The sequence below is a fragment of the Pyxidicoccus xibeiensis genome, from assembly GCF_024198175.1.
Lineage (GTDB): Bacteria > Myxococcota > Myxococcia > Myxococcales > Myxococcaceae > Myxococcus > Myxococcus xibeiensis.
The window spans coordinates 230687-287840 of the sequence record NZ_JAJVKV010000010.1 but is presented as its reverse complement, the minus strand read 5'-3'; the positions used below and the strand labels follow the sequence as shown (position 1 = coordinate 287840).

Annotated in this window: 45 protein-coding genes and 1 pseudogene (2 of these 46 cut by a window edge); 20 read left to right on the top strand and 26 right to left on the bottom strand. The window is 70.9% G+C overall.

The features are described from left to right. From LXT23_RS35545 to LXT23_RS35535, 3 genes are all read right to left on the bottom strand, one after another. Positions 1–977, bottom strand: partial view of an iron-containing alcohol dehydrogenase gene (locus tag LXT23_RS35545; RefSeq protein WP_253984837.1) — the 5' portion only. It extends 190 nt beyond the left edge of the window; the window shows 977 of its 1167 coding nt (coding positions 1–977); its start codon is at positions 975–977; its stop codon lies off the left edge, out of view. A gap of 1 nt (position 978) precedes the next feature. Then, on the bottom strand, positions 979–1296 hold the full coding sequence (locus tag LXT23_RS35540) for an antibiotic biosynthesis monooxygenase (RefSeq protein WP_253984836.1): 318 nt from the start codon (positions 1294–1296) through the stop codon (positions 979–981). An 86-nt stretch (positions 1297–1382) separates the two neighbouring features. Continuing rightward, positions 1383–2624 (bottom strand): heparin lyase I family protein, encoded by a 1242-nt coding sequence (locus LXT23_RS35535; RefSeq protein ID WP_253984892.1) that lies wholly within the window; start codon positions 2622–2624, stop codon positions 1383–1385. A 539-nt stretch (positions 2625–3163) separates the two neighbouring features. Between LXT23_RS35535 and LXT23_RS35530 the strand changes: the two genes are divergently transcribed. From LXT23_RS35530 to LXT23_RS35495, 8 genes are all read left to right on the top strand, one after another. Continuing rightward, entirely contained in the window at positions 3164–5323 is a 2160-nt protein-coding gene (locus LXT23_RS35530; RefSeq protein WP_253984835.1) for an AAA family ATPase, read from the top strand. A 35-nt stretch (positions 5324–5358) separates the two neighbouring features. Further along, on the top strand, positions 5359–6336 hold the full coding sequence (locus tag LXT23_RS35525) for a L,D-transpeptidase family protein (protein WP_253984834.1): 978 nt from the start codon (positions 5359–5361) through the stop codon (positions 6334–6336). Positions 6337–6365: 29 nt separating this feature from the next. Then, entirely contained in the window at positions 6366–7505 is a 1140-nt protein-coding gene (locus tag LXT23_RS35520; protein WP_253984833.1) for an LOG family protein, read from the top strand. 119 nt (positions 7506–7624) lie between these two features. Beyond that, a complete protein-coding gene (locus LXT23_RS35515) occupies positions 7625–7813 on the top strand; it encodes a hypothetical protein (protein WP_253984832.1) in 189 nt (62 codons plus the stop codon). 105 nt (positions 7814–7918) lie between these two features. Further along, entirely contained in the window at positions 7919–8602 is a 684-nt protein-coding gene (locus LXT23_RS35510) for an HAD family hydrolase (RefSeq protein ID WP_253984831.1), read from the top strand. Further along, positions 8593–9402 carry an STM4013/SEN3800 family hydrolase gene (locus tag LXT23_RS35505; RefSeq protein ID WP_253984830.1) on the top strand — a complete coding sequence of 270 codons (810 nt, stop codon included), beginning with the start codon at positions 8593–8595 and terminating at the stop codon, positions 9400–9402. The genes LXT23_RS35510 and LXT23_RS35505 overlap by 10 nt, the downstream gene beginning before the upstream one ends. Then, positions 9399–10715 (top strand): STM4012 family radical SAM protein, encoded by a 1317-nt coding sequence (locus LXT23_RS35500; protein WP_253984829.1) that lies wholly within the window; start codon positions 9399–9401, stop codon positions 10713–10715. Before LXT23_RS35505 ends, LXT23_RS35500 begins: the two co-directional genes overlap by 4 nt. Then, positions 10712–11590 (top strand): STM4011 family radical SAM protein, encoded by an 879-nt coding sequence (locus tag LXT23_RS35495; protein ID WP_253984891.1) that lies wholly within the window; start codon positions 10712–10714, stop codon positions 11588–11590. Before LXT23_RS35500 ends, LXT23_RS35495 begins: the two co-directional genes overlap by 4 nt. 74 nt (positions 11591–11664) lie before the next feature. Here LXT23_RS35495 and LXT23_RS35490 read toward each other — a convergent pair whose 3' ends face one another. Genes LXT23_RS35490 through LXT23_RS35460 form a run of 7 tightly spaced genes read right to left on the bottom strand, consistent with a single transcriptional unit; the run spans position 11665 to position 22478 of the window. After that, entirely contained in the window at positions 11665–12675 is a 1011-nt protein-coding gene (locus LXT23_RS35490) for an FG-GAP repeat domain-containing protein (RefSeq protein ID WP_253984828.1), read from the bottom strand. 55 nt (positions 12676–12730) lie between these two features. Then, the gene (locus LXT23_RS35485; RefSeq protein WP_253984827.1) at positions 12731–13873 is read right to left on the bottom strand and encodes an STM4014 family protein; all 1143 of its coding nucleotides are present in this window, start codon (positions 13871–13873) and stop codon (positions 12731–12733) included. Positions 13874–13879: 6 nt separating this feature from the next. After that, on the bottom strand, positions 13880–15232 hold the full coding sequence (locus LXT23_RS35480) for a WGR domain-containing protein (protein WP_253984826.1): 1353 nt from the start codon (positions 15230–15232) through the stop codon (positions 13880–13882). 39 nt (positions 15233–15271) lie between these two features. Next, positions 15272–16645 (bottom strand): WGR domain-containing protein, encoded by a 1374-nt coding sequence (locus LXT23_RS35475; protein ID WP_253984825.1) that lies wholly within the window; start codon positions 16643–16645, stop codon positions 15272–15274. Between the two features lie 43 nt (positions 16646–16688). Then, positions 16689–18152, bottom strand: a complete 1464-nt coding sequence (locus LXT23_RS35470) for a hypothetical protein (protein ID WP_253984824.1) — start codon at positions 18150–18152, stop codon at positions 16689–16691. Between the two features lie 7 nt (positions 18153–18159). After that, on the bottom strand, positions 18160–19206 hold the full coding sequence (locus LXT23_RS35465) for an AAA family ATPase (protein WP_253984823.1): 1047 nt from the start codon (positions 19204–19206) through the stop codon (positions 18160–18162). Continuing rightward, positions 19203–22478 (bottom strand): hypothetical protein, encoded by a 3276-nt coding sequence (locus LXT23_RS35460; protein ID WP_253984822.1) that lies wholly within the window; start codon positions 22476–22478, stop codon positions 19203–19205. Before LXT23_RS35460 ends, LXT23_RS35465 begins: the two co-directional genes overlap by 4 nt. 333 nt (positions 22479–22811) lie before the next feature. Here LXT23_RS35460 and LXT23_RS35455 point away from each other — a divergent pair, with 333 nt between their 5' ends. The 4 genes from LXT23_RS35455 to LXT23_RS35440 are packed head-to-tail and all read left to right on the top strand — an operon-like array spanning position 22812 to position 26512. Then, entirely contained in the window at positions 22812–23834 is a 1023-nt protein-coding gene (locus LXT23_RS35455; protein ID WP_253984821.1) for a siderophore ABC transporter substrate-binding protein, read from the top strand. Further along, positions 23831–24793, top strand: coding sequence for an ABC transporter permease (locus LXT23_RS35450; protein ID WP_253984820.1), 963 nt, complete (start codon positions 23831–23833; stop codon positions 24791–24793). The genes LXT23_RS35455 and LXT23_RS35450 overlap by 4 nt, the downstream gene beginning before the upstream one ends. Further along, positions 24783–25757 carry an iron chelate uptake ABC transporter family permease subunit gene (locus LXT23_RS35445; protein WP_253984819.1) on the top strand — a complete coding sequence of 325 codons (975 nt, stop codon included), beginning with the start codon at positions 24783–24785 and terminating at the stop codon, positions 25755–25757. The genes LXT23_RS35450 and LXT23_RS35445 overlap by 11 nt, the downstream gene beginning before the upstream one ends. Then, a complete protein-coding gene (locus LXT23_RS35440; protein ID WP_253984818.1) occupies positions 25754–26512 on the top strand; it encodes an iron ABC transporter ATP-binding protein in 759 nt (252 codons plus the stop codon). Before LXT23_RS35445 ends, LXT23_RS35440 begins: the two co-directional genes overlap by 4 nt. Here LXT23_RS35440 and LXT23_RS35435 read toward each other — a convergent pair. Further along, on the bottom strand, positions 26503–28194 hold the full coding sequence (locus LXT23_RS35435; protein WP_253984817.1) for a phosphatidylinositol-specific phospholipase C domain-containing protein: 1692 nt from the start codon (positions 28192–28194) through the stop codon (positions 26503–26505). The two genes, LXT23_RS35440 and LXT23_RS35435, sit on opposite strands and share 10 nt — an antisense overlap. Before the next feature lie 93 nt (positions 28195–28287). Between LXT23_RS35435 and LXT23_RS35430 the strand changes: the two genes are divergently transcribed. After that, positions 28288–28743 (top strand): thioredoxin domain-containing protein, encoded by a 456-nt coding sequence (locus LXT23_RS35430; protein ID WP_253984816.1) that lies wholly within the window; start codon positions 28288–28290, stop codon positions 28741–28743. Between the two features lie 104 nt (positions 28744–28847). On the opposite strand, the gene LXT23_RS35425 is transcribed toward LXT23_RS35430, so the two are convergent. The 8 genes from LXT23_RS35425 to LXT23_RS35390 all read right to left on the bottom strand — a co-directional run bounded on the left by LXT23_RS35425 (position 28848) and on the right by LXT23_RS35390 (position 37265). Further along, positions 28848–30230: an FAD-binding oxidoreductase gene (locus LXT23_RS35425; RefSeq protein WP_253984815.1), complete on the bottom strand. Its 1383-nt coding sequence runs from the start codon at positions 30228–30230 to the stop codon at positions 28848–28850. A 301-nt stretch (positions 30231–30531) separates the two neighbouring features. After that, positions 30532–30798, bottom strand: a complete 267-nt coding sequence (locus LXT23_RS35420) for a hypothetical protein (protein ID WP_253984814.1) — start codon at positions 30796–30798, stop codon at positions 30532–30534. After that, positions 30791–32911: an AAA family ATPase gene (locus LXT23_RS35415; protein ID WP_253984813.1), complete on the bottom strand. Its 2121-nt coding sequence runs from the start codon at positions 32909–32911 to the stop codon at positions 30791–30793. Before LXT23_RS35415 ends, LXT23_RS35420 begins: the two co-directional genes overlap by 8 nt. Further along, positions 32908–33474 carry a hypothetical protein gene (locus tag LXT23_RS35410; protein WP_253984812.1) on the bottom strand — a complete coding sequence of 189 codons (567 nt, stop codon included), beginning with the start codon at positions 33472–33474 and terminating at the stop codon, positions 32908–32910. Before LXT23_RS35410 ends, LXT23_RS35415 begins: the two co-directional genes overlap by 4 nt. Then, positions 33471–34556: a hypothetical protein gene (locus tag LXT23_RS35405; protein ID WP_253984811.1), complete on the bottom strand. Its 1086-nt coding sequence runs from the start codon at positions 34554–34556 to the stop codon at positions 33471–33473. The genes LXT23_RS35410 and LXT23_RS35405 overlap by 4 nt, the downstream gene beginning before the upstream one ends. Further along, positions 34553–35161, bottom strand: coding sequence for a 4Fe-4S single cluster domain-containing protein (locus LXT23_RS35400; protein WP_253984810.1), 609 nt, complete (start codon positions 35159–35161; stop codon positions 34553–34555). Before LXT23_RS35400 ends, LXT23_RS35405 begins: the two co-directional genes overlap by 4 nt. A gap of 163 nt (positions 35162–35324) precedes the next feature. After that, positions 35325–35894: a hypothetical protein gene (locus LXT23_RS35395; protein ID WP_253984890.1), complete on the bottom strand. Its 570-nt coding sequence runs from the start codon at positions 35892–35894 to the stop codon at positions 35325–35327. Positions 35895–35912: 18 nt separating this feature from the next. Beyond that, on the bottom strand, positions 35913–37265 hold the full coding sequence (locus LXT23_RS35390) for an AHH domain-containing protein (RefSeq protein ID WP_253984809.1): 1353 nt from the start codon (positions 37263–37265) through the stop codon (positions 35913–35915). A gap of 195 nt (positions 37266–37460) precedes the next feature. Here LXT23_RS35390 and sitI6 point away from each other — a divergent pair. After that, positions 37461–37757, top strand: a pseudogene (sitI6, locus tag LXT23_RS35385) (SitI6 family double-CXXCG motif immunity protein); the annotation flags it as partial. Positions 37758–37825: 68 nt separating this feature from the next. Here the strand turns inward: sitI6 and LXT23_RS35380 are convergent. The 4 genes from LXT23_RS35380 to LXT23_RS35365 all read right to left on the bottom strand — a co-directional run bounded on the left by LXT23_RS35380 (position 37826) and on the right by LXT23_RS35365 (position 43104). Next, on the bottom strand, positions 37826–40294 hold the full coding sequence (locus LXT23_RS35380; protein WP_253984808.1) for an ABC transporter permease: 2469 nt from the start codon (positions 40292–40294) through the stop codon (positions 37826–37828). A gap of 198 nt (positions 40295–40492) precedes the next feature. Next, a complete protein-coding gene (locus LXT23_RS35375; RefSeq protein ID WP_253984807.1) occupies positions 40493–41263 on the bottom strand; it encodes a DUF4126 domain-containing protein in 771 nt (256 codons plus the stop codon). A gap of 3 nt (positions 41264–41266) precedes the next feature. Next, complete coding sequence (locus LXT23_RS35370; RefSeq protein ID WP_253984806.1) at positions 41267–41968, bottom strand: hypothetical protein; 702 nt, start codon at positions 41966–41968, stop codon at positions 41267–41269. 59 nt (positions 41969–42027) lie between these two features. Next, complete coding sequence (locus LXT23_RS35365) at positions 42028–43104, bottom strand: Vgb family protein (protein ID WP_253984805.1); 1077 nt, start codon at positions 43102–43104, stop codon at positions 42028–42030. A 36-nt stretch (positions 43105–43140) separates the two neighbouring features. Here LXT23_RS35365 and LXT23_RS35360 point away from each other — a divergent pair, with 36 nt between their 5' ends. The 3 genes from LXT23_RS35360 to LXT23_RS35350 all read left to right on the top strand — a co-directional run bounded on the left by LXT23_RS35360 (position 43141) and on the right by LXT23_RS35350 (position 49075). After that, the gene (locus LXT23_RS35360) at positions 43141–43719 is read left to right on the top strand and encodes a GNAT family N-acetyltransferase (protein ID WP_253984804.1); all 579 of its coding nucleotides are present in this window, start codon (positions 43141–43143) and stop codon (positions 43717–43719) included. Positions 43720–43832: 113 nt separating this feature from the next. Further along, positions 43833–47114, top strand: coding sequence for a Dauer Up-regulated (locus tag LXT23_RS35355; RefSeq protein WP_253984803.1), 3282 nt, complete (start codon positions 43833–43835; stop codon positions 47112–47114). A gap of 173 nt (positions 47115–47287) precedes the next feature. Beyond that, positions 47288–49075: a sigma 54-interacting transcriptional regulator gene (locus tag LXT23_RS35350; protein WP_253984802.1), complete on the top strand. Its 1788-nt coding sequence runs from the start codon at positions 47288–47290 to the stop codon at positions 49073–49075. Between the two features lie 9 nt (positions 49076–49084). On the opposite strand, the gene LXT23_RS35345 is transcribed toward LXT23_RS35350, so the two are convergent. Further along, entirely contained in the window at positions 49085–50473 is a 1389-nt protein-coding gene (locus tag LXT23_RS35345) for an alpha/beta fold hydrolase (RefSeq protein WP_253984801.1), read from the bottom strand. A 456-nt stretch (positions 50474–50929) separates the two neighbouring features. On the opposite strand from LXT23_RS35345, the gene LXT23_RS35340 reads away from it, so the two are divergent. Beyond that, entirely contained in the window at positions 50930–51763 is an 834-nt protein-coding gene (locus tag LXT23_RS35340; protein WP_253984800.1) for a ThiF family adenylyltransferase, read from the top strand. Here the strand turns inward: LXT23_RS35340 and LXT23_RS35335 are convergent. Next, positions 51732–52178: a DofA protein gene (locus LXT23_RS35335; protein WP_253984799.1), complete on the bottom strand. Its 447-nt coding sequence runs from the start codon at positions 52176–52178 to the stop codon at positions 51732–51734. The two genes, LXT23_RS35340 and LXT23_RS35335, sit on opposite strands and share 32 nt — an antisense overlap. 235 nt (positions 52179–52413) lie before the next feature. Beyond that, positions 52414–54966, bottom strand: coding sequence for a penicillin acylase family protein (locus LXT23_RS35330; RefSeq protein ID WP_253984798.1), 2553 nt, complete (start codon positions 54964–54966; stop codon positions 52414–52416). A gap of 145 nt (positions 54967–55111) precedes the next feature. On the opposite strand from LXT23_RS35330, the gene pssA reads away from it, so the two are divergent. Together pssA and LXT23_RS35320 are read left to right on the top strand one after the other, a co-directional pair. Then, positions 55112–55756: a CDP-diacylglycerol--serine O-phosphatidyltransferase gene (pssA, locus tag LXT23_RS35325; RefSeq protein ID WP_253984797.1), complete on the top strand. Its 645-nt coding sequence runs from the start codon at positions 55112–55114 to the stop codon at positions 55754–55756. Positions 55757–55912: 156 nt separating this feature from the next. After that, positions 55913–57154: the 5' portion of a choice-of-anchor D domain-containing protein gene (locus LXT23_RS35320; protein WP_253984796.1), read on the top strand. The gene runs 1725 nt beyond the window's last position; only the first 1242 of its 2967 coding nucleotides appear in the window; its start codon is at positions 55913–55915; the stop codon falls past the right edge of the window.

Below are 57154 nucleotides of genomic sequence, written 5' to 3'. Positions count from 1 at the left end.
GCGCGAGCGTCGGCCCGGCCCGTGAGCAGCACCGCCACCTCCTGGAAGCGCGGCACCGCGGGGTGCTCCGGGGCGCGCGCACGGAGGGCTCGCAGATTCACGTCCAGCACCGCAGGCAACAGCGCCGCACACACCGCACCGTGGGGCGCGTCGTACATGCCGCCTACCGGCGCCGCGAAGCCATGCACCGCGCCCAGGCCCGAGTTGGCCAGGCACAGCCCGCCGAAGAGGCTCGCCGCCGCCAGGTCCTCGCGCATGGCCGCGTCCGGCCCCTCCAGCACCGCGCGCCGCAGCGAGCGCGCCGAGCGGCGCATGCCCTCACGGGCCAGCGCATCCGTGAGCGGGTTGGCCCGCGCGGAGAGGAACGGCTCGATGAGCTGCGACAGGGCGTCCATCCCGCTGGCGGCCAGCACCACCGACGGCGCGCCGATGAGCAGGTCCGGGTCCACCAGCGCCAGGCGCGGCAGCATGTGCGGACTGCGCAGGCTGGCCTTCACCTTCGACTCCCTCGAGCCCAGCACCGCGTTGCGCGTCACCTCCGAGCCCGTGCCCGCCGTGGTGGGAATGGCCACGAAGGGCAGCGCCGGGCGGGTGAGCGGCTTTCCCCGGCCAATGACCTCCAGGTAGTCCAGCGGGTCTCCCCCGTTGGCGGCCAGCGCGGCGATGGCCTTCCCCGCGTCCAGCGCGCTGCCCCCGCCGAACGCCACCACGGCGTCACAGCCGGACTCCACCGCCGCCGCCGTGCCTTCCCGCGCCAGCTCCACCGTGGGCTCTCCGTCCACGGAGAAGACGCGGACGGGCACGCCCAGCCGCTCCAGCCCTTCCTGCAGGGCGCGCGCCCGCGTCGGGTCCTTCCCCGTGACGAGCAGCACCCGGCTCCCACCCAGGGCGCGCACGGCCTCGGGGGCCTCGGCCGCGCGGCCGGGGCCGAAGACGATGCGGGTGGCGGTGGCGAACTCGAAGGCGAGGACGCTCACGTCACCACCCGGCGTCGTCGGGGAAGCGGTTGACGAACTTCCGGCTGGTGCGCGGCTCCGCCATCATCGGCGCCACCGTGTCGCGCCAGGTGAGGTAGTGGGCCGTCTCCTTGTGCGCGGCCGGGGCCTGGGGCGTCCGGTACGCCTCCACCAGCACGAAGCGCGTGGCGTCATCGACGTCCTGCATGACGTCGAAGCGGGCGATGCCGGGCTCCTTCACGCTCTCCCGCGCATTGGCCAGGGTGGCTTCGCGGAAGGCTTCCACGTGCTCCGGCTTCACGTGGACCTGGACGTGCACGACCAGCAGGGTGTGGGCCATGCCCACGAAGCTACTCCGGGCCGGAGCCGCGCGGGGGCACGGACTCCGACCCGGTGGGACTTCCAGTGTCGGCTGGCGGGCAGCCGCTACGGCGCGGTGAGGACCGTCGTCGGGTTGAGCACGTCCTCCAGCCTGCGGGCCATGGTCCACCCGTCGTGGTAGACGATGCCCGTCTGGGTGATGGTGTCGTTCCGGTACAGGCCCACCTTCAGGTAGTTGAGCTGCCCGGAGAACTGGGTAGCGATGAAGCGCTTGGGCATCACCAGCTTGCCGTTGAGGTACAGCTCCACGAAGCCCACGCTCGCGTCCGGCGACCACTTCACGTGGAAGATGAAGTCCTGCCACTGGCCGCGCACCAGCGGCGTGCGCCAGACGATGACGCCCGGGCTGCCGCCGATGTTGAGGCGAACCTCCTCGCCGTAGACGTAGAACTCCACCGGCGGCGAGCCGGAGTCACCCTCATGGTGCCACTGGGTGAAGAGCTGCCACGTCTTCGCGCTCGGGAACGTGGAGTCGAACATCGTGCTCCAGCGGTAGTAGAACTCGGAGCCCACCGGCTCGCGCGTCATCCGCACCAGCTCGTTGCGGTTGCCGCTGGAGTTGATGGGGTCGTCGCCGTGCTTCACTGTCGTCTTGATGGCGTAGCGGCCCTGGCGCAGCGGCGAGGCCACCAGCGCGAGCCGGTCCGCGCTCACCATCTGCGTCTTGGTCCACTGGGCCAGGTTGTTCGTCTCGAAGTCACCCACCCACACCACGCTGGAGCCCGTCGGGGGAGGCGTCGTCGGAGGCGGCTGCGTCACGGTGCCGGCGCAGGCGCGCGCCTCGGCGATGCTGGCCCAGTCGTTCAGCGTGTTGCCGTTGACGTAGATGCGCAGCCGGCGGGCGGAGACGGCCGGGAAGGTGTAGGTCTCCGCGTTGGTCGTCGTGCCACTGCTGGTGCCGCTGTAGACCTGCGTGTAGTTGATGCCGTCCGTGGACACCGCCACGGTGAAGGTGTTGGCGCGCGTGTTGCCGCCGTGCCAGGCGATGGCGGCACCCGCCACCGTCTTCGTGGCGCCCAGGTCGTAGTCAATCCACGCACCCTTGCCGAGCTGGCTCCAGCGCGTGTCCAGCCGGTCGTCCATCGTGTTCGCGGGGACGTTGCCGTCGTTGCCGTTGGCGATGACCGACGTGGCGGTGAGCTGCGTGCAGTTCGACGCGGTGAGCGCCTCGGCCGAGACGCCCAGGGACTCCGGGGCCTCCCCCGTCTCCTCGGTGGGGGTGTAGTCGCCACAGCCAACGGCGCCGATACCGAGCAGCGCTCCAGCCAGCAGGAGGGTGTTCTTCAGGTGCGTCATGTGGGCTCTCTGGGGGTAAAGACAGACGGGGAGTGAAGCCGCGCCGCGGAGCGCGGGCGGGCGGGTGTTTGGCTTTGCTGTGGGGGCTTCTCCAAGGACGCGGCCAGTCTGCCGCGCTGCGACGACAACGAGTATCGGGCAGATGTATTTCGTACTCAACACATCGGGAGTGAGCCTGCCTGCCCACCGGCAGAGTGGGCGACACATGTTTACATGTAATCAAAAGCAGCTTGATTGTAATTGTATGGACATGACGGGTGAGGCCTACCCGGAGGTCCGTGTGTGCTGTGTGGAGTCGACACTCGCACCACCCCGGGGCGCGAGGCGCGGGGGCGACCCGGGGCGTTAAAACGTCCGGGTCGCACCGAGGTCGCGCGGGGGCTCGGCGCTCCATCCACACCGCAGCATTCCGCATTGGGAGGTGGGCCATGGCCTCGTCCTCGGGCATTTGTGTGGCCTGTGGAACCCGGATACCGGCGGGCGCCCTCGCGTGTCCCCGCGCTGCTTCCGGCGTGCCACGGGGCGCACCCGTGCGACGGTGGGCACCGACGGTGTGCCAGCCGCCGCTCGTGGGGCGGGGCCCGCAGCTGGGCCGGCTGATGGCGCTCGCGGCGGAGGCACGGCGCGGGCTGGGCCACGCGGTGTGGCTGGTGGGAGAGGCGGGGCTGGGCAAGTCGCGGCTGAAGGACGCGCTGGTGGAGCGGCTGGCCGGCGAGGGCTTCGAGGTGTGGGAGGGCAGTGGCATGGCCCTGCCCGGGACGCCCGCGGGCCCTTTTCGCGAGCTGCTGGATGCCACCCGGGGCCTGCAGCCGCCGACGGGCGTGGGGCGCGTGTCCAGCTCGGAGGCGGAGCTGCTGGGCCGGTTCCTGGAGGGGCGTGAGCGGCAGGGCGTTCCCGCGAGCCTCGCGGCCGAGCGCACCGCGCTGCTCGATGCCCTGTGTCATGCGCTGATGCCCCACCGCCGTCCCCGGCTGCTCGTGCTGGAGGACTGGCAGCACGCGGACCCGCTCAGCCATGCGCTCATCGAGGCCCTGGTGGGACGGCTCCTCCACACCCCGCTGCTCCTGCTGGTGCTCCAGCGGCCCGGCGGCACCGCGCCCGTGCCGGTGTCGGCGACGGTGCTGAGCGTGGAGCCGCTGGGCCCGGAGGAGGCCTCCTCGCTGTACGCGCAGCGGCTGCCCTCCCACGCGGAGGTGTCACCGGACATGCGCGAGGGGTTGCTCCGCTGTGCCGCGGGGCACCCACTGCACCTGCTCCACGCCATCACCCTCCACGAGGAGCAGCCCGAAGCGGAGGCGCCGCGCACGGGGGCGGAGGCGCTCACCGCGCGGCTGGAGTCGCTGTCCCCCGTCCAGCGCGAGGCGCTGCAGGCCGCGTCGGTGCTCGGGCCCTCCTTTCCCCGGCCCGTGCTGGGCGCGCTGGTGGGCGGGTACACGCCGCTGGCGTGGCTGGAGGTGGGCGGGTGGCTGCGGGCCGTCGCGGGGGGACGGTACACGTGGGCCGCCAGCGTCCTGGAGCATGAGGCCGCGCCGGACGCACCCGCGCTGCACCGCCGCGCCGCGGAGGCGTACGAGGCGCTGCCGGTGGAGCTGCGCCGCCGCTGCTGCGTGGAGCTGGCCCGGCACTGGCTCTCCGCGGGCCTGCCGGAGCGCGCGCTGCCCCACCTGCTGGAGCTGGCGGGCTGGCACCGCGCGGCCCTGGAGCCCGTCACCGCGCTGGGCGTGTACCGCTTCTCGATAGGGATGGCGCTCGGGCTGGAGCCGGAGACGTCCCGGGCGTGGCTGCGCGTGCTCTGGGAGCACATGGGGGATGCGCACCGGCTGGCCGGAGAGCGGCCCGAGGCGGAGTATGCGTGGCGCAATGCGCGCTCGCTCGACACCCAGGGGCGGGCGCCCGCGCCGGAGGACCGGGCGCGCCGGCTGGACAAGCTGGCCTCGGTGCTGCTGTCGCTCGGCCGCCACGAGGAGGTGGTGGCGCTGGGGGAGGAGGGCCACCGCGAGGGACTGGAGGCGGTGCCCACGCTGGCGGCTGCCCTGGATGCGCACGCCTCACTGGCGCTGTGCGCGCTGGGGCGCTTCGAGCAGGCGCGCACCCGGCTTCGCCTCGCGCGCGAGCGGCTGCGGCTGGCGCCTCAGGAGACGGGCCCGACGCGGGCCAGCGTGGAGGCCGCGCTGCACCGGGCCATGGGCGACGTGCTGATGGGGCTGGGGCAGCCGGAGCAGGCCACGCTGGAGTACGGCGCGGTGCTGCGCTGGAGCGAGCGCTCCGGAGACACCTGGGAGCATTCCATCGCCCTCTTCAGCCTGGGAGATGCCCACGCTCGCGCGGGAGACCGGGAGCGGGCGACGCACTTCTTCCAGCTCGCGCTGGACGTCAAGTCACGCACGGGGGACCGCTGGGGCATGGCGTACACCCACCACGGGCTGGCGCTGCTGCACACGCAGGCGGACGCGCCGGAGCTGGCGAAGGAGGACGCCGTGCGGGGGCTCCAGCTCGCCGCCGTGCTGGAGGACGGCAGGCTGAAGTCCCTGCTGCGCTGCGTCCTGGGACGGGCGCAGCTGCGCCTCGGAGAGCTGGAGGAGGCCGGGCGACAGCTCCAGCTCGCCGCCCAGGAGGCCGCGGCGGCCGGGGCCCGCCCGGAGCAGCTCCAGGCGGAGGCCGCGCTCCGGGCGCTCGACGCGCGCCGTTGACGGAACCCCCGCCGGGGCACGAGTGTCCACCTCCCGTGTCCTCCTCCCTGCTCCGTCTCCGCGCGCTGCTGGCCTGGGTGCTGGCATTCTCCGCTTCGGGTGTCCTGGCGGCGGACGCGCCCGCTCCGGATGCCTTCGAGGCGTACCTGCGCCCCGCGTACCCTCCCGCCGATGGTTTCACCTCCATGCCTGACGTCTCGGCCGCCCGTCCCGGCAGCGAGGTGCGTGCGCTGGCGCACGGCCAGGTGGTGGAGGTGGGCGTCGGTCAGCACTCCGTCGTGGTGGAGCACCTGTACTACGAGAACCATGCGCTGCTGCGCGCCCGCTCCGAGTATGCGGGGCTCGACTCGGTGCAGGTCCGCGCGGGGGCGCGCGTCACGCGAGGGCAGGTGCTGGGACGGGTGGGGCAGAAGGCCCGGCTCGCCGTGGCGCTGCACGCCGGCAAGACGCTGTCCGCCGTGGAGGCCCGGCGCTTCACCGCCTCCAGGGAGAAGCTGCCGGTTCCCTCGCAGGAGCCGGCGCTGCTGCTCATCTCCCACGCGGACTTCCAGCTCCGGCTGTACACGCGGGGCCGCGAGCAGGTTCGCATGGAGGTCGGCTTCGGTCAGGCGGCCGGCGCCAAGCAGGTGCGCGGAGACAACCGCACGCCGAAGGGCATGTACTTCATCACGCAGAAGCTGCGCGGCGACATCCCCGGCCCGTACTCCGCCTACTACGGTGGCCACTGGATGCGGGTGAACTACCCCAATCCGTGGGACGCGGACCGGGGCGTGTCCGGTGGCTTCGTCGATGCGAAGACCCGCGAGCGCATTGCCCGGGACTGGGCGGCGCGGAAGACCACGGACGCCTCCACGCGGCTGGGCAGCGGCATCGGCCTTCATGGCTGGGCCGGGGAGTGGTCGCTGGAGGACAGCGGTGGTCGGCTGTCCTGGGGCTGCGTGGTGATGCACACACCGGACATCGCCGCGCTGTATGACCGGGTTCCCGAGGGAACCATGGTCGTGCTCTTCTAGCCGGGCGCGAGGCGTGGAATCCTCCGCCTGTGATCGAGATAGAGACCATCGAGGCGTTCGAGCGGCACCTGCGCGCGGGAGCGCACCTGTCCAACGTCGTCATCCAGGGACTGGACCTGCGGCGGTACACGCGCGAGCTGGCCTCCGCCGAGCTCGTGGGCACCGTCTTCCTGGGGTGTGAGCTGGAGAAGGAGGCGCTGCAGGTCGCCCTGGAGCACGGGGCCCTGGTGTTCCCACCGCTGACCGGGCTGCCCTACCACCCCTACCGCGGCACGCTCTACACGCCCGACGAGCTGTACGCCGGCTTCGACCTCGCGCGGCCGGAGTCGTACGCGGACACGCTGGACGCCCGCGTCTACGCGCACTGGGCCACCCACGGCCGGGGCAACCCTCCCACGCTGCTGGAGACGCTGGCGCAGCGGCTCCATGACCATGCCGTCACGGATGCGATGGAGGACCTGCTCAACGCGGAGGGCGGCACGCGCAAGGTGGTGGCCATCATGGGCGGCCACTCCATGAAGCGGGGCCAGCCGGACTATCGCGCGGTGGCGACGCTGGCCCGCGAGCTGAGCCGCCAGGGGTTCTTCATGGTCAGCGGCGGCGGCCCGGGCGCCATGGAGGCCACCCACGTGGGCGCCTGGTTCGCCCGGCGCACCGAGGCCGAGCTGGACTCGGGGCTCGCCATCCTCGCCAAGGCCCCCAGCTACACCGACCGCGAGTGGCTGGCCCGCGCCTTCGAGGTGCGCCGCGCCTTCCCGCTCCGCGACGAGGACCGGCCCTGGTGCGACAGCCTGGGCATCCCCACGTGGCACTACGGGCACGAGCCGCCCAACCCGTTCGCCACCCACATCGCCAAGTACTTCGCCAACAGCGTGCGCGAGGACGGCCTGCTCACCATCGCGAAGGGCGGCATCGTCTACGCGCCGGGCAGCGCGGGCACCATCCAGGAGATCTTCCAGGACGCGTGCCAGAACCACTACAACTCGGTGGGCGTCATCAGCCCGATGATCTTCCTGGGCACGGAGTTCTGGACGCGCACCCGCCCCGTGTACCCCCTGCTGGCCCAGCTCGCCCAGGGACAGGAGTACGCGCGCCACCTGCTGCTGACGGATTCGCAGGAGGAGGTCGTCCGGGCGCTGGTGGAGTACGCCCGCGCCAGGGCCGGGTGACACCTTTTGCCTCCACGGGTGTTCGAGGCACGTGTGCGCATGCCGGGCCTGCCGGTATGCGCCGCCGCCAGGGGCGTTGTGCAAAGGGCCGGACCTGGCCACGCCGACGGAGGAAGTGCATGTCCCACCCCAATCCACTCTGGCTGGGTGCCGCCTGTGTCGTGCTGGGAACGCTCCTCCTGATGGCACCGTCCTGCTGGTTCAAGGAGGGACGCCCACCTCCGCCTGCGCCCGAGTCCTCCCGCCCGGCCCCCGTCTTCGTGGGCGTGGGGTGGGGGCTGCTCTCCCTCTGGGTCGAAGCCCGCTAGGGAAGGTCGAATCCGGGGAATCCTGGCGCGTCCCCTGGGGGCTCGCCCTGTTCTGACCCGGCGCGTCGGCATATCCTCGGGCCCCTCTTCGGGAGGAGTGCCTGGATGCGGCCCCGGGCCGTCTTCTTCGACTTGGATGACACGCTGATCGACCGGGCGGAGGCCTTCACCCGCTACGTCGAGGACCTCATCGTCCGCCACCCGGCCGCCTTCGCCGGGACGCACCGGCATGCCGTCGTCGCGGAGCTGCGCGAGTGGGACGCGCGCGGCTCCTCCGACCGTGCCGCCTTCAGCCAGCAGGTGACGACCCGCTATCCAGGCCTGGAGCTGACGCCCGAGGCGTTCTGGGAGGACATGACGTCCCGGCTGCCCGGCTTCGTGGTGCCCTACCTTGCCCCCCGCGCGCTGGTGATGACGCTGGGCAAGCAACTTCCCGTCACGGTGGTGACCAACGGCTCCAGCCGCATGCAGCGGCAGAAGCTGGCCGCCGCGAAGCTCGACACGTACCTGCCCGAGGTCTTCATCTCCGGCGAGGTGGGGAAGGACAAGCCCGACCCGTTCATCTTCGGCGTGGCGCTCGCCTGGGCGGAGCGTGCCCCGGAGGACGTGCTCCATGTGGGCGACGACCCCGAGCGCGACATCGCGGGCGCCGCGCGCATGGGCCTGGCCACGTGCTGGGTCTCCCATGGGCGACAGTGGCCTCGCGGGCTGCCCACCCCCACCTTCACCGTGCCGACCGTCGTGGGCGACGTGCGCGACATCCAGGAGGTGCTCGCGCAATGGACATGAACGCCGTGGTCGGCTCGCACGACCTGCTCTTCCTCACCCTGGACACGCTCCGCTACGACGTCGCCGAGGAGCTGGCCGCCCAGGGCCGCACGCCGAACCTCACCGCGCTGCTGCCCGGAGGCCGCTGGGAGGCGCGCCACTCGCCCGCCAGCTTCACCTACGCCGCGCACCACGCCTTCTTCGCCGGCTTCCTGCCCACGCCCGCCGCGCCCGGCCTCCACCCGCGCCTGTTCGCCATGCGCTTCGAGGGCAGTGAGACCACGGCCCCCGGCACCTGCGTCCTCGACGCGCCGGACCTCGTCACCGGCCTGGCCGCGCGCGGGTACCACACCGTGTGCATCGGCGGCGTCGGCTTCTTCAACAAGCGCAACCCGCTGGGCAACGTGCTGCCCGGCCTCTTCGCGGAGAGCCACTGGGCGCGCGAGCTGGGCGTGACAGAGCCTCGCTCCACCGAGCACCAGGTCGCCCTCGCGGTGCGCCGGCTGGAGGAAGTGCCTCGCGAGCAGCGGGTCTTCCTGTTCATCAACGTGTCCGCGCTGCACCAACCCAACCGCCACTACCTGCCCGGCGCCACCCGGGACTCGCGCGAGAGCCATGCCGCCGCGCTGGAGTACGTGGACAGCCAGCTTCCACCCCTGTTCGCCGCCCTGCGACGCCGGGGCCCCGCCTTCTGCATCGTCTGCTCGGACCACGGGACGGCCTATGGCGAGGACGGCTATACCGGCCACCGCCTGGGCCACCCCGTCGTGTGGACGGTGCCCTATGCTGAGTTCCCGCTGAATCGAGACACCGCACCATGACGCGCCTGGAGCAGATGCTCGCGGAGACGCCCTACGTGGCGTACCTCTACGGCTACCCGCACAAGACGGCCTACCGGCCCTTCACCCCCGCGCTCCCGCTGGAGTCCGTCTGGGCGGAGGAGCGGCGCGACGCGCTGTTCCTCTACCTCCACGTGCCCTTCTGCGAGATGCGCTGCGGCTTCTGCAACCTCTTCACCGCCGCCGGGCCGAAGCAGGACGTCGTGGACGGGTACCTCGCCGCGCTGGCCCGCGAGACGCGCCGGGTGAAGCAGGCCCTGGGCCCCGCCACCTTCGCTCGGGCAGCTGTCGGCGGAGGCACGCCCACGCTGCTGGACGTGGCCGGCCTCAACACCGTGTTCGACCTCATGGAGGGCGTCATGGGCGTGGACCTGAAGCACATCCCCATGTCCGTCGAGGTCTCCCCGGAGACGGTGGACGCGGAGAAGCTCAGGACCCTCCGGGCGCGCGGCACGGACCGGGTGAGCATCGGCGTGCAGAGCTTCATCGAGGCAGAGGTCGCCGCGGTGAAGCGCCCGCAGAAGACGGCGCAGGTGGAGGCCGCGCTGGACCTCATCCGCTCCACGGGCTTCCCCACGCTCAACCTCGACCTCATCTACGGCATGGAGGGGCAGACGGTGGAGAGCTTCCTGTTCTCCCTGCGCGCCGCGCTGCGCTTCTCGCCCGAGGAGCTCTACCTCTACCCGCTCTATGTGCGGCCGCTCACCTTCCTGGGCAAGAAGGCCCGCGCCTGGGATGACCTGCGGCTGGCGCTCTACCGCGCGGGCCGCGAGTTCCTCCTGGCCCAGGGCTACACCCAGGTCTCCATGCGCATGTTCCGCGCGCGCCATGCGCCGGACGCCGGTGGCCCCGCGTACCGCTGCCAGGAGGACGGCATGGTGGGCCTGGGCTGCGGGGCGCGCTCGTACACCGGCGGCGTGCACTACTCCTCCGAGTATGCGGTGGGCTCGCGCGAGGTGCGCTCCATCATCGCGTCCTACAGCGAGCGCACCGAGGCGTCCTTCGGCGAGGTGGGCTACGGCTTCCGGCTGGACTCCGAGGAGCGGCGGCGGCGCTACATGCTCCTGTCGCTGCTGGCGGACGGCGTGGACCTGGCCGCGTACCGCGAGCGCTTCTGCACCGACGCGCTGGTGGACTTCCCGGAGCTGGCGGAGCTGGAGGCGCACGGGCTGGGGAGGCAGGCGGACGGCGCGTTCCGGCTCACCGAGGCGGGCGTGGAGCGCTCGGACCTGATTGGTCCCTGGCTGCACTCCGAGGGCGTGCGCGAGATGATGCAGGAGTACGCTTGGCGATGACGCTCACCGTGCTCTACCGGGGCCCGCTCTCCAGTTGCAACTTCGGTTGCGAGTACTGCCCGTTCGGCAAGTGGAAGCACACCGACGAGGAGCTGGAGAAGGACCGCGCGGACCTGGAGCGGTTCCTCTCCTGGGTGGAGGCGCGCCCGCACCAGCGCATCTCCGTCTTCTTCACGCCCTGGGGAGAGGCCCTCATCTGGCCCTGGTACCAGGAGGCGCTCGCGCGGCTGTCGCACCTGCCGCACGTGGAGCGCGTCGCCGTGCAGACGAACCTCTCCTGCAAGCTGGACTGGGTGCGGCACTGCAAGGTGGAGAAGCTGGGCATCTGGGCCACCTTCCACCCCGAGTGGATGAAGCGCCCCCGCTTCGTGTCCCAGTGCCAGACGCTGTCCTCGCTGGGCGTGCGGCACAGCGCGGGCGTGGTGGGCTTCGTCCGCTTCGCCGAGGAGGCCGAGGCCCTGCGCGCCGAGCTGCCCGCGGACACGTACCTGTGGGTCAACGCGGTGAAGGACGGGCAGGAGGAGCCCTACACGGCCGAGGACCTGGCGCGCTTCACCCGCGTGGACCCGCTCTTCCCCATCAACAACACGCGCCACCCCAGCCTGGGCCGCGCGTGCAGGGGAGGGGAGTCCGTCATCTCCGTGGACGGCGAGGGCACGGCGCGCCGCTGCCACTTCATCGACGAGCCCATCGGCAACATCTACGCGCCGGACTTCGACGCGGCGCTGAAGCCGCGCCCGTGCTCCAAGGCGACGTGCGGGTGCCACATCGGCTACGTGCACCTGGAGTACCTGGAGCTGGACCGCGTCTTCGGCTCCGGCATCCTCGAGCGCGTCCCCGCGTCGCCGCTGTGGCGCGCGGCGCCCCGAGCCTGAAGTGGCTCGGGGAGGAGAGGTGCTCCCGAGCTCCCGCCCCGGGCCCTGTCACGGGCCCGGAGCAGCGGCCTGCTTCACGGGGTGGGGTAGAGCTTCACCGCGATGTCGCCGCCCGGCGCGAAGCCCCACGCGGCGCTGCCGTAGGAGGCGTTGCCGGTGGAGCTGTAGAGGTAGTACCAGACGCTGGAGCTGGGCGACGGCGCGATGTAGGGCCGCCACACCGCGAAGTCCGCCTTGCTGTCGCCGTCGTAGTCCGCGGGGACGGGCACGTCTCCCGACTGGCCGAAGGGCGCAGCGGCGAGCGTGCCGGTGGCGGGGTTGACCAGGTAGTACCAGGTCCCGTTGGACGGCCGGAACACGGCGAGCTCCGCCTTGCCGTCACCGGTGTAGTCGGCGGGGACGGGGATGTCGTTGGAGAAGCCGAACGGATAGATAAACGACGGGCTGCCGGAGCTGTAGAGGACGTACCAGGTGGCGTTGGAGGGGCGGAACACGGCCAGGTCCAGCTTGCCGTCGCCGTCGTAGTCGGCGGGCACCGGCAGGTCCCCGTATTGGCCCCAGTGCGTGGTCACCGTGGTGCCGTAGCAGGTGTGGAGGATGTGCCAGGTGCCCGTCGAGGGCCGCCACACCGCGACGTCCGCCCGGCCGTTGCCGTCGTAGTCGCCGGGCACGGCGATGTCGCCGCTCTGGCCGAGCTGCACCGTGGTGGTGGTGAAGGGGTCGTGACGAATCTTCCAGACGCCCGTGGCGGGGTCCCACACCGCGATGTTCGTCATCCCGTCGCCGTCGTAGTCCGCCGCGACGACGCGCGACTGGCTGTTGCCGAACTGGATGCTGTAGGTGGACCCCAGGCTGGACTGAATCTTCCAGTAGCCCGTGGGCGGGTTGAACACCGCGAGGTCGGACACCCCGTCGCCATCGAAGTCCTGCGCGGGGCGGTTGCTGGGGACTCCGGCGCAGAGGTTCACCGCGGCCTGCTGCGTGCCGGTCTCCTCCGGCGTGGTGGGGGCGGTGGGCTCTGCTCCACAGCCGGTTCCGAGCAGCAGCACCGAGGCGGACAGCAACATCGTTCTGGATACGAGCATGGGACTCCCTCCGAGGGTGGGGGCCCTTCGTACCCAGTTGCTTCAGTGACTGTCTCTAAGGGGAACCCACCATGCGCAGGGCCTCGCGAATCTCCCACTCGTACACGGTGAGGCCGTCGCGGCGCAGGTTGGGCAGCAGGTCGCCAAAGGCGTTGGCCTCCAGTACGCGGTGGCCGGAGAAGTACTCCTCGTACATGAGGTCGATGCCCACGTGCAGGCAGTCGTGGGCGCGCGCCACCGTGCGGCAGCTCTCCAGCGCGTCCGCGAGCTCGTTCGGGGGCACCGCGGCGTGCAGCTCGTCCAGGTCCCCGCGCCAGCCGCCCAGGTGGAGGTTGGTGATGGAGTGCCGGCTCTGCCGCACCACCGTGAAGGCCGGCTCGCCGCGCACCATCAGCACCCGGCAGTCGAAGTAGTCTCCGCCCAGCCGCGCCTTGGGAACCGCGCGCTCCACCTGCGAGCCCTCGTTCAGGAGGAACCCGAGCACCTCGTCAATCGTTCGCGGGTCCTCCAGCCGGCGCACCTTCAGCGAGTTGTACCAGCCCGTGTCCGCCTGCTCGATGGTGGTGGTCAGCGTGTCCCTGCCGCGCCCCCGCCGGTAGATGGCGAGGCACGACGCCGACGAGCCGCAGGACAGCTTCACGAACACCTCGCGGCAGTCCGCCTCGCGCATCCGCTGACGCAGGGACTCCGGGTCCGTCACGCCCTCCAGCGGCTCGGGCACCGGCACGCCCAGCGCCGCGTACCTGCGCGACGTGACGCGCTTGTCGAAGAGCTCCGCGATGCTCGCGGGGGACTGGAGCACCCGCCAGCGCGGTCGCTCCCGGAAGAGGGCCTCCAGCTCGGCGAGCACGCTCAGGAAGCCCAGGTGGTGCTGCCGGGGACAGAGGATGCGCCCATGGTCGTACGCCAGCGTGGCGACTTCCTCCGGCCGCAGGCGCGTGCACTCCAGCGGCAGCGTGTCGGGGTAGCCGCGCGTGAGCAGCGCCTGCTCCACCTCCCAGCTCTCACCCGCGGAGTCGATGCGGACCAGGGCCTCCGTGTCCGGCAGGTCCGCGAGGAGGCCCGGGTGGGCCAGCAGCTCCCTCCAGGGGACCACCGTCGCGGGTGGCAGCCCCTGGAGGGCGAGCGCTTCCTGGAAGAGGGTGACGCGGCGGTTCTCCGCGTTGCCGATGAGGATGAAGGGAGGCGCTGCCGGCATCTGGCGCTACTCGCCCACCGCCACGTAGCGCTCGCCGTCTTCGCCGTCCGAACGGTCACGGCGCTGGTTGCCATGCGCCACGTCCGGGCACAGCTTCGCGATGAGCTTCGTCCCCTTGGTCGTGAGCAGGTTCCGCGTCACGTCCAGGCGCTTGAGGTGCTTGAAGGCGTCCGCGTTCGCCGCGAGCACCGCCGCGTCCGCGTCCGTCATGGTGCCCTTGGACAAATCGAGCGTCTCGAGCTGCTTGAGCACCCGGGACTTCGGCAGCAGCACGCACAGCTGCGCGGTGAACTCCGCGTTGCACAGGCCCAGGTGCTTGAGCTCCGGCAGGTCCTTGGCGTCGAGGATGTTCTGGAGGTCCTTCTCGCTGCCCCCGGCGCCGTAGTTCTCGCTGCCGAACCAGACCTCCAACCGCTCCAGCTTGGGCCACTTCGCGGCGTTGATGGCCTTCACCGACGGGCGGCCCAGGCCTCCGGACTCCAGGATGAACTCGCGAAGCTCCGGCAGGTCGATCTTCCCCAGGCTCACGCCGCCGCCGCGCAGCCGCAGGGAGCGGAGCTGGGGCAGGGCCTCACACAGCGGCGTGACGCTGCCCACGTCCGTCCAGGAGATCTCCGTATCGTCGGGGAACACGTAGTCCCCGAGGAACACCTTCTGGAGCGTCTTGGGCGCGTTCTTGGCGATGTGCCGGATGAGGTTGCCGTAGTGGTTCTCCCCGTCGTTGTCCGCAAGCCCGATGACCAGCTCCTGGAGGAAGCGCGCGGAGGGGTGCTTGAGCAGCAGCTTCAGCGTCTCATCCAGCTCGAGCTCGGGGTGCTCGTCGTAGTCCCCGACCGCCAGCCGGGCGCTCCGGATGAAGCCCAGGTGCCACTCCACCGACAGCGTCTTGTCCTTGAGCGAAGAGGCGAGCGCCGTGCCCACCAGGAAGCCCTCGTGCTTCTTGAGGACGTTGGCCACCTTCCGCTTGAGGGCCGTGGCCTCCGCGCCCGTGGCCTGGAGCTGCGCGTGCTGGAGGGCGATGAACTCGCCACGCGGGTCGCCCTGGGACTGGAGCCAGTCACCGTAGACGAGGTACCCGTCCGGAGACTCCGGCGCGCGGAGGATGGCGGCCTCCAGCTCCGGGTTGGACTTCGGCTTGGGGCCGGTGTCCTCGGGCTTCATGCGCGTGTAGCCCTTCTTCTCCTTCTCCAGCACCAGCTTGTCGTACGCGGTGTTCGCCTCGTAGGTGAACTTGAAGGTCTGGACCTTCTCCTGGCCCTCCGTGCCGATGCGGCCCCAGCGCGTGGTGACCTTGGTCTCGTCCTTGGTGATCTCCCAGAACTTGTTGGAGCTGCCTTCCTTGAACTCGTACCGCGGCATGGTGTCCCCCTTTTGATGTCTCGAGGTCGTGTCGTGCGGCTACTCGCCCACGGCGGCGTAGCGGTATTCCTCGTCGTAGTCGCGCTGATTGCCCGCGCTCACGTTCTTGCACAGCTTCGCCACCTGCTGCTGTCCCTCATCGGTGAGCGTGTTCTCGGTGACGTCCAGGCTCTTGAGGTGCGCGAAGGCCGAGGCGTTCTCCGCCAGGATGCGCGCGCCCTCGTCGGACAGCGTTCCCTTGGACAGGTCCAGCGCCTCCAGCTGCGGGAGGAGCTTCGACCGGGGCAGCACCTTGGCGAGCTCGTCGGTGAACTCGGAGTTGCAGATGCCGAGGTGCTTGAGGTGGGGCAGCCCCTTGGCGTCGAGGATGGGCTGGATGTCCTCCACGCCGCCCTCGCCGCCGTAGTTGTCGCTGCCGAACCAGACCTCCAGCCGCTCCAGCTTCGGCCAGTTCGCACTGGCGATGGACTTCACCGCGGAGAGAGCCAGGCCACCCGTCTCGACGGTGAACTCGCGCAGCTCCGGCAGGACGATGCTGCCCAGCTCCAGCGAGGCGCCACGCAGCCGCAGCGAGAGCAGGCCCGGGAGTTGCTTGAGGAGGGCCGAGACGTCGGTGAGGTGCGACCAGGAGATCTCCGTGTCGTCCGGGTACTCGAAGTCGCCGATGAACAGGTTCTGCAGCGTCTTCGAGCCCCCCAGGTCGGTGAGCGCCTCGGTGAGTGCCCCGACGACGTCGCCGTAGTTGTTCTCGTCGTCGAAGTGCGCCATGCCGATGGTGAGCTCGCGGAGGAAGCGCGCCGACGGGTGGGCGAGCAGCTCCTTCACCAGCTCCGCCACGTCGGTGTCGGAGTCGTAGTCCTTCTGGCCCACGCGCGCGGAGCGGATGAAGCCCAGGTGCCACTCCACCTTGAGCTCTTCTTCCTCCAGCTTCTCGGCCATGTCCCCGAGCAGAGTGCCCTGGCGCTTCTTGAGGAGGTCCTTGACCTGCTTCTTGAGCTTCGTGGCCTCGTCACCGCTGGCCTGCATGGCCGCATGCTGGAGGGCGATGAGCTCGCCGCGCGGGTCGCCCTGGCGCTGGAGCCAGTCGCCGTAGACGAGGTACGCGTCCGCGTTGTCCGGGTTCTGGAGGATGGCGGCCTCCAGCTCGGGATTGGAGGCGCTCTCTCCCCCCTCGTCGTCACCGGAGTCGCCGTCGTCGCCCTCGCCCTCGCCCGCGAGCTCGTAGCCCTTCTTCTCCTTCTCGCGGATGAGCTTGTCGTACTCCTTCTGCGCCGCTGCCGGGGAGCCGAAGGTCTGCGTCTTCTCCTGCCCATCCGTGCCGATGCGGCCCCAACGCGCGGTGAAGGTGTTGCCCGAGAGGGTGATCTCCCAGAACTTGCTGGAGCTGCCTTCCTTGAACTCGTACCGCGGCATGGAGCGACCTCCGCGCGCCGGAGTGGCGCGCCCGGACCGGACGCTAGAGAAGGCCCCGGGCAAGCTCAAGCGTTACGCCCGTCCAGGCCTCCCATGGGGACTCGGAAGGGGCCTCCCGGGGCTCGACACCCGCTCGCGCGACGCGGGGGCCCGGTCTGCTCAGGTCCAGCAGGTGCAGGCCCACCCGGGCCTCCGGCTCCAGTGCGGCATGGGTACCCGGTGGGCTGGCGTCGAGGAGGAGGACGTCCACCCGGGCCCGCTTCGTGTCGGTGGCGGCCCCGGCGAGCACGGTGTCCAGGTCGGGCGAGGTGAGGACCTCCGCCGTGCCCCGGGCGCGCCACTCGCGCAGCAGCAGCTCGCACAGGCCGCGCTCGGCCTCCAGCGGCAGGGCGCCGGTGGCGTCCTGGGGGAAGACGACGCGGAAGCGCAGGTCCTCATGGCCCAGCCACGCGGACAGCCGGCGCACGAGGCACAGCACCAGCCCCAGCGCCACCACGGCGCGCTGCCAGCGCAGGCCGGCGTCCTTCACCCGCGCGTCCGCGAGGCCCGGCAGCAGGACGAACGTCACCACGTGCCGCCGCCGCACCGCCACGCTCTCGTCACGCGTGTAGTAGAGCAGCTCGCCCTCCACGTAGCGCACGTCGAACAGGTCCAGGTCCGGCTCGTCCTCCATGTAGACGAGCTCGGAGGTGACGAGGTTCTCCAGGCTGCCCACGTTGGACACGGAGGCGAAGCCACCCTGTGGGAAGGAGGCCTCGTCCTCCAGCGTGGTGGGCGTGGGGCCGGAGGTGGCGGGCCGGGCGCGGAGCTTCGGAGGCAGCGTGCGCGACAGCGCCTCCGCGGCCTCCACGGCCTGCTCCAGCGCCAGCCGCTGGCCCTTGCCCTGGAGGTGCTCCAGGTTCTCCAGCGTGAAGACCTCCGCGTCACCCAGCAGGGCCTGCGCGCGGCGGGCGCCGCTGGCCAGCGCCTCGTAGCCCTCGGCCAGCCGCTCCAGCGCCGGGCCCGCGCCGGGCTCGCGCAGCGCCGCATAGCCGGCGTGGAGCAGCTCGGAGGAGGGACGCTCCAGCACCCGCCGCACGAGGCCGGGGTTCACCGCCGTGCCCCCGGTGAAGCCGAGGCGCGCCAGCACGCGCGACACGAGGAAGGCGATGCCCAGGGGACGGAGCGGCTCGGGCAGGCGGGCGAGGGCGGTGGAGACGGCCTCCAGGTGCGGCTCCGCGGCCAGCCTCGCGAGCACGTGGTCGTCATACGCGCGCACGGCGGTGCGCAGCCGGCGCAGGGTGTCCGGGATGGGCAGGACGGGGGAGGGGGCCACGCCAGAGACGAGCCGGCCGAGGTCGGAGACCATGGCCGGAGGCGGCAGGGCGGGCGACTCGGCGAGCGTGGCCAGCAGCCAGGGCACCGCCGCCGTCAGGGCGTCGGGCGTGGGGCCATCCTGCCGGGCGAGGCACAGCCCCGCGCACAGCCAGCGCTCGGTGTCCCGCGGTCCTCGCAGCTCCGCGCTCATCCCTGGCTCACGTGAGGCCCAGCAGCCGGGGCACCTTCTCCTCCAGCAAATCAATCTCCTCGCGGCTCTCGCCGAGGTAGGAGAGGAGCTGGAGGTCCTGCCGCTCCACCGCGCCGCCGTGGAAGATCCACGCACGCGTGCGCAGCAGGCGGTAGAGCTTCACCAGCTTGCGGTCGCTGATGAAGACGCCGTCCTCGCGCGTCAGCGTCTGCACCACCCGGCGGAACTCGCGCAGCAGCTCGTCCCGGAAGAAGGTGTCCCTGTCGCGCAGCTCGCGCCCGTCCGGGCCCGGCTCGCGCCGCCCCATCATCAGCGTCAGGTAGCGGTGCGCCTTGAGCACGTCGTCCAGCGAGGCGTGCCCCTCCGCCCACGGCTTCTGGTTCAGCTCGCGGTACGTCTGCGAGTCGAGGCCGGAGTCCAGCAGCTCCAGGAAGTACTGGTCCTGCACCGGGCGGCAGGCCGCCTTGAGGCAGAAGCGGTCCTTCAGCGCGCCCAGCTCCGCGTGCTCGGGCAGCTCGTTGGTGGCCGCGAAGAGGACCTTGAGGCGCACCGGCTGCGGGGCGCCGTCCTGGTAGAACTTGCGCTCGTTGATGACCGTCAGCAGCGCGTTGAGGATGGCGGAGCTGGCCTTGAAGACCTCGTCGAGGAAGACGAGCCGCGCGGTGGGCAGCTTGCCGCCCTCGCGGCGGATGTAGCGGCCCTGGCGCAGCAGGTTGATGTCGATGGGGCCCAGCACCTCCGACGGCTCGGTGAAGCGCGTCAGGAGGTACTCGAAGTAGTCCTCGTTGGGGATGCGCAGCGCTTCCCGGAACTTCAGCACCAGGTCCGACTTCGCCGTGCCCGGAGGGCCCACGAGCAGCAGCGGCTCCTGGGCCACCGCCGCCACCGTCATCAGGTCCACCAGGGTCTGCTTGCCCACGAAGTGCCGGCCCAGCGCCAGCCGGAAGCGGTTCAGCCGCTCGCGCAGGGCGTGGGCCTCGCGGGAGAGGGCGTCGAAGGTCAGCTCGCCGATGGGGTCGGCGGCGGTGCCCTCGCGCCGGGGAATGCTGGTCATGATGTGCGCTCCTCCAGCTCCCGATGGATGCGCCGTCGCACCAGGAATTCGTCCTCGTCCAGCCAGCTCCGCGTGCGCTCACCCGTGCCCTGCGCCACTTCCACGTGGCCCAGCACGAGCGCGTCCGCCAGCTCCACCACGGAGAGACAGAAGTGGCTGTTGGTGTTGTAGCTGTCCGTCACCGAGGGCAGTCCCTCCGACAGGCGCGCCAGCTCCGGCAGGGCGGTGTCCACGGGCGCGTACGCCAGCGCGCTCGCCAGGCTCCGCGTCAGCGCCAGCCGCTCGGCCAGGGAGCCCTTCGCCGCGATGAGCGTGTCGAAGGCCTTCTCGAACACCGCCCCGGCCTCGCTCGCGCGGCCCAGCATCGCCAGCCCCGCGGCCACGCTCAGCTGCACCGGCAGCGGCGTCTTGGGCCGGGAGACCAGTCCCCGCGCCGTCTCCACCAGCTCGGCGGCCTCGCGCGACAGGCCCACCCGGCGCAGCCCGCGCAGGCTCATCACGAGGAAGCCATGGCCCCAGGCTGGGGAGTCCGGCGGGAGCGCCGCGACCACCTTCCGCAGCCGGCCCGCCAGCGCCGTCGCCCGGTCCGCCCTTCCGAAGTGGGCCGTGAGGGTGAGCGCGTCGCCGAGCAGGCGCCCCTGCGCCTCGACGGAGATTCCCTCCATGGAGGCTCCCATCAGCCGGTCCAGCAGCGGCAGCGCGCGCGCCGGGGGCAGGCGCGGGAGCGTGTCCAGCAGGCCTCCCAGGAGCCGCTGCCGCTCGAGCGCGGCCAGCTTCGGGGCAGTGGCCTTCGCCGTGAGCGCCTCGACCTGGGCGGCCACCTGGCCCGCATCCTTTATATCCCGCAGCGCCGCGAACTCCTCGCCGCGCAAGTCGAGCGAGCCGCGTCCGAAGGCGCGCGCCGGGTCCAGCCGCTCGCTGGGCTCCAGCAGCGCGGACGACTGCCGCAGCCGGTCCACCTTGTAGCGCTGGAAGGTGTTCAGCAGGTTCAGCTCGGCGGCGATGTCCGGTGGCAGCGGCGTCTCCGGCGGCTGCCCCTCCAGCGCCTGCGCCACGCGCGCGCCGTAGGCCCGCGAGAGGAAGCCGTGGATGGGCTCCCGCGCGTCGAGTGCCCCCGCCGCGGCGGCCGCCAGCGCGCGCGCCCGGTCCGCCTGTCCCAGCCGTGCCAGGCCGCAGGCGAAGACGAAGCGCACATAGGCCTGGGTGAGGGCGGGCGGGGCCTCGATGGACGAGCGGCGGCGCGTCGTGGTCTCGAAGCGCTCCAGCAGGGCCTCCAGCTGCCCCACGAGGCGCGGCGCATGGGCCGCGTCCGTGCCGGCGCGGAGGAATCCGGGCACGTCGCGCGCCAGGGACAGGCCGCGCTGGAGCATGCCCAGCAGCCGGTCCCCCGCGCGTGCGAGGCCCAGCGGGTCTCCTCCCGCGAGCCGGTCCAGCGAGGCCCGCGCCAGCCACAGCGAGCGCACGTCCAGCCCCGCGTCGTGCCGGTCCAGCCAGCGCTGGAGCGAAGGCACGTCGCCGGGCGCCGCGCCGCCGGGCACCAGCACCGCCCGCACCAGGTGGCTCGCGAGCGCCCGCACCTCGTCACCGGACGGTGTCGCACGGGCCAGCAGCTCGGCGGGGGAGGGCGCGCCGTCCGACTCGGCCTCGGCCCAGCGCTCGGCCAGCTCGGTGGCGTCGCTGCCCGCCGCGTCCCACAGGGCCCGCGTCCAGCACAGGCCCGCGTCGCGCCTGCGCCCCAGCCGTCCATTCAGCTCTGCCAGACGCACCCAGAGCTGCCGCCGCTCGGGCGCGTCCGCTGGCGCATCCAGCGCGAGGAAGGACTTCTCCAGCGTGGCCAGCTCCTGCTCGGCGGCGCCGAGCTGCGCGGGCGTGAGCGGGGCCAGCCGCGCGCGCGAGGTCGAGGCCTGGGGGGCGCGCGCCGAGGGCGCCGCCGTCGGCGTCGGAGGCGGCGTGGCCGGGGTGGCCACCAAGCGACGGGAGCGGCGCGTCCGAGACTCCTTCTCGTCGTCCTCCGGCTCGGTCTTGGGCTGGGGCGAGGTCAACCACTCGCCTCCGGCGGCCTCGAAGGCGTCGAAGTCGAAGGTTGCACCGCGCACCCACGGCTCCAGCGCGGCGGCGCCGGTGTCCACCACGTAGTCCACCCAGGCGTCGAGCGGCTGGAAGGCCGACTCGGGCAGGCGCTCGGCGCGGAAGCCTCCGCCGCCCGTGGGGTGCAGCCAGGTGACGGTGTCGGCCTTCGGCACCAGCAGCGCGCGCAGCCTGTCGCGGCGCACGGGCGGCTCCAGCAGCCCGTCGCAGGGCAGGTAGAGGTCCGTGAGCTGTGGCAGCGGCGCGTAGGACATGCCGGACAGGCCCAGCTCGGGAGGCCGCTCCCTGCCGGCCCGCGCGCGGAGGACGATGCACGGCGACTCCGGTGGGCCGGCCACGGCGAAGCGCAGCTGCGCCAGCAGCGCCTCCGGCAGCGTGTGCACCAGCGACTCCACCTGCGCCAGCGCGTTGTCGCGCAGCACCCAGAGGCTCGCGGGCTCGGTGCGGGCCGCGCGGGTGAGCCGCAGCGGCACCGCGAGGCGTCCTTGCGCGGCACGGGGCGTCCAGTCCTCCGCCGGCTCGGGCAGGCGCAGGTCGGTGAGCTGGTAGAGGTCCGTCCACGGCCCGTCCGGCGCCGTCAGCCACCGCCCGTCGCCGGGGATGAGGAGCAGCGAGCCCGGCGCGGGCTGGAGCGTGCGCGCGAGCGGGTGCGTGTGTCCCAGCTCCACCCAGACCGAGTGCTGTCCCGGCACCGCGGGCACGAAGGCGCGCAGGCCACCCGTGCGGTCCAGCGCGCCGGTGAGCGTGAAGTAGGGCGGCGCCACCGCGCGCAGCAGCGCCCGCCGCGCGTCCGGGTGGCCCTTGCCTCCGCCCGCGGTACACACCTCCTGCCGGTCGCACCCCAGGCGCAGCATCTCCCCCGCCAGCGGCAGCAGCGCCTTCGCGTCCGAGGGCAGGAAGAGCACCGGCCCCACGGGCGCGGCGTCGAGCGGCACGCGGCGCGGGGCAATCAGCTCCGCCCAGCAGAGCACCGGCGTGGAGGCCTCCGCGTCCTGGGCGCTGACGCCGAACGACGTCAGCGCCTCGCGCGCGGCCTTCCCGAGGGCCACGCCAGGAGTGACGTGGAGCACACCCTCCGCGGTGCGGCGGTAGCGCGCCGGCGCGGACTGCACTTCAGGAGGGACGAGACCGGAGGTGAGCGCGAGCCGCAGCGCTTCCTCGCTGGGGAAGACGAGCGTGGACATCACATCAGGCCTTCTGGCCCACCTTGCCGGAGACTTCCCCGGCGAGCGCGTCCGGGCCGCTCCCGTATTGGATGATGACGTCCGTCGTGGGCTGACCCATGTCCGGAGCATAGAGCAGGAAGGGGACGGGGAGCAGGTGCGCCTGTCGCCGGACGCAATGCCCGGCTGCCCCAGCCTTCGCGGGCTTTCCGGCCCTCACGGAAGCGCACTCCAGGCTTTGACGGGGCGGACACATGGTCTATATGGCGTGAGAATGATTCGCAGAATCGAAATTGTGCCCTGCCCCGCGCAGGAGCGCTTCGACTTCACCGTGAGCCTCGGCTGGACGAAACCGTGAGCAGACCTGACCGTCGTTCCCTTCCTCTCGTCGCGATTCTCTCCGCCCTCGTCGTGCTGGCCGTGGTGTGGGTGGGCGTGAAGTTCCAGCGTCCTTCCGCTCCCGAGGCTCCCGAGGCCCAGGCCGGTGCGAGCCCTCCGGCCGCCGCGGAGGGCCGCACGGTCTCCCATGCCCAGGGCACCACCGTCGTCCCGCTCAATCCCCGAAGGGTCATCGCCTTCGACCTGGTGGCCCTGGACATCCTCCAGGCCCTGGAGGTGGACGTCCTCGGCGTCGCGGGGGACCAGTTTCCCGAGCACCTCGCGCGGTACCGCGACGCGAAGTACCTGCGCATGGGGACGCTGTTCGAGCCCGACTACGAGGCCATCCACGCCGCGCGCCCGGACCTCATCATCACCGGCGGCCGCTCCAGCGCGAAGTACGCGAACCTCTCCCGCCTCGCGCCCACCGTCGACCTGCCGATGAGCGGGAAGGACTACCTGGCCACGGTGGTCGCCAACACGGAACTGCTGGCCGGCATCTTCGGCAAGGAAGCGAAGGCCCAGGCCCTGGTGGCGGAGCTGCGCCAGTCCATTGCAACGCTCAAGGAGACGACGGCGGGCCGGGGGCGGGGGCTGGTGGTGCTCGTCACCGGCGGCCGCATGAGCGCCTATGGCCCGGGCTCGCGCTTCGGCGTCATCCACGACGACTTCGGCATCCCCGTTGCCGCCGAGGGGCTCAACCCGTCGCTGCACGGCGAGGTCATCGGCTCGGAGTTCATCCGCGAGAAGAACCCCGACTGGCTCTTCGTCATCGACCGCGACGCGGCCATGGGCCAGCCGGGAGGAGGCGGCGCCCGCCAGGTGCTGGACAACGAGCTGGTCCACCAGACCTCGGCCTGGCAGAAGGGGCAGGTCGTCTACCTGGACCCGGGGACGTCCTACCTCGCCGGCGGCGGCATCCAGGCAGTCAGGCACATGCGTGACCAGGTCGCGAGCGCCTATGCGCGCGCGGGCTCGTCAGGCACACCGACGCCGTGACGCGTCCGCTCATCGCCGCGGTCGTCCTCGCCGTGCTGGCCGGGGTCAGCCTCCTCATCGGCGCCAGTCACGTGTCGTGGGACGCCGTGTTCTCCCCCGGCCCGGATGACCGTGCCGTGCAGGTGCTGGTCATCAGCCGCGTGCCGCGCATGTTCGCCATCATGCTGGCGGGCACGTCGCTAGGGGTGGCGGGCCTGCTCATGCAGATGATTGCGCGCAACCGCTTCGTGGAGCCCACCACGGCGGGGACGGCGGAGTCCGCGAGCCTCGGCCTGCTGGCCGCCACCCTGCTGGCCCCGGGCCTGCCGGTGCTCGGGAAGATGCTGGTCGCCACGCTCTTCGCCCTGGGGGGAACGGCGCTGTTCCTGCTCGTGCTGCGGCGCCTTCCGCTGCGCTCGGCGCTGCTCGTCCCGGTGGTGGGGCTCGTCCTGGGGAGCATCATCGACTCGGCGACGACGTTCTTCGCGTACCGGTACGACCTGCTGCAGTCCGTCAACGCGTGGACCACGGGCGACTTCTCCACCGTCCTGCGCGGGCGGTACGAGCTGCTCTGGGTGACGCTGGGGCTGACCTGTGTCGCGTACGTCGCCGCCGACCGCTTCACGGTGGCGGGCATGGGAGAGACGTTCACCACCAACCTCGGGCTGAACTACCCGCGCATCATCGCGCTCGGGCTCGTCATCGTCGCCCTGGTCACCGCGATGGTCGTCGTCACCGTGGGGATGATTCCGTTCCTGGGCCTCATCGTGCCCAACCTCGTCACCCGGCTCATGGGCGACAACGCGCGCCGCTCCATTCCCTGGGTCGCGGTGACCGGCGCCGGGTTCGTGCTGCTGTGCGACATCATCGGGCGCGTGGTGCGCCACCCCTACGAGATTCCGGGAGGCACAATCGCTGGCGTCATCGGCAGCGTCCTCTTCCTGTACCTCCTGCTGAGGAGGGGCGCCCGTGTCGGCTAGCGCCAGCGCAGGGGTCGCCAGGCCCGAGCGCACGCTGCTGGTGCTCGGAGGCGTGACGCTGGCCTGCGCCGCCCTGTTCATGCTCGTCGACGCGGGCGGCCAGTGGGACTTCATTCTGCCGTTCCGGGCGCGGAAGCTCGCGACCGCGGTGCTGGTCGGCTACGCCATCGCGGTGTCCACGGTGCTGTTCCAGACGGTGACGGGCAACCGCGTGCTGACGCCCGCCATCATGGGGTTCGACTACCTCTACGTGCTCATCCAGACGTGCCTGGTCTTCGTCCTCGGGTCCACCACGGTGGCGGGGCTGGACCCATGGCTCCTATTCGGCGTGGAGGTCACCCTGATGGTGATCTTCTCCGCGCTGGTGAACGGGTGGCTGTTCGGCGTCGTCCAGGGCAGCGTCCACCTGCTGCTGCTCATCGGCGTGGTCCTGGGCGTGTTGTTCCGGAGCCTGGCGAGCTTCCTCCAGCGCGTCATCGAGCCCAACGAGTTCGTCTTCCTGCAGGACCGGTTCTTCGCGAGCTTCAACGACCCCGAGCACGGGCTGCTGCTCGTCGCAGGAGGGCTGACGCTGGGCGCCACGGTGCTGGGCTTCCGGCTGCTGCGGGCCTGCGACGTCCTGGTGCTGGGCCGGGAGGTGGCCATCAACCTGGGTGTGGACTACTCGAGGACGGTGGCGTGGGTCCTGGCCCTGGTGGCGGTCCTGGTCTCGGTGTCGACGGCCCTGGTGGGCCCCGTGACGTTCCTCGGCCTCCTGGTCGCCAACCTCGCCTATTCCGTGACGAACACGTACCGGCATGCGCTCGTCCTGCCCGCCGCCGCGCTCATCGCCGCCATTGCCCTGGTCTCAGGGCAGTTCGTCCTGGAGCGGGTCTTCGGGCTCGACACCAACCCGCGGGTCATCATCGAGTTCCTGGGGGGCCTGGTGTTCCTCGCGCTGCTCATGAGAAAGGCCACGAGATGATCGAGGCGAAGAACGTCACCAAGCGCTACGGCGACACGCTCGTGGTGGACGGCGTCAGCCTGCGGCTTCCGGTGGGCGGCATCACCTCCATCATCGGACCCAATGGGGCCGGCAAGTCGACCCTGCTGTCGATGGTGAGCCGGGTGCTGCCCATGTCGTCGGGGACGGTGCTGGTGGACGGCCTGGACGTCACCACCACGTCCGGGGACGTGCTCGCCAAGAGGCTGGCCATCCTGCGTCAGGACAACCACCTCACCGCGCGGCTGACGGTGCGGGAGCTGGTGACGTTCGGCCGCTATCCGCACTCCAAGGGACGGCCGACGGTGCAGGACCGGGAGCACGTGGAGCGGGCCATCGAGCACATGGGGCTCGGGGCGCTGGCGGAGCGGTTCCTGGACGAGCTGTCGGGCGGCCAGCGCCAGCGGGCCTTCGTGGCGATGGTGCTCTGTCAGGACACGGACTACGTGCTGCTGGACGAGCCGCTCAATGGCCTGGACCTGAAGCACGCGGTGGGCATGATGAAGCAGCTGAGGCATGCAGCCGACGTGCTCGGAAAGAGCGTCGTGCTGGTGCTGCACGACATCAACTTCGCGTCCTGCTACTCCGACCACATCATCGCGATGCGCGACGGGAAGGTGGCGTTCCAGGGGCGCGCGGAGGACATCATGCGTTCCGAGGTCCTCCGCGCCGTCTACGAGCTGGACATCACCATCCAGCGGATTGATGGCGACTGGATTGCCACGCACTACCGCTGAATCGCCACGGAGGTGACCACGTCATTCCAGGCGCTGCCCACGTTGCTCAGCTGGGTGGACGTGCTGAAGCAGCGGCCGGTCAGGTCGGGGTGCTCGCAGAAGGTCGCCAGGTAAGGGCCCAGGATGCGGATGGAGGACAGGCTGTCGTCGAAGCCGACGCTCCCGAGGTGGGCCACGTTCGAGGTCAGGCGCAGCACGTTGCCCTCGAAGTTCACGTGCTCGTAGAGGTACACACCGTCCTGCGCGGAGTACCCCTGGACGGCGTAGGTGTAGTCGCCCAGCGTGAGCTTGGCGGCCATCCCGTAGTCCGAGTACGCCCAGTTGCTCAGCCCGCCGGGGGCCTGCTTCACCACCACGGACCAGCTCTGGAAGGGGAAGCGTGCCTTCACCCGGTTGAAGAGCTGGGTGGCCCGGTCCGCCGAGCTCCCCGACAGGCTGGACAGCTGCCCATTCACGTAGCCCTCCAGGTAGCTCCTGCTGACCGCGCTCGTCACCGTGCGCGAGGTGAAGGCGAGGTGGGTGTAGCCATCCATGGAGTCAGACTGGAGGAAGGTCCCGTCGTAGTTCATCCAGGCTCCCCAGCTCTGCTTCAGGGCCATCACATGCCAGTTCCGTCCGGGCGCGGCGTTGTGGACGAAGGCATGCACTCCGTTCCAGCGGTTCTCGGCATTGCCCCCGAGGGTGTAGGAGATGTTCCTGAAGATGGTGGAGAGGTCGGCGGGCAGGCTGCTCGAGGCGGGCAGCAGCCGGTAGTTGAGGGCCAGGATGGCGTCGACGAGCCCCGCGCCAGGAAAGTCCATCATCAGGATTCCCGCACGCTGGACGTTGGCGCCCACCAGGTAGTCGATAGCGAAGTCATTGACGCCGCGGGCCACCGAGCCCGCTCCGCCCGCCACCACGTAGGGGAAGGCCCCCGCGGACGAGCCACTCAGGAAGTTCACATACAGCGTGGACGGGGAGCCCGTGTTCGTCCTCTCCAGGTGGGCGCGGACCTTGTTCCACTTGTCGTCGATGTCGAAGACGGTGGACACGGTCCAGTCATCCTGGAGGTCCAGGGCCGACCAGCGGATGCCGTAGGCGCCGCCAGCGAAGTCGTCCAGGATGACGATCTTCCCGCGCGCCTCTCCCAGGGTGGGGACGTGGCTCCCCCTCCAGATGTACGGCGAGAAGGCGGGCTGGTCCCGGTACCACTCGAAGGTCTGGGCGAAGGTCCGCGTGACGTTCTCCTCCGTATGCTCCTTCTTCACGCGCATCACGAGCGTCTCGCGAGGGTTCGCGTTCAGGAACTGGATGGCGGTGTTCAGGACATCCGTGAAGTTGACGTTCAGGTAGACGACGCCGTGGTGGATGGCGAAGGCGTTGTCGATGTGGCGGCAGCGGATGTCGAGCGCCCGGATGCCCGCGTCGAGCTGGGCGCGCAGGTTCAGGGACTGCGTCTGGGTCAGGTCTCCTCCTGCGTTGGTGAACGCCATGGTGTCGTGCGTTCCGGGCAGGGACATGGCCGCGAGGCTCGTCGAGTCCGGGAACGCGGCCATCCAGCTCGGGTGGCTCGTCTCGATGCTGCCCGAGTGGTTGTAGTAGCGCCCGCCCGCGGAAGCGGGCAGGGCCAGGGTGAGCAGCCCGAGGACGAGGAACAGCGCCGCGTCTCGCGGGCGTACGGCGGGGCGGGGGTAGGGGCTCATGGAGCTGTCCTACTAGGAATCCATGCAACTCCGGAAGTTCATGGCCCATGTTTTCCTTCGCGCCGTGGTTATCGAGAGGAGAGGAGGTGGAGGATGCACGAGCGAGGCGAGGTCCCCCTGTTCCGGCTCGAGGCGGCAAGCGGCCCTCCGCGTGGCACGCTGGACGCGTGGCAGCGGCGCGACATGCTGGTGGCCCTGCTGCACCCCGGCTGTGACGTGTGCCAGGCGCTGCACCGGGCGCTCCAGGAGCGCGCTCCGGGGCTGCGCAAGGAGGAGGCCGAGGTGATGACGGTGGTGCCCCCGGGACGTGAGGGCGTGCCGGTGCCTCCGGGGGCCCTGGTGGACGTGGAGGGCCGGGTGTCCTACGCGCTGGCGGAGGTCTTCGGAGGCCAGGGCCGCCTCGGCGTGGCCAGCCGCTTCGGCGGGCTGTACGCGGCGGTGGACCTCCACTCCGGCACCCCGCAGCGCGTGCTGGACGAGGCGCTGGCGTGGCTGGACCTGGCGCAGCGGCAGTGCGGCGAGTGTCAGGCCCCGCTGGCCTGGGACTGACGCGGCGGGAGGCGCATCGCGCCGGGCCCTCGCGAGCCCGGCGCCGGTGCATCTTCATGAGGCGGGCACCGGCAGTCCGCTCCGGTGCTCGCGCAGGGCCTTGCTCAGGCCTTCGGCATGGCCGGGCCCCTGGCCGTGGGGAGGATGTTCTGGTTCACATGGAAGAGGTTGTCCGGGTCGTAGCGGTCCTTCACCTGCACCAGCCGGGCGTAGTTGTCCCGGTACGTCGCCTGCACCCGCTCCTGGCCCTCGTCCATCATGAAGTTCACGTAGGCGCCGGCCTCTGAGTAGGGGTGCAGCGCGTCCCAGTACTCCTTCGCCCAGGTGGTGATTGCCTGTGCCTTTTCCGGCGAGGGGTCCACGCCGACGATGACCTCGGCCCAGCGTGCATCCCGGTAGCTGAACGCGGTGTCTCCGGGCGCCACCCGGTGCACCGCCCCGTCGATGGGATACAGGTGCATGGTGGAGTGCATCGTCGGCAGCCGCTCGGCGAACTCCGCGTGCCGGGCGATGGCCTCGTCCTTCAGCTCCCGCACGAAGTCCGCGCGCCAGTACCACTGCAGGCCCGGTGGGTAGAGCCCATCGAAGACGCTCTGCAGGACGGGGAAGGGCATGGGGTGCACGCCATGCAGCGCTGGGGAGAGCGCGCGCACCGGCGCGAACACCTCATCCGCGCGCGCCGGGTCCCCGGTGTAGCACCACACCACCGCGCACATCTTCTTCAGGTGCAGCTCCTTGGGGAACGGGGCCACGGGCGGGACGGTCATGAAGGCGAAGAAGCCGTTGAGCTCCTCGGGTGCGGCGGGGAGGAACTCGCGGTACCACTGCATCACCTCCGTGGTGCGCTCCAGGGGCCAGAGGGTGGGGCCGCCGATGATGGTGTCCACCGGGTGGGCTCGGAACTGGAAGGAGGTGACGACACCGAAGTTGCCGCCACCACCGCGCACGGCCCAGAACAGGTCCGGGTGCTGCTCGGCGCTCGCGGTGACGAAGCGCCCGTCCGCGAGCACCAGGTCCACGGAGAGCAGGCTGTCGACGGTGAGGCCGAAGCGGCGCGAGAGATGGCCGATGCCTCCGCCCAGCGTGAGGCCGGCCACGCCCGTGGTGGAGATGATGCCCGAGGGGACGGCGAGGCCGAAGGCATGGGTGGCGTGGTCCACATCCCCCCAGACACTGCCGCCCGAGACGCGCACCGTGCGCGCGTTCGGGTCCACCCGGACGCCTCGCATGCGGGACAGGTCCACGACCACGCCTTCGTCGCACAGGCCGAGCCCGCCGCCGTTATGACCGCCGCCACGGATGGCGAGGGTGAGCCCCTGCTCGCGGGCGAGGTTGACGGTGGCGATGACATCCGCCACGTCGGTGCACCGGGCGATGAGCGCCGGGCGCTTGCGAATCATGGCGTTGTAGATGCGGCAGGCCTCTTCGTAGTCAGCGTCTCCCGGCCGGACGAGCCCACCGCGCAGCTGGGCTCTGAGTTGTTCCACCCGGTCGGGCGTCAGTCCCGAGGGTAGCCCTCCGCCGGGCTTGGCATGTTCACGCTGCGGGTCCACGGGCATGGTGCTCTCCTCCGCGAGGCCGCGGTAGAAGAGCCCCGCACCGTCCAAGCTAGGAACGGCTGGCGCGTGCAGCGCCCCTGCCAGGGCAGGCGGGCGGGACGGGGAGCCCCGGCTCGTGCCGGGTGGTGGCGGCAGGCGCAACGCTCGGCGGGACTGACGCCTTGGCCTGCGCTCCGCGGGGGCTCAGAGCGGCCGCGAGCGCCCGGCCTCGAGAGCGCCGACACGCACGTCAGGCCTTCTGACCCACCTTGCCGGAAGCCTCCTCGGCCACCGACGTGGGCTCGGCGGCCTGGCCGGCCGGGGTGTCTCGCTGGACGATGACGCGGCCGATTTCGGACGCCTTCAGCGTGCCGCCGGCGATGAGCTTGTCCACGAGGCGGCGGTGCTCCTCCTCGTGCTCCATGGGCAGCGCGTCCGAGTCACTCTCGTACTGGATGATGACGTCCTTGCGGCCCGTCGCCGGGTCTACTTGCAGCCGGAGGATGAGGCTAGCCATGGGCGGGCTCCTTCTTCTGCGCCGCCGCGGCGGGCGCCAGGTGGGTGAAGGCCTCGCGGTCCAACACCTTGCGTTCGATGAGCAAGTCCCGCAGCGCCATGAGCCGCGCCTTCTCACGCTGGAGGATGTCGCGCGCCCGGGTACGCTGCTCCTCCAGCACCACCTGCACCGCGGCCTCCAACGTGCTGCGCGTGGAGTCGGAGAGGGCGTGCCGGTCGGCCTCGCGTCCTGGAGCATCGAAGCGCCGCACCGGCACCCCGTCGCCGCCCATGCCCAGCTCCTCCACCAGCTCGCGGGCAATCTCCGTGGCACGGGCGAGGTCGTGCGCGCTGCCCAGGGACAGGTCGTCCAGCAGCAGCGCCTCCGCCTCGCGGCCTCCGAAGAGCATGCAGATGCTGTCCAGCAGCTGCCCGCGCGTGACGACGTAGCGGTGCGCCGGGTCCGCGTACTTCACGTGGCCCAGCGAGCCGGCCAGGTCCCCGCGGATGCTGATGCGGTCGATGGCGGGCGCATGCGGGCAGAAGAGAGCGCACACCGCGTGGCCGGCCTCGTGCGTGGCCACCACCTTCTCCTCCGCGGGCGTGAGCTCCGGCCGGTCGAGGAAGTCGGAGAGGGCGCTCTCCACGTCCACCGCCTCGGTGGATGTCTGCTTTGCTTCGCGCAGCCGGCGCCGGGCCAGGGCGCGGCACAGCGCCTGGATGTGGTCGCCGGAGAAGCGCGTGCCGGTGCCCTCCACCAGGTCGCCCGTGCGCTTCACCGCGTAGTCCAGGGCGCGCTCCGTCATGCCCAGGCCCAGCTTCTTGTCGTAGATGGACAGGATGGCGCGGCGGTCCGCGCTGTTGGGGTAGGGGATGCACAGCTGGAACTCGAAGCGGCCGGGCCGCAGGAGCGCCGGGTCCAGCGACTCCATGAAGTTGGTGGTGCCCACCACGAAGACCAGCTCCTCCTTGCGGAAGCCGTCCATCTCCGTGAGGAGCTGGTTCACCATGGAGTGCTCCACGCCGGAGCCGGTGAAGGTCCCACGCGCGGCGGCGAAGGAGTCCAGCTCGTCGAAGACGATGATGCTGGGCGCGGCCTGCCGGGCACGCACGAAGATCTGCCGCAGGTTCTCCTCGCTCTCGCCCACCCAGCGGCTCTTCAGCTCCGGGCCGCTCACCACCTGCACCGCCGCGCCCAGCGAGGACGCCATGGCCTTGGCGAACAGCGTCTTGCCGGTGCCCGGCGGGCCCCAGAAAATCATCCCGCGCGGCAGCAGCCCCTCCACGCGCTTCACCGCTTCGGGGTCGCTCAGCGTGTCCTTGTGCGCGAGCACGTCCAGAATCTCGCGCTGGAGCCGCTCCTTCACCTTGGCGTAGCCGCCGATGTCCGCGTTCAGGTCCATGTCCGGCACGCTGAGGTTGCCGGTGAGCGTGGCGGTGCGCAGTTGCGCGTACGCGGGCCTCGGGTCCGCGGGGTAGTCCTCGCCCGTAATCGCGCCCAGCAGCCGGCGCAGGCGCACGGCGTTGACGCCAGAGACGTGCTTGTAGAGCGTGTACGGCAGCAGGCCCCGGCCGAACTTGCGGCACTCGCGCTGGGTGATGAGGTAGCGCAGACGGTCGCGCCCCACGCCGAGGATGCTCTCCTTGTGCGGGAAGAGGTTCTCGATGACGCGGGGCACCGCGAAGGACGGGTCCTTGAAGCCGACCCAGACCATCTCGGGGTTCTCGTACAGGAGTGGAATCACCTCGCGCGCCTCGGAGGTGAGGCCGCCGCTGCTGGTGGTGAGCAGGTCCAGGTGGGGCAGCACGACGATGCGCTCCCGCACCGCGCCGCGCACCGCGTCCCGGAGCTGGCCGATGAGCGTGGCCATCATGCTGGGCGGGGGCATGCCCGGAGGCGGCTCCTGCGCGGCGCGGCCGTCCAGGTAGAGGAACTGCTTGCCGTCCTTCTTCAGCCTGTCTCGCAGGCACTTGTAGAAGTAGGGCGTCAGCTCCTTGTCGGCCTCAATCATCACCGGCAGGCCGCGCAGCAGCGCCTCACAGACGCGGCCCAGCTCGGCGGGGTAGGCGGCCTCCACGGCGGCGAAGGCCGACAGCTCGGTGGGGAGCGACTCCTCGGGGACGCGCTGGCTCATACGCGCACCTTGATGGTGAGCGAGCCGGTGGCGGCGTCCTCGTGAATCTCCTCCACGGTGCCGAGCTGCCGCGCACGCGTCTTCAGGGCCTCGGCCGTCACCTTGTTCGCCACGGCGTCCAGCTCCGACTTGAGGTCGCGCAGCCGGCCCTCCAGGCGGCGGGTGAGCTGCTCGCGCAGGCGCTCGGAGGCATCCTCCGCCTCGTTCTCCAGCCGTGCGAGTGCCTTCGCCCGGGCTTCCTCCCGGGCCGCTTCCATCTCGGCCGGGCTGCCCACGACCTTCTCGCCCCGGGCCGTGAGCTCCACCTGGGCCTGCTCCGCGAGGGTGACGCTCACCTCGCCGGTGGTGACGTCCACGGCGATGCGGACCCCGTCCGACTCGGTGCGCACGGCGACGTCGCCGTCACGGGTGAAGCCGCGGCCCGCCAGCTCCTCCGCGAGCAGTCCGGCCAGCTCCTCGCGAGACAGCAGGGGAAGCAGCTCCAGCTTGGAGCAGATGCCGTCCTCGGCCTGCACCACGCGGTTGAGGGACTCGGAGACGGAGACTCGGTAGGCGCGGCTCATGGAGTGCTCCCGGTGGAAGGAGGGGGAAGGGTAGCGGGAAACGCGCCAGCGGTCGTGAGCGAGGTGGACAGCTCCCGCTCCAGGTCCGCGGCGCGGCGGAAGCCGGGCTCACCGAAGGCGCTCCACTCGGACAGGAGGAGCTGGGCGGCTTCGTAGCCGTCGTCGAAGAAGCGCACGGCGCGGTGCTCGGCGTCCCAGCGTGACAGCCGGCTCAGCGAGCGGAGGAAGGCCCCGGAGGCCCTGGCGGCTTCGGCCCGCTTGCCCAGGGAGGCCGTGAGGGACAGGCCCTCCACCCAGCGGGACGCGGGCTGGTCCATCAGGGGACGGGCTGCCTCGACGAGGAAGCCCGCGAGCTCCCGGCGTCCGGCGGCCTCCACGGCGTCGAGGAACGCGGACAGCACGGCCTCCTGCGCGGCGCCGAGTGCCATCCCCTCCGCGGGGTCGACGATGAAGCGCTTGGACTCCTCCACCTTGCGCCAGCGGTGCGCGAGGTCCCCACGCAGGGCGTCCAGCAGCCAGCCTCCGCCCGCGAGCAGTGGGGCGAAGTGCTTCGCGCTGAAGCTCGGGGGCGGCACGTCGAGCAGCTCGGGGAAGCCGAGCCTGCAGAGCGCGGAGCCGCGGAAGAGGGCCTGGGCGCCGACGGACTTCGCGCACGGCGTCCCGGCGACGAGCCGGCACGTCAGGTAGAGGAACAGCTCGTCCGCGACGGTGGGGAGCTCGGAGACGGTGAGCTGCTTGCAGCCGTGTTTCACCAGCGGCTGCTCCACGAGCCAGCGCAGGGTGTGGATGCACAGGGGAGAGAAGTGCAGCGCGGGCGGTGGGTACCGCTCCCAGAGGCGACTGGAGCGCTCCTGTCCGCCGTCGAGGTAGCGCTGCTTGCGCCAGCCGCCGCACCGGGCGAGGGCGAGGACACTGCCCTTGGACAGGGTGTCTTGCAGGACGTGGAGGGCGCCGGGGCTCAGCTTCTCGGGGACGGTGTGGCGGTCGCGGAGCACATCCTCGACGGGGGCGTACTGTCCCAGGCCGATGATGGCGCGGGTGAGCGTGAGCAGGTCGTGCTCGGCGTTGGCGACGTGAATCATGGGCGGAGCCGGTCGGCGAGCTCGGGCCAGCCGTTGATGATGAGCTTGCCTTCGACGAAGTGGACTTCCGCGGTGTTGGGCGCGGTGAACTGCGCCTCTTCCGGCGCATAGCGCGCGGTGAGGAAGTGCATGACCTGGTTGCGCGAGCCAATCCAGCGGCGCTGTGTCTCGGGCTGGTCCTTCTCGAAGCGGCCGTCGACGAGGAGGTCGAGGGTGGCGAGCAGGCGCTCGACGTCGGGCCGGGTCTGGGCCTTGAGCTCCGCGAGCGTGTAGCCGCTGAAGACCATGACGCTCAGGCCGGCGGCGCGCACGCGCTCACAGAGGTCAGCGAGGGGGCTGGGCTGGGAGAAGGGCTCGCCACCCAGGATGGAGAGGCCCTCGATGCCGGGGGTAGACAGGACTCGCGCGGCGAGGTCGTCCACGGACATGACGGTGCCGCGCTCGAAGGCGAACATCTCCGGGTTGCAGCAGCCCGGGCAGCGCAGGGCGCAGCCCTGGACCCACAGCGCGAAGCGGTGGCCGGGGCCTTCAGCCTCGGTGCGGGGGACGACTTGGGCCACCCGGAGGACCGGACTCCCGGGGGCGATGGATTCGGCCGTGGACATGGAGGCCACCGCAGCATGCCAGGAGCGGCCGGGGTGGGGGAGGGGTGGAGTGTCTCTGCTTGAAGGTGGGGAGTGACAGGGTGCGGAGGGGGGAGGGTGCCTGCCTAGCTGGAGGCAGGCCTTCCTCTCAGGCTCTATCGGCATCTTGAAGCGCTTTCGAGGCCTATACCTCCGTGAACGACATTCCGGTGGTCCCAATGCGCTCCAATGCTGACTTGATTTCCTCCGAAACAATAAGAGCGATGGCCCATCCCCATGGCCGAAACACCTTCGCCGCGCCTACTTTCGCGCTATCGATCCGCATCCCGTAGACGTCCCGATACTGCCCGACCTTCTCAGGTCGCCCATCCTCCGGCCTCCAAAGCTCAACCTCTTTACACGCCGCATCGTTGATGCAACGAATGAGCTTCGCAGCCACGAGAATGCAGAACTGATCAGGCTGACCCGCGATGTCCACCGGTAAGATCTGCACGTCGCTAGCAGCTATTTCCGTAAGTAGGGAAGCGACCCTGATGTGTACGACCGGAGTCGAGAGGCCCGCCAGGGTGAAGTCAAACGCCTTTCCAGGAACGTCAATGGGAATCCTCAAGCGCCCTGGATTGGGAATCAGTTGTCCCTTCTTGAAGATCCAAGGATCGGCCACTTCGCGGCCCCGCGGGTCAGTGGGAATGCCGAGGGACCACCGTCCCGGCAGGCTCATATCGGCGGAGAGCTCGAAGTACCGTTTTGGCATGCTGACCATTCTGGGCCTCTAGGAGCGCGTTACGAGCTTGTTCAGCTCAGTGCCTGGTGTGGAAATCTGCCTCGCCAGCCTCTTGAGTTCCGATGTTAGCGCCTCGCGGCATTGCCGCATGCTGCGGCAATCCTCTGTTGCTTCGGTCAGACGGTTGAGGATTCGTTGATGGTACTCCTGCGGATGCGGCCCCTTATGGCCCTTGACGTTGATGATGTTGGCCGGATCGTTCAACGACATGCCCGCCTTGTCGAAAACCTTTTGGAATAGGGGCGACCATGGGCCACCATTCTTATCGGAGTCCCACCACTTGTCCGTCGCGATGTGGTGATCGTGGCCCTTCGCGTCCACCGGGCCGACCGCCGCTCCGTCCATACCCCGCGCCGTCGTGGAGACCGCGCCCGAGGCGAGCGCCATGGTGACCGCTTCACCCGTCACCGTCACAGCCTGCACTTCGCCCACGGCGGACAGCACGATGCCCGCGCGGGAACCAGCCTGCATGGATGCTTGCGCCGAGCCGGGCAGCGTCGGCACCTTGCCCGCGAACCCTGCCGCCGTGTTCCCGATGGCCACCGTGGCGAACAGGGCGAATGCGCGCGCCGCGTTCCTCCCCATCACCTTCCCGTACTGCTCACCAGCGTCGCGGAGTTCGTCAAAGGTGCGGGCCCGATCCGCCTCTTCCACCAGCCGCCGGAAGCCCGCTATCAGGCCCCAGAACGTGTCCACGCCCAGGTAGACAACCAAGGTAGCTGTCATGACAGCAGCCAAGCCCTTGCTCACCGGCTCGGGCACCGTCCATAAGATTAGATACAGCGTGCCCGTCCACAACGCCGCCGCCAGCATGGCATGTGGGTCGGCCATTTCCTTGAACGCGTCCAACATCTCTTCGTTCACCGCGTCTTGGGCGAGCGCCATGGCTAGCGCGTAACGACCATCCCCGTTCACCGTGGGACCCTCTGCCAGCAAGTGCAGGCAATCTCCCCTCCTCCCGGTACGCTCGCACCAGCGCAGGTAAGCGCGCGTCAGTTCCAAGTCCACTTCGGAGGGCTCCCCCTCCACGTGCTCGCCCGGCCCAAGCGGCGTGACCCGGCGGGTGCGCGCATCGAAGAGGTACGTTCCCCCACGCGAGTCCATCTCGAACAGCAGCCGGGCGGCCTCTTGCGGGTGCGCCGGAGGCCGCCGGGCTCGTGCATGCTCGGACAGGGCCTCTTTGAATTCGTCCTCTTCCAACTCAACGGGCCCGGCTTCGTCGGTGCGAGGGGTGAAGGTGAGAGCCTCACCCCGGTCCGTCTCCAATCGCACCACACGGGCCGTGGCGCAGCCGGTCAGCAGGGGCAAGAGCAACAACACAACGGCGCGATGCAGTCTCATGGGCACTCTCCAGGCAATGGGCTCCGCGTGCTCCGAGCCACACAAAGGCCAAGAGGAAGGATGACACTGTGGCTGACGACGCAGCGGAACCTGTCAACGCGAGTGAGACAGTGAGTTCGTGAGATTACGGCGCAGCCTCCTGTGGGATGGCCAGCCGGTCGAGGATGGCGTCGGCCAGCGTCCCGTCGCCGATGACTGCGTGCCAGTCCGAAGGACCTGCCGGAGCTGCTGGAACTCCAGATTGAACCTCACGGGCGACTGCACCGGGACTGCATTCCGCCGGATGCGCCGCCACCCTGCGAAACCTGTGGCTGGGTGTATTTCCGGCTGCCGGATGAACCCATCCTGGATGCGGCGTCCCTGCCCTCGGAACTGGACCTGTTCCGGGTGGGTGACTACTCAACGGTGATTGTGGGGACCGAGCAATTCGTGGAGGCCGCGCGGCGCCTGGACCTGGCCGGCATGACGTTCCACGCGTTGCCTACGCGCTGAGCCGGAGTCACCGCGCATTGAACAACGGGTTGTATGTCTGATGGCCTCCACGAGGCGGTGCCCGCGCCCTACTCGGAGCGCAGGGCCACCAGCGGAGAGACGCGCGTGGCGCGGCGGGCCGGGACGTAGCAGGCGAACAGCGCGGCTGTGGTGAGCAGGAGCGAGGCGGCGGCGAAGGTCCACGGATCCGTGGGCGTCACGCCGTAAAGCCACTGCTCCAGCAGCCGGGTGAGGACGAGGGCGCCCACCACGCCAAGGCCCACGCCCACGCAGGTGCGGCGCACGCCCTGCCGGAGCACGAGCCACAGCACGTCCGACGCCTGGGCCCCCAGCGCAGTACGGATACCGAACTCGTGCGTGCGCTGCGCCACCGTGTACGCCATCACGCTGGACAGCCCGAGCAGCGTCAATACCAGCGCGACACCCGCGAACACGCCCAGCAGGAGCGTCACGAAGCGTTGGGGCAGGAGGGATGAGTCGATGAACGCCTCCACCGTCCGCACCCCCGCGAGCGGCACCCCCGCGTCCAGCGCGCGTACCTCGGCGCGCACGTCGGGCACGAGCGCCAGCGGGTCTCGCGACGTGCGCAGGATGACGGTCAGCGCATTGAGCGGGAACTGCAGGTGGGGCACATAGACTTCGGGTTCCGGCGCCGTACCCAGGCTCTCGTGCTTCACGTCCCGCACCACGCCGACGATTTCCTTCGGTGTGCCACCGCCCCAGCCCAGCTTCACGCGCTGGCCCAGGGGCTCTCGGCCCGCGAGGAAGCGGCGCACGAATGCCTCGTTCACCACCGCCACGGCAGGCGCCGACCGGTCGTCGCTCGCCACGAAGTCGCGCCCGGCGACACGCGGGATGCCCAGGGTTCGGAAGTAATCCTGGCCCACGAACCGCAGCCGCGAGGCGCTGTCCGCAGAGGCCGGTGCCCCTTCCACCTCCACGCTGGTGCCATTGTTCAACCCGCTCAGCGGAAGGAGCTCGGCGGTGCTCACCGCGGTGACGCCAGGCAGCCCCCGCAGCCGTTCCACCAGCGTCGTATAGAACTGCGAGACCTGCGCCGAGCGCATCGGGTAGCGGGAGACGGGCAGGTCCAGGTTCACCGTCAGCAGGCCACTGGAGGCGAAGCCCGGGTCCACGTGCGTGAGCCGCACCAGGCTGTTCATCAGCAGCGCCGCGCCCACGAGCAGCACCAGTGCGAGCGCGGTCTGCGCCACCACCAGCACCCCTCGCAGGCGCAGCATTGACCGACCTCCGGTGGCGCCCCGGCCCGCGTCCTTCAGTGCCTCGCGCAGCCCCGGCCCCGAGCCGCCGAGCGCCGGTGCGAGCCCGCAGCCGAGCGCCGTCACCAGCGACAGGAGCAGGGTGAAGCCCAGCACGACGCCGTCGACGCGCACCTCGTCCAGCCGAGGCACGTCGGCCGGGGCGAAGCCCAGAAGCAGGTCGACGCACCAGACGGAGAGCAGCAGCCCGAGCGCTCCGCCAAGACAGGAGAGCAGCAGGCTCTCGGTGAGCAGCAGCTGCACCACGCGGGCCCGGCTCGCCCCCAGCGCGAGCCGCACCGCCACTTCGCGCTTGCGCACCGTGGCCCGTGCGAGCAGGAGGTTCGCGACGTTGACGCAGCCGATGAGCAGCACGCACGCCACTGCGCCGAAGAGCAGCAGCAACACCGGCCGCACGGAGCCCACGAGCCGCTCCAGCCCGGGCACCACCCGCACGCCGGTGTACGCGCCCCAGTCCGTGTGAGTGCGGGCCACCTCCGCCGCTACGGCGCTCAGCTCCGCCTGGGCCTGCTCCACGGAGACACCCGGCTTGAGCCGGGCAATCGCCGCGTCGTAGCGCATGTAGCCGCGGCTCGTGGGGATGGTGCCGCCATACGCGCTGGGCTCGGCATCCACCGCCACGCTCACCCACAGGTCCACCGGCTCGCGCTGGAGCGGGAAGACGAAGCCCTCGGGCATGACACCCACGACGGTGAAGGGCACGTCGTCCAGACGAAGCACACGCCCCAGCACGCTCGGGTCTCCCGGGCCCACGCCGGGGAACTGACGCCGCCAGAAGGCATGGCTCAGCACCACGGGCCGGACGCCGTCACGGCTGCCCCCGAGCCGATCCTCCTCCGGCCAGAAGGTGCGCCCCAGCGCTGGCGCAGTGCCCAGCAGCGGGAAGAGGTCCGCGGAGGCGATGACACCGGAGACGCGCTCGGCTTCGCCCTGGCCGCTCAGGGTGAAGCGGGTGCCGGTGTACACGGCGAGGCGCTCGAAGGAGGTGCTGCTGGCACGCCAGTCGAGCAGGTTGGGATAGGAGACGCCGCCGAGCTCGCCCTGCTTCGCCTGCTGCACGATGACCAGGCGCTCCGGTTCGGGAAAGGGCAGGGGGCGCAGCAGCACGGCATTGAGGACGGAGAAGAGGCTCGCATTGGCGCCGATGCCCAGCGCCAGGACGAGCACCGTCACCAGCGCGAAGCCCGGGGTGCGCCGCAGCCCGCGGAAGCTGTAGCGCATGTCCTGCCACAGTGTCGTCAGCCCGGCCGCCGCCATGGGTGCATCCTCCGCTCCTGCTTCGTCCGGGCTTGAACCCTGGAAGAAGCGTGCCATGAACGGAGAAGTCGTGGATGCACGGGAGAAGGCGTTCCGCGCTGGCGGCAGAGCGAAGGGCTGCCCCACTTCCGGGACGACGCAATCCCACAGGCGGAATCGCGCACTGAAGGCCCTCTGTCGCCTTCATGGCCTCCCGTCTTACGAGCTGGCGCGGAAGTCCGAAGGATGCTCGGTCTTCGCATCAGGGACCGAAGCCAGCGCCCCCCGAATCGCATCCTGCGCCCGGCCGGCCAGCCTCAAATCCAGCCGCGCCGCCACGGGCACGTCGGCCCGGCACTTCGGGCAGCGTGACGCCTCCTGGCGGATGGATGCTCCACAGCCCGCGGGGCACGGCCGCCGGTAGCGGGCCTCCACCCGGTGCGCCACCAGCCCCGCCACCCCGCAGCCCACCGCGAACAACACCACGAGCACCAGCGCCAGCGGCGCCCACAGAATCGCCACCGCCGCCATGCCCAGGCCGAAGAAGTCCTCCGTGCGCAAGAGCCACTTCTGCGGGTGCAGCACCTCGGTCTTGAGTTGCTCCACGTTCCGGTGCAGCCACTGCCGCAAGGTCAGCGTCGCCACCGCGATGCCCGCGCCCACCACGCCCACCGCCCACGGCGGAACCTGCCCCGTCTGCACGTCCAATGACGCCAGCGCCACCGTTGCGCCGCTCCCAGCGCTCAGGCCGAACTGCGCCAGGCCCAGCAGCATGCGCAGGTCAGTATCCCGCTGCGTGTACATCTCGAATGCCAGCAGCGCGACGAAGGCACCCATCGCCTGCGTCGTGGCCATCCACTCCAGCTCGGGCGGCAGCGCCACGTAGTGATAGTGCGACGCCAGCGCCACGAGCAGCAGGCTTCCGCCCGCGCGCGTCCCGGACGCGCTGCTCAGCCCGATGAGCTGTGAAATCAGTGCGAAGGAAAGCATGGCTCAAGCCCCCACCGGCGCCGCGAGGAACCCCTGCAGGAGCCCCAGCTTCTGGAGCACCCACCACACCAGCATCACGGACGCCGCCGTGAAGACCAGCAGCATCACCATGAAGCCCACGAGCAGCGCCACCTCCCAGCCCGCCACCGCAATGCCTCGGGCCTCACGCTCCGTCTGCCACGCCAGGTAGCGGCGCGCGAAGATGCCGGCGGCGGCGACCTCTCCCGCGCTCAGCGCCACCTTCGCCAAGGCCCCGAAGCCCGGGATGAACGTGAGCAGCTCGAACAAGAGGATGGCCAGCGACACGAAGCAGCCCGCCGCCAGTCGCAGCGTCCACCGCGACACCAGCCGCCGCTGCGGTCCGAGCAGCTGCAGCGCCGGCCGCACCATCGTCACGCGAATCCACACCAGCGCGGCGATGAGCAGCACGGACGTGAGCAGCGGGAACCAGCTCGCGGCGAGCCCCGCCACCGCCACCACGACCACCGCCACCCAGAGCCGCACGTTGGCGCGCTCGGAGGACAGCCGGTGCAGCACCTCGCGGTCCACGGCGCTCGGCAGCGTCTGCTCGCCGCACCGGGGACACGGCCTGCCTCGCAGCGCGGTGCCTCCCGGAATCCGCTCGGCGCAGCGGCGGCAGCGGCCTCCCAGCAGCAGCGCGAGCTCGTGCTCCTCGCCGCTGGCAGCGGCAGTGGCGCTCATCATCAAGTCGACGTCCCCCTCAGCGCAAAGCCGGGCCCGCCTCCGGGCCCCGGGGGACAAGGCTACTGGCGGGTGAACGTGATGCCAATGGGGCGCACCAGCCGCGTCGTGGGCGGGATGAAGATGGCGCCCGTGTTTCCAGCAGAGGGCAGGGGCGCGTTCGTCCGCCCGTCGAAGCGGAGGACGGCGCCACGCAGGTCTCCTCCCTGCACGTTGTCGAAGCCCACGGTGAAGAGCCTGCCCGCGTCGTCGAAGCTCAGGTACCCCACGTTGTTCTCCGACGGCACCGTGCCCGAGTAGTTCGTGGACAGCGTGGCCTCCAGCGCCCGGGTCTCCAGGTCATAGCGGCGGATGTCATTGGCGAAGTCGCTGACGAACAAGTCACACGCGCCGCCAGCGCGGCCGCAGTCCGGCCCGAAGGCCAGCCCGAGCAGGCTGATGTAGCCCTGTCCCGCCGGAGACAGCGCGGGCTGGTCGATGAAGACCTCCGCCGCTCCCGTGGCGATGTCGAAGCGCAGCACCTGGCTGGGGAGGCCGGGAAAGGTGGGCTGGCCATCCACGCCGACACTGCCCTGCGTCGTCACGTAGAGCCGGCCATCCGGTCCGAAGGCCAGCCCGTTGGGGCCATTGAGCCCGCCCGGCTGGCCGTTCCCCGTGGCGAAGACGTCGATGAACGTCCCCGTCTCCCCGTCGAACCGGAGGATGCGGTCCGTGAGGAAGCTGCTCACGTACATCAGCCCATCCGGCCCGAAGGCCAGGCCATACGGGCGCACCAGGCCCCGGGCCACGGCGAACACCGTGACGAACTCGCCCGTCTCTCCGTCGTACCGGACGATGGCCGAGTTCTCCTCCGTGGCGCCGCTCGACACGTACAGGTCTCCCTCCGGACCGAAGACGAGCGCATCCGGCGCGGCGAGCCCCGCCGGCCCATCGTCCGCGACGAAGTCCTCGAGGAACTCGCCTGTCTCCGCGTCCACGCGGACCACGTTGTCCGCGCGCGTGTTGCCGATGAGCAGGACGCCGCGACCCACGGGCGTCTCGGGCGGGTCATCGCTGCAGCCCACGGTGAAGGCCAGGGCGCAGCAGGCCAGCGCGACGAGGCGGGCGCGGGAGGGCGGGACGAAGGCCTGGGGATTCATGCCGGGGACGATAGAGGACGCGCTACCCTCGCGCCCATGCACTCCAAGGCCCTTCGGGTTCCACTCCGCGACGGTCGCACCTGCTCCATCCGGCGGGCCACCCACGCGGACGCGGCGGCGCTCTACGTGCTGGAGCGAGCCATCGTCCAGGCCCGGCAGGGGGTCGTGAAGCACGAGGACGAGCTGCCCCCGGATGCCGCGGCCTACGCCACGGACCGCGAGCGCGCGGGGCTCCACAAGACGGATGGCACCGCCTTCCCCCTCCTCGTGGAATCGGAGGACGGCGCCCTCCTGGGCGAGGCGTCCGTGCTGCGCCTTGGCTACCGGATGCTGCGCCACGTGGGAGTGCTGGGCATTGGGGTCCACCCGGCTGCCCAGGGGCTGGGCGTGGGACGCCTGCTGATGCAGCACCTGCTCGAGTGGGTGCGCTCGCACCGGGACACGGACGGACAGCGGGTGCTCCGGGTGGAGCTGTGCGTGCGCGCCGACAACCCCCGCGCCATCGCCCTCTACCGCGCGATGGGCTTCCAGCACGAGGGCGCGCGCAGGGCCTTCCTCCGGGCCGACGACGGCGCGCTCGTGGACGACCTGCTCATGGGCCTGCTGGTTACCTGACAGGGGCCCACATCCCCCTTCACGGGCATGCCGTACCGGGGGGCAGGCGCGCAACCGCGCCACTCGTTCCGACGACAATGGTCATATCCCCGGATTCTCAGGAGACAGACCCCATGTCCCGGCCCGTCGACAGTTCCGCCGCTGAAGCCGCCCGCCGCGCCGCTGAAGCCGCCGCGGAGGCCGCCCGACGTGCCGCCGAAGCCGCGGCCCGCGCCGCCGCCGAGGCCGCCGCCCGCCAGGCCGCCGCGGCGAAGAGCACGCCCCAGAACCAGGCCCGCCCGCAGCAGCCCCAGGCCTTCACCAATGACCAGTTCTCCGCCCAGAACGCCGCCGGCGCTCGCCCGCAGGTGAACCTGGACGGCGCGTCCCCGCCCGCGGGCAACGGCGCGCTCCCGAAGACGCCCGAGGAATTGCCCAAGCTCTTCCCGGAGCTGAAGGACAAGTCCAAGGAGGACCTCAAGAAGGCCTACGACGCGCTCAGCAAGCTCGCCACCGGCTCGTTCTCGGAGAAGGCCACCGCGCTGGGAGAGCTGTCCAAGCAGTTCCCGGAGACGGTGCCCAACGCCCTGCAACGGCTGGGTCTCAAGGACAGCAAGCTGGCGAAGCTGGCCACCAACTCTGAGGCCCTGGGCGCGCTCGGCACGCTGAGCGACCCGAAGGCCTCCACGGTGGACAAGGCCAAGGCCGCCCTCAATCTGGCCAAGTCCGCAGGCGACATCTTCGCGCCCGAGGACCTCAAGGGCGTCCTCAAGAAGACCCTCAACGGCCTGCCCGCCGCGGAGAAGCTCATCGACGCGGTGGCCACCTGGAGCGACCCGTCCAAGACGGGGCTCGAGAAGGCCAAGGCCACGGTGGAGCTGGCCAGCGCCCTCAAGGAGTTCGCCGGCGCGGATGCGCCGAAGCTGGCCAATGACTTGCGCAAGCTGGACGGCGCGCTGCGCGCCGCGGGCGCCGCCCTCACGCTGGTGGACCCCAAGGCGTCCGCCGGGGACAAGGCGCTCGCCGCCGCCCAGCTCGCCGCGGAGTTCCCGGACCTCCAGAAGGACCTGAAGGCCTTCAAGGACCTGCTGATGAGCGGGGGCCTGTCCCAGAAGGACGCCACCGAGCTGGCCCAGAAGGGCGCCGACGCCGCGAAGGTCGCCGTGAAGGGGTTGGACCCCGCGCTGGCCGCGAAGCTGTCCCCCGAGCAGCTCCAGAAGCTGAGCGACGTGGCCACGAAGCTGGGCGGCCCGGACAAGCTGGAGTCCGTCCTCAAGGGCATCACCGACCCGAAGGTGCTGGACGGGCTGGTGGGCCAGCTCGACAAGCTGGACCCGGCCGCGGGCAAGCGGCTCGTCAGCGCCCTGGGCGGCTTGGAGCACGGCGTGCTGGCCAAGGCGCTGAGCGACCCGAAGGTGGCGCAGCAGCTCGGCACGCTCGCCACCAAGCTGGATGACGACGCCGCCAAGGTGCTGGCCAAGGCCGTGAAGGAGTTCGACTCCGAGGCGCTCGGCTTCCTCCTCAAGCTGTCCGACGGCGCCGGCGCGGACGCCCTCAACACGAGCCTCAAGGGCCTGGGGCCCCTGCTGGAGAAGGGCGGCAGCAAGCTGTTGTCCCAGGGCCTGAAGGCGCTGGACGGCATGCTGGGGAAGATGGGCGTGGAGGTGGGCAAGGAGGTCGCGGAGAAGGTCTTCAAGAACCTCTCCAAGGCCATTCCCTTCCTCGGCGCCGTGCCCGCCGCCATCGACACGGTGAAGTACGCCAACGAGGCCGCCGAGCTCCAGTCCAAGAACAAGGACCTGGGCTACTTCGCGCTCGTGGGCGCGCAGCTCAACGGCGTGGATGCCGTGGTGGGCACCGTGCTGGACTTCACCGGCGTGGGCGCGCTGGTGAACGCGGGCGTGGGCCTGGGCTTCGGCGTGGCGGAGCTGGCGCTCGACATCGCCTTCACCGCCGAGAAGGAGAAGTTCGAGAAGGACCCGCAGGGCTACAAGGCCCCGGACTGGATGAAGGCCATCAACGTGGCCACCGCCGCCGCGCAGGGGCCGCAGGGCCTGGCCACGCTCGCCGCCTACTACGGGCCGGAGGAGGCCGCGAAGCTGGTGGAGTGGGGCGTGGAGAAGGGCGCCAAGGGCGCGGTGCAGCTCGCCGAGTACGCGGGCGTCTCCGCCGCCGAGGCCGCGGGCGACAGCATGAAGACGGCGGCCGGCATCATCCGCCAGCTCGCCGACGTCATCCGCAACCCCACGAAGTACGGCGACGCCGTCGCGAAGAAGGCCCTCGAGACGTACAACACCGTCATCGAGAAGGGCGGCCAGCTCGCCGAGGAGGCGAAGAAGGTCGTCGCCAACGTCATCGACGAGGCGAAGAAGGCCGGCCTCAAGGGCCTGGAGACGCTCAAGTACATCGCCCAGAACCCCGGCCCCGTGGCGAAGCAGGCGCTGGAGGGCCTCAAGAGCCTCGTCGAGTCCGGCGCGGACTTCGTGACGGAGAGCGGCAAGGCGCTCTACAAGAAGGCCGTCTCCACGCTGCAGGACTTGCAGGCCGGCTACGAGAACCTCAAGGGCGCGGCGAAGGAGAAGGCGAAGGAGCTCATCGACGCGGCGAAGGCGGGCCTGTCCTCCGCCATCGACAGCGCGAAGCGGGCCGGTGAGAAGGGCCTGGAGCTGCTCACGTGGGCCGCCAAGAATCCCGGCGAGGTCGCCGACCTGGCGAAGAAGGCCCTCACGGACCTCCTCAAGCAGGGCGGCGAGCTGGCGAAGAAGGCCTGGGACGGCATCCGCGCGCTGGGCGACCAGGGCAAGGCCATTGCCGAGAGCGTCATCAAGGGCCTGAAGGACGCGGGCGCCAAGGGCGTAGAGACGCTGCGCTACATCGCGGAGAACCCCGGCGCCGCCGCGCGCGAGGTGCGCGAGTGGGTGGGGCAGACGCTGTCCGACCTGGCCCGCAAGGGCGGCGAGGCCGCGAAGGAGGCCGCCACCGCCATCAAGGACTTCGTCGACCGGCGCGCGGACTGGGCGAAGAAGTTCGCGGTGGAGCTGCTCAAGGACGGCGTCGCCTCCTTCAAGGAGGTGGCCAAGGCCTGGAAGGACAACCTCACCGAGGGTGGCAAGGAGCTGCTCGCCGCGCTCAAGGACCTGAAGGAGGCGGGCGTGGACGCGCTGAAGGACCTGGCCAGCGTCGGCGGGCAGCTCGCGGGCGAGGCCGTCAACCACCTCAACAGCCTGGCCCAGCAGGGCATCGGCGCCGCCAAGAGCGCGCTGGAGGGCCTGGTGCAACTGGGCGGCGAAGTCGGACGCATCGCCGGCAATGCGCTCAATGCCATCGCGGATGCCGCCACGGATGTCGCCAGCGGCGAGGTCTCCGTCGGCGGCGTCACCATCGACCTCAACCCGTTCTACGACAAGAAGCGGTAGTCACCGGGGCGGTGCCGGGCCCTCCCCCTGGGGGCCTGCACCGCCCTCGCCATCTCCGGGAAGCCGCCAGCGGTGAAGGCGCCTCACACCGGTGGGCGAAGTGATGGCTCCTGAATCTTCCACGGCGGCAATTTCACGTCAGGGCTTCATCCTTGAAGTAGAGTACGTCAGTCATGACGCGGCCTGTGTCCGCCTACGCCCCTCGAAGCGAGCGCAAGCCGTTGTACGTGAAGGTGGTGACGCAGCCGGCGCTCCATGGGTGCTGGGCCGTCAACATCAGCGAGACGGGCATTGGCCTCATCGCCACGCCGCGCGGCGCCTCGGAGGGGCCGCGCGAAGGCGAGGAGGTGGAGCTGTCCTTCTCGCTGCCGGACTCGGGGGAGCACATCCGCGTGCACGGCGACGTGCGCTGGCGGCACGAGGCCGCCGGGGCGGTGACGGCGCTGGGCGTCAGCTTCCGCACCTTCGAGAACGGCGACGGCGTGAAGCTGGCGCGCTACCTGGCCACCACGCACATCCAGGTGGTGGTGGCGTTCGCCAGCGAGCTGGAGGCTGGCGGGCTGCGCGCCGCGCTGGAGGGCCAGGCCACGCCGCACTTCGCCTCCAGCGCCAACGAGGTGCACCCGCTGCTGGCGCGTGGCGACGCCGCGGCGCTGCTGGTGTGCGGGCAGGACGAGGAGCAGGCGCTGGCGCTGGTGCAGGCCCTGGCCGCGCGCCGCGCGGAGGTGGACCTGTCCGGCGCGGGCCCGCCGAGCGACCTCGCCTCGCGCCTCATCTACTGCGCGCCCGCCGCCCCGGAGCGGCTGGTGGCCCTGTTCAACACCGGCCGCATCTTCCGCGCGCTCGGGCCGCTGCCCTCGCCGGACGCCGTGCGCCAGGCCGTCCTGGACGCCGGCCGCGAGCACGGCGTGCGCACCGAGCAGTGGCGCATGGCGCTGGAGCTGGAGCGCAACCTGCTGCGTGAGCGGGCGCTGTCCCAGGCGCTGCCGACGGCGCCGGGCGGGCGGGGCGGCGACGAGGTGGGCTTCCGCAGCGCGGCCATGCAGCGGGTGATGGAGATGGTGCGGCTGGTGGCGCCCCACCGGGTGGCGGTGCTGCTGCAGGGCGAGACGGGCACCGGCAAGGAGGTGCTGGCGCGCATCCTCCACCGGCTCAGCGGGCGCGGGGACGTGTCGCTGGTGGTGCAGGACTGCGGCGCGCTGTCGGAGACGCTGCTGGAGAGCGAGCTGTTCGGCCACGTGAAGGGCGCCTTCACCGGCGCGGTGGCGGACCACCCGGGCCTCTTCGTCCTCGCCAACGGCGGCACCATCTTCCTGGACGAAATCGAGAACACCACCCCCAACCTCCAGGCGAAGCTCCTGCGCGTGCTGGAGACGGGGGACGTGCGGCCGGTGGGCGGCACCCAGGTGCGGCACGTGGACGTGCGCGTGGTGGCGGCCAGCAACAAGGACCTGGGCGAGGAGGTGCGCGCCGGGCGCTTCCGCGCGGACCTCTTCTACCGGCTCAACAGCTTCACCATCGACATCCCCCCGCTGCGCGAGCGGCCCGAGGACGTGCCGGAGCTGGCGCGCTTCTTCCTCGAGCTGTTCAACCGCTCCCTCAAGCGCTCCGCGAGCGGCATCGCCCCGGACGCGGAGGACGCGCTGCGCGCCCACCCCTGGCCCGGCAACGTGCGCGAGCTGCGCAACGTCATGGAGCGCTCGGTGCTGCTGTCACGCCCGGGCGAGGTGGTGACGCGCCGGCTCCTGCCGCCGGCGCTGAGCAGCTCCATGCCCCTGCGCAACGAGCACACCGGCGACGGCTCCCTGCGCGCGCGGCTGGAGCGCGTGGAGCGGGACCTCATCCGCGAGGCGCTGGAGCGCCATGGCGGCGTGCTGCGCCGCGCGGCCGTGGCGCTGGGCATGGACCCGGTGACGCTGGGCCGGCGCGCCCGGCGCCACGGGCTCTGGAAGGCGGACTGAGCTTTCGCTTCAGTGGGCGCGCACCCACTGGAGCAGCGGCGTCCAGACGCGCTCGCGCGCATCGTTCGCGAGGAACAGGTCCGCGTGGCCGTAGTCCAGCACGCGCAGGGACTCCGGCAGCGTGCGGGCCATGAGGAAGGTGGTGTCCTGGCTGCCCAGCAGCGAGACGCTGTGCTTGCCGTAGATGCCCACGCCGCCCGCGGCGCCCACGTACAGCACCGGCACCTTCACGTCGTCCAGGTTGTCGTCGTACGGCGTGTCCAGGCCGCACGCCCAGGCCTCCGTCTCCACCACCTCGTTGAGGCTCTGGTACGGCGCGCTCCGCTGCGCGTACTCATAGAGGAGGGCTTCGTGGGTGAAGGCCAGGCTGCCCGGCAGGCCCGTGGCATCCGGCACACCCGCCAGCAGGTGGTAGTCCGGGGCGATGGGCTTGAGCGGCGCCAGCAGCGCACCCGTGGCCGCCGCGGAGACGATGGCCGCGCGCCGGTTGGTGGGCTTGCCCGTGCCCGGGCCGAACACGTCCTCCGGCAGCAGTGGAGACGGCGCGTCGGGCGCCGTGGCCGCCAGGGCGCCGATGGCCTGAAGGGTGATGCCGGGCGCGGGGCCGAGCAGCCCGCCCTCCACGCGGCCCGCGTCGCGCGCCGCCTTCAGCACCGTGTGGCGCCCACAGGCCCACAGCCGCTGCTGCTCATGCTCCGGCGAGAAGCGCACCGCCATGTCCACGGGGATGAAGCCGTCCACCTCGCGCAGCCCGCGCGGCAGCCGCGCCTCCGCGCTCATGTACGCGTACGCCACCGCCGCGCCCCGGCTCCAGCCCAGCAGGTGCATGGCGCCGCCACCGCTGCCGGTGACCCGCCGCCCCAGCCGCGCCAGGCGCAGGCCCGTGCCCACGTCCTGCACGTGCGTGCCCAGGTCCCAGTCCGCCATGAAGGAGAAGTCCTGCGTGCCCGCGGGCACGCCCACCCACCGCAGGTCGATGCCCCACACGTCCACGCCCTCCTGCGCCAGGAAGGCGGCAATGGACTGGTCCGCCGGCACGCTCGCCGAGCCCACGCTGGAGAGGAACGCCGCCTCGAAGCCCCACCCGTCGCCGTGCACCATGAACACCGCCCGGCGCGTGCGCGCGGGCCGCCACGGCCGGTCCTCACGCACCACCCGGTGCAGGGTGATGAAGTCGTGCTCGCCCGCGCCCACGCGGACCCGCACCCGGTAGTGCGCGACATCGCCTGCCACCGGCAGCCGCTCGGTGAAGCGGGGCGCGTCGTGGACCGACACACCCTGGAGCGTCGCCTCGGCCGAGACGACCTGACGAGGCTCCTGCGCGGAGGCCTCCTCACTCCCACCACAACCCCACAGCAGACCCGCCAGCGAAACACAGACGATGAACCAGGAACGCATACACAAACCTCGAATCAGCAGAAGGGGTACGGAGGAGTCGACAACCACCGGCCCATGACTCACTCCCTGTCGCGTCGCCCCCGAGCAGAATCCAAGCCACCCCCCAAACCCTTGGAACTCCTGGAGTGCTCTCCAGATGGGGACTTCACGCGTGAAGGCCACTCTGGCGTGCACCTCTGACATGCCCTGGCAGGTGCGGTACTTCCGCGACCGCTTCAGCGCTGAAGCGGGCACGTCACCGGTGCGGCATGCGGGCGTGAGCGACGAACGTCAGCCAATAAACACATGCGCGGAGATCCAGCAAGAGCCCTCTATCCCTGGAGGACGGGACCTCTGAGTGGGTCCTGACAGCACCAGGGTGGGCGGCGGAGTGCTGAACACACGGGGCCTTGCTGCCCTCGCCGCGAGGCGGGGGGAGGACACACATCCGAGGCCTGGCCGTGCCCGGGAGGCCCCATGGTGGAACCACGATTCCAGCGCAACCTCGGTGTCCTCGACGAGGAGACGATGGAGCGCTTGTCGCGCACGCACGTACTGGTGGCGGGAGTCGGAGGCGCGGGCGGGCAGTGCGCGGTGGACCTGGCGCGGCTGGGCTTCGGGAGCCTCACGCTGGCGGACTTCGACACGTACGAGCGGCACAACATGAACCGGCAGGCGGGCTGCTTCGAGAGCACGCTGGGCCAGCCCAAGGTGGAGGTGGTGGGGCGGATGTGCCTGGACATCCACCCGGACCTGCGGCTGCGCCGGGTGGCCGAGGGCATCACCGACACCAATGCGGAAGGCCTGCTCGCGGGCGGCGCGGGGCTGCCGCCGGTGGACTTCGTGGTGGAGGTCATCGACATCGCGGGAGCGCGGCAGAAGCAGGCGCTCCACGGCGCGTGCCGCCAGCGCGGCGTGCCGGTGATGACGGGGCTGATGCTGGGCTTCGGCGCGGCGCTCCACGTCTTCCAGCCGGACGCGCCGTCGTACGAGCAGCTCTACCTGCTGCCGGATGGCCGCATCGACCTGCCGGCCATCATCCCCCACCTGGGCAGCTACATGCTCCAGGAGTACATGGACGCGTGCTACCAGGGCCGCGGCCACGCGCCCACGTGCGTCGTCGGCGCCACCACGGCCGCGGGGATGATGGTGAGCGAGCTGATGCGCGGGGTGATGCTCGGCCCGCGCGCCATGGTGTCCTGGCCGGAGTACCTGTACGTGGACCTCTTCGACCACCGCTACGTCCGGGCCTCGGTGCGGCCCGGACGTCCGCGGCAGCTCACACCACGCCGCGCGTCTTCGCCTCGTTGATGATCTTCACGCCGTCCACGCCCAGCCGCTTGCTGAGGTAGGGCGCCACCATGTCCGCGTGCTTGTGCACGCGGTGGTACGCCTCGTCGTAGGTGCGCGTCACCAGGTTGATGCCGGAGATGATGACCCGCTGCAGGTTGTACTGCAGGTCATTGCCCTCGACGATGGCGTGGATCTCCGAGAAGAGCGGCCGCGCGTCCGACTGGAGCGTGGACAGGTTGCGCCGCTGCTCGGCGTTGGGCACGGAGGACTTCGGCGACAGGCTCGCCACCAGCACGAGCGGCGGCTTGAGCTCCTCGTAGATGCCCTGCATCTGATGGAAGACGGCGTGGATTTCCTCCTGGCTGGGAGGCGCCTCCCAGCGGAGGAAGAAGACCCTGTCGATGGTGGCTGTCTTGTAGACCGGAGTTGCCATGGCGTCGCGCTGCTCCTTCAAAGACCGGAGTTTCCCGGTGCCCCTCTCGCCAGGAGAACGAACGAAGCCCCCTGGCGGTTCTGGGCACGCATGGTGCGCGTGGGCCGGAGTGTCGGAATCAGACTCCGGGGCCGACATCCTCCGCACGACAAAGCCCGCGACACGGAGCGTGCTCCGGTGTCGCGGGCCGGTCTGTCAGCGGGGTTGGGATGTCGGGTGGCGGATGCTCGCCGGCCTAGTTGCCGGAGACCGTCTGCTGCTCGACGACGGCGGCGGCGATCTCCGCCTCCGTGAAGAGGATGGGCCGCCACTCCTTGCGCGAGAACATCAGCGTCTGGTCCGCGAAGTAGGACGAGGTCGGGTCGCTGGACTGGCTGTAGGTGAGCACCGCGTTGGCCTTGGGGCCCTCCTCGGTGAACTCCATCGCCATGATGAAGCTGCTGCCGTTGTTGATGACGTAGCCCTGCGGGCTCAGGTTCGTGCGGGGGGTGACGACGTCCTGCGGGGGGACGAAGGCGCTGAAGTCGCCCCGCTCGCTGGTGGACTTGAGGGTGCCGAAGGAGACGACGTTGGCCGTGCCGTCAATGCCATGGCCACCGTGGATGGGGATGCGCTGCCCGTTGACGCGCGGCGTGTGCTGCACCTCGCCGAGCGGCCGCGTGACGGGGATGCCCACGCGGGCGAGCTGATCCACCGCCTGCGCCAGGCGGCGCAGCACCAGGTCCGGCTGGCCCGCGGCCGGCGGGGGCGCCAGCGTGTTGGGCGTGTCGAGCGGCGCGCTCGGGTCGAAGGGCACCGCGAAGAGCGTGCCGCCGGTGGCGTAGGTCGCCATGGGGGCGGTGGCGAGGAACTCACGCCACACCACGGCGCCGACGCTGTCCGTGTCGAAGCGGTTGGACGTCCAGCCCTCCAGCACCGTGCACGCCTGGCGGATGTCAATCTGCCGGCCATCCGCGAGCACGCCGTAGCGCTGGCCCTGGCAGCGCTGCACGACGGCCTCGCGCAGCAGCTCCGCCGTCATGGCGCGGTTGCCGAGGATGGCGTTCTGCAGCTCGGCGCGGGTGAACTTGCCGTCCGCGCCGGACGCGCCGTCCTCGCGCACCTCGGTGAGCAGCCGCGCGTTCATGCGCGTGCGCATGCTCTGGCCGACGTTCTCCAGGCCGTGCATGGGCGAGTAGCCGGTCAGCGGCTTCGCCGGGTTGGTCAGCCAGTAGCTGTCGTTGGCGTTGAAGACGAAGTCCTCGCGGTCCAGCTGCGGCACCTTGCTGAACGGCACCAGGCCGGGGCTGCGGTCGCGGCCGGGGTCGTCCTGCCACTCGTTCTGCGGGTCGCTGCCGTCCAGCAGCACCAGGCCCAGCGAGCGCCAGGCGCCGGTGGCGAACGGGTCGCCGCCGTTGGACGCCGTCTGCCAGGCCGCGATGGCCTCCGGCTTCAGGTTGGGCGTGGGCGAGGAGTCCGTGTACCAGGTGTTGCCCTCGCGGTCCGCCGCCATGGTGTTGACCCAGGGGATGCCCTGCACCGTCTCGTAGACGGCCTTGAACTCCGCCAGGCTCTTCGCCCGGTTCATGCCCAGGAACTGGGCCACCAGCTGGGTGTTCTCCAGGTTGGCGTCGCGGAAGGTGTAGGCCTGCTGCGGCGTCCAGTCGAGCAGCCCGGGGACCACGATGACCGGGCCGTAGTGGGTCATGTGCATCGTCCGGGTGATCCTGGTGAGCGAGCCCTCCGGCAGCTTCACGAGGATGGAGATCTGCTTCTCCGTCATCTGCCGCTCTTCGTTGCCGTACTTGTACGTCTTCGGCTTGCCCGGCACGAGCGGCAGCTTGTAGAGCGTCATGCGCTGGCCGGCGGAGAACGTGTGCGTCCACGAGACGTTCTCGTTGAAGCCGATGAGCACCGCGGGCACGCCCAGCAGGCCCACGCCGTAGACGTCGAGCTGGCCCGGGACGGTGAGGTGGCTCTCCCACAGCTTGAGCTCGCCTTCCCAGGGGAAGTGCGGGTTGGCCACGACCATGCCGCGGCCCCCGGCGGAGCGCTGCTTGCCAATGGCCCAGCCGTTGCTGCCCACGTGGCTCGCGTCAGGGCGCTCGATCTTGAAGCTGCCCGGCGCGGGCACGCCCACGCCGCCGGCGCCCACGCCCGGGGCCTCGGCCGCGCCGATGGCCAGGATGAGCTGGTAGGCGCTCGCCGTCAGGCCCGCGCTGATGTGGAACGCGAGCAGCTCCTGCGCGGTGATGGGGCGCACCCACTCGGCGCCGGTGCACGGCTGCGGCAGGCTCGCCGCCGGCGTCTCGGACACGTAGCGGTTGAAGCCCGCCACGTAGCCGGCCAGCATCGACTTGAGATCTTCCGGCTGCTGGTCGAACGCGGCACGGGCCCGCTCCGGCAGGTCCAGCAGCCGGTACGCGAAGTCGCTCGCCGCGTAGGTGCTGCCGGGGCCCTGGCCCAGGTACTCCGCGCGCTGGCCGCGAATCTTCAGAATCTGATCCGCGAGGATGCAGACGTGGTCCTTCGCGAAGGCATAGCCCTGGCCGTACGACAGGCTGCCCAGGTCCTTGGCCGTGATGTGGGGGATGCCGTGCGCCGTGCGGCGGATGGTGGCCTCGTACTTCGGCTGCTCCGGAGGCGGAGGCGGCGGCGTGGGGCCAGGGCCGGGGCCGGGCTTCGGGTCATCGCCGCACGCGGCGGCGGCGAGCAGGCTCAGGCTCGTGAGGAGGGACAGCGACCAGCGGGTGCGCCGATGAGGGCCGGGCACTCCGCGCGATGGGGACGCGGGAGAGGTTGGGTGCATGACAGTGTCCGAGCGTAGGAAGCGGAAAATCGCAGCGTCAAAAGTTTTCTGGGAGGTGACTATTTCCCTCCCCAACGTACCAGACGCGACTTCCATGCACGAGGCTACGGGCAGTGAAGAAGGTGTGTGCTAGGAGAGCACGCATATGACGACCGAGCCGCCCGCAGCGCGCCGCCCGCGCCGCCACTTCTCGATGATCCGCACGTTCGTGCTCGCCGACTTCGTGACGCTCGGCAACGGCTTCGCGGGAGCCGGGGCCATCCTCTCCGCCATGCAGTTCCTGGCGTCGGGAGACAAGGGCTGGCTGTGGCTGGCCTTCGGGCTGATGCCCATGGCGCTGCTGCTGGACTTCCTGGACGGGCGCATCGCCCGGTGGCGCTTCAAGAAGTCGCCGCTGGGAGCGGACCTGGACTCGCTGGCGGACGTCATCTCCTTCGGCATGGCGCCAGCGGCGCTGGCCTTCGCGGTGGGGCTGCGCGGCGGGCTGGACGTGGCGGCGCTCCTCTACTTCGTCGCGTGCGGCATCAGCCGGCTGGCGCGCTTCAACGTCACCTCCGCGGAGCTGGCGGACGACACGGGGAAGGTGAAGTACTTCGAGGGGACGCCCATCCCCACCAGCCTGGCGCTCGTCATGGTGCTGGCGGTGGCCACCTGGAAGGACCGCATCGGCGCGGACCTGCTCGGCGGGGTGTGGGAGCTGGGGCCGGTGGTGCTCCACCCGCTCGCCCTGCTGTATGTGGCCAGCGGCAGCGCGATGATCAGCAAGACGCTGCGCATCCCGAAGATTTGAAAGGCGACAGGCGCGCGCCAGGGCGCCGGTTTTCCCATCCGTGGGTGGTTGCCCGCCCTGGTGTGGGTGCCTAGCTTCGCCACCGATCCGTACGTCCTCCACGGTGTGGGGAGAACGGCGGCCATGGGCGATGGTGGTGGGGAAGGGGTGGGAGCCATGACGGGGCGCTGGGCCAGTGTGGCCCTCGCGGTGGTGGTGCTGCTTGCCGGGTGCGCGGACCGGGACCGTTCGTCCCTCGCGGATGGACGGCTGACGGCCACCCCCGGGGGTGTGGACTTCCAGAAGGTGGCCATCTTCGACGCGCGCGAGGCGGAAATCTCGCTGCGCAACGTGGGCCGTGCGCGCATCAACGTGAACGAGGTCTGGGTGGAGGGGCCGGAGGGCTCCTACCAGGCGGAGTTCACCCATGAAGGGCCGCACAGCCTGCAGCCGGGGAGCGCGTGCACGCTGCGCGTGCGCTTCGCGCCGCCCAAGCCGGGGGCGCTGCCGGCCATGCTGGTGGTGAAGTCGGACACGCGAATCGAGCCGCTGCTGAAGGTTCCGCTGTCCGGCCTGGGCGTGGACGCGTGGGCGCGGCTGTCGCCCCGGCGGCTGGACTTCGGCCGAATTGAAGCGGACGCCAGCAAGACGCTGTCGCTCAGCCTGGAGAACCCCTCGGAGATGCCGGTGGAGGTGACGCCGCGGCTGGTGGGGGCGGACCGCGACGAGTTCGTGCTGGAGCCGGTGACGCTGGGCCCGGGCGAGAAGCGGGACGTGCCGGTGACGTTCAACCCGGTGCGCGTGGGCAGGAAGCAGGTGGCGCTGGCGATTGCGCCCTGCCGCGGCTGCGCGGACGTGCCGGTGCAGGTGGCCGCCGAGGCGCTGGAGCGCGCCGTGGTGGCCGAGCCGGAGGTGGTGGACTTCGGCGCGGTGCCGGTGGACCGCGAGTCCTACCGCGAGTCGCGCATCCGCAACATCAGCACCGAGCCGGTGACGGTGACGCGGCTGGCGCTGGAGGGCAAGGACGCGTCGTTCAGCCAGGCCAACCCCGGCTTCCCGCTGGTGCTGCAGCCCGGTGAGGTGCGCGGCTTCCAGCTGCGCTACAGCCCGGACCACCAGGGCCCGGCGCAGGACACCGCGCTGTACTTCGTGGAGAGCCGCCGCCACCCGACGCTGCCGGTGGGCATGAGGGGCTACGGCGGCGCGGCGGAGCTGTGCGTGTCGCCGCTGTCGTACGACTTCGGCAAGCAGCCGCTCGGCTCGAAGACGCGCGTCATCGTCAACGTGAAGAACTGCGGCTCGTCCAACGCGGGCGCGCTCACCCTCAACACGCTGGAGTGGCAGCCGGCGCCGGGTGGGGCGGTGCAATTCAACCACACGCCGCTGGCGCTGCCGCACACGCTGCAGCCGGGCCAGGAG

What these genes read in the sequence shown, in the direction of transcription:
- LXT23_RS35415 (WP_253984813.1), bottom strand. Translation starts at nt 32,911, where the DNA reads ATGAGCCAGCGCGTCCCCGAGGAGTCGCTCCCCACCGAGCTGTCGGCC.
- LXT23_RS35490 (WP_253984828.1), bottom strand. Translation starts at nt 12,675, where the DNA reads ATGCTCGTATCCAGAACGATGTTGCTGTCCGCCTCGGTGCTGCTGCTC.
- LXT23_RS35340 (WP_253984800.1), top strand. Translation starts at nt 50,930, where the DNA reads ATGGTGGAACCACGATTCCAGCGCAACCTCGGTGTCCTCGACGAGGAG.
- LXT23_RS35335 (WP_253984799.1), bottom strand. Translation starts at nt 52,178, where the DNA reads ATGGCAACTCCGGTCTACAAGACAGCCACCATCGACAGGGTCTTCTTC.
- LXT23_RS35410 (WP_253984812.1), bottom strand. Translation starts at nt 33,474, where the DNA reads ATGAGCCGCGCCTACCGAGTCTCCGTCTCCGAGTCCCTCAACCGCGTG.
- LXT23_RS35330 (WP_253984798.1), bottom strand. Translation starts at nt 54,966, where the DNA reads ATGCACCCAACCTCTCCCGCGTCCCCATCGCGCGGAGTGCCCGGCCCT.
- LXT23_RS35355 (WP_253984803.1), top strand. Translation starts at nt 43,833, where the DNA reads ATGTCCCGGCCCGTCGACAGTTCCGCCGCTGAAGCCGCCCGCCGCGCC.
- LXT23_RS35380 (WP_253984808.1), bottom strand. Translation starts at nt 40,294, where the DNA reads ATGGCGGCGGCCGGGCTGACGACACTGTGGCAGGACATGCGCTACAGC.
- LXT23_RS35540 (WP_253984836.1), bottom strand. Translation starts at nt 1,296, where the DNA reads ATGGCCCACACCCTGCTGGTCGTGCACGTCCAGGTCCACGTGAAGCCG.
- LXT23_RS35420 (WP_253984814.1), bottom strand. Translation starts at nt 30,798, where the DNA reads ATGGCTAGCCTCATCCTCCGGCTGCAAGTAGACCCGGCGACGGGCCGC.
- LXT23_RS35460 (WP_253984822.1), bottom strand. Translation starts at nt 22,478, where the DNA reads ATGTCCACGCTCGTCTTCCCCAGCGAGGAAGCGCTGCGGCTCGCGCTC.
- LXT23_RS35350 (WP_253984802.1), top strand. Translation starts at nt 47,288, where the DNA reads ATGACGCGGCCTGTGTCCGCCTACGCCCCTCGAAGCGAGCGCAAGCCG.
- LXT23_RS35345 (WP_253984801.1), bottom strand. Translation starts at nt 50,473, where the DNA reads ATGCGTTCCTGGTTCATCGTCTGTGTTTCGCTGGCGGGTCTGCTGTGG.
- LXT23_RS35390 (WP_253984809.1), bottom strand. Translation starts at nt 37,265, where the DNA reads ATGAGACTGCATCGCGCCGTTGTGTTGTTGCTCTTGCCCCTGCTGACC.
- LXT23_RS35500 (WP_253984829.1), top strand. Translation starts at nt 9,399, where the DNA reads ATGACGCGCCTGGAGCAGATGCTCGCGGAGACGCCCTACGTGGCGTAC.
- LXT23_RS35395 (WP_253984890.1), bottom strand. Translation starts at nt 35,894, where the DNA reads ATGCCAAAACGGTACTTCGAGCTCTCCGCCGATATGAGCCTGCCGGGA.
- LXT23_RS35465 (WP_253984823.1), bottom strand. Translation starts at nt 19,206, where the DNA reads ATGACCAGCATTCCCCGGCGCGAGGGCACCGCCGCCGACCCCATCGGC.
- LXT23_RS35435 (WP_253984817.1), bottom strand. Translation starts at nt 28,194, where the DNA reads ATGAGCCCCTACCCCCGCCCCGCCGTACGCCCGCGAGACGCGGCGCTG.
- LXT23_RS35510 (WP_253984831.1), top strand. Translation starts at nt 7,919, where the DNA reads ATGCGGCCCCGGGCCGTCTTCTTCGACTTGGATGACACGCTGATCGAC.
- LXT23_RS35505 (WP_253984830.1), top strand. Translation starts at nt 8,593, where the DNA reads ATGGACATGAACGCCGTGGTCGGCTCGCACGACCTGCTCTTCCTCACC.
- LXT23_RS35400 (WP_253984810.1), bottom strand. Translation starts at nt 35,161, where the DNA reads ATGTCCACGGCCGAATCCATCGCCCCCGGGAGTCCGGTCCTCCGGGTG.
- LXT23_RS35365 (WP_253984805.1), bottom strand. Translation starts at nt 43,104, where the DNA reads ATGAATCCCCAGGCCTTCGTCCCGCCCTCCCGCGCCCGCCTCGTCGCG.
- LXT23_RS35475 (WP_253984825.1), bottom strand. Translation starts at nt 16,645, where the DNA reads ATGCCGCGGTACGAGTTCAAGGAAGGCAGCTCCAGCAAGTTCTGGGAG.
- LXT23_RS35360 (WP_253984804.1), top strand. Translation starts at nt 43,141, where the DNA reads ATGCACTCCAAGGCCCTTCGGGTTCCACTCCGCGACGGTCGCACCTGC.
- LXT23_RS35375 (WP_253984807.1), bottom strand. Translation starts at nt 41,263, where the DNA reads ATGCTTTCCTTCGCACTGATTTCACAGCTCATCGGGCTGAGCAGCGCG.
- LXT23_RS35485 (WP_253984827.1), bottom strand. Translation starts at nt 13,873, where the DNA reads ATGCCGGCAGCGCCTCCCTTCATCCTCATCGGCAACGCGGAGAACCGC.
- LXT23_RS35495 (WP_253984891.1), top strand. Translation starts at nt 10,712, where the DNA reads ATGACGCTCACCGTGCTCTACCGGGGCCCGCTCTCCAGTTGCAACTTC.
- LXT23_RS35440 (WP_253984818.1), top strand. Translation starts at nt 25,754, where the DNA reads ATGATCGAGGCGAAGAACGTCACCAAGCGCTACGGCGACACGCTCGTG.
- LXT23_RS35430 (WP_253984816.1), top strand. Translation starts at nt 28,288, where the DNA reads ATGCACGAGCGAGGCGAGGTCCCCCTGTTCCGGCTCGAGGCGGCAAGC.
- pssA (WP_253984797.1), top strand. Translation starts at nt 55,112, where the DNA reads ATGACGACCGAGCCGCCCGCAGCGCGCCGCCCGCGCCGCCACTTCTCG.
- LXT23_RS35480 (WP_253984826.1), bottom strand. Translation starts at nt 15,232, where the DNA reads ATGCCGCGGTACGAGTTCAAGGAAGGCAGCTCCAACAAGTTCTGGGAG.
- LXT23_RS35370 (WP_253984806.1), bottom strand. Translation starts at nt 41,968, where the DNA reads ATGATGAGCGCCACTGCCGCTGCCAGCGGCGAGGAGCACGAGCTCGCG.
- LXT23_RS35515 (WP_253984832.1), top strand. Translation starts at nt 7,625, where the DNA reads ATGTCCCACCCCAATCCACTCTGGCTGGGTGCCGCCTGTGTCGTGCTG.
- LXT23_RS35470 (WP_253984824.1), bottom strand. Translation starts at nt 18,152, where the DNA reads ATGAGCGCGGAGCTGCGAGGACCGCGGGACACCGAGCGCTGGCTGTGC.
- LXT23_RS35405 (WP_253984811.1), bottom strand. Translation starts at nt 34,556, where the DNA reads ATGATTCACGTCGCCAACGCCGAGCACGACCTGCTCACGCTCACCCGC.